Genomic DNA, 57671 nt, shown 5'->3' with positions numbered 1-57671 from the left:
TAACAGGATTTTATTAAAGGAGCATTTTACAAATGATATCAGCCTGATTGAAAAAATTCCGACCTCCAAAAATATTGATAAGAAATTTTTAAATGATTTTGTAGGGATCGTCGAACAAAATCTATCTAATGAAAAGTTCTCCGTGGATGATATTTGTAAAATCGTAGGAGTATCAAGGATTCAGTTATACAGAAAAGTAAAGGCCCTGATGGGTTGTAATATTGCAGATTATATATTAAACAGGAGATTACTGAAAGCAAAACATTTACTGAATAATGGAAATCTTACAATAGCTGAAATAACATATAGGATCGGGTTTGCAAATCCTAATTATTTTGCCACCGTTTTCAAGGCAAAATATGGATGTACTCCAAGTGAATTTAAGCGGAATAAAATTGAAGATAGTTAAATTTGACGGATAGGCACGGATAATTAGGATGTTGCGATTGCGCTGTGGAGTCACCCATACCTCCCCATGATCCACTTTTCATTACAAGTACCGCTATACGGTCACCCGCAAACAGAGCCAACGGTCTCAGTTACTTCCAGCAAAAAGCGAACGCAGTTTTCGATGGTGCGACCGTATTGATCTGTAAGTTTGTTGGAGATATCCTGTCAAAAACTGGTCCTGTAAATAGCTATTTTGCGGCACGGATTTCCACGCCATCACTTGCTATTCCGATGCTTTCAACAAAGGGCTTATATTTGAGACTGATTAGGAATCAACTATATAATGTCTATACCAAACAATCAAGGGATACTTAAAACTTTTTAGGTGGCTTTCATCAAATGGTATGAGAAAAAATAGAACAAACTCACTTTTGAGTAATCCCCTTCCATTCGTCTGTTCTGAATGGTACGGCTGGCAGCCCTTCTTTATTGACGAGGTTACAAACCGGGTTGTCCGCCCATGCGTAACGTACGGCTACCGGAACATTTACTTCATCCGAACTAACTATTACCTTATCACCTGCGATTCTTGCCGATGCCCAATAAAATTTTTTATCATCTCCCGCTATTGCGAATCCCTTTAATGATCCTGTATCCCGCGTAGCAAGTCCTAAACCTATCCCTGTAAAACTTATGATTATATCTTTACCCTTGACAACGAAGTTTTTATACATTGGCCCCGAGGCAATAATATTTTTCCCATAAGCTTTTTTTTCTGCTATCAGCGCCAGCCTACGTCCTACCTCCTGCTTATTTGTAGGATGAAGACTGTTTGCATCGCCGATATCTATTATGCAAGCCATGCCTGTATTCGGTTGTGACAGTGTGAGTGTCTGCGCTTCTCTCAATTCAGCCCATTCGCTTTCAGCAGGAAGCGGATCTTCTTTTTTGAAGTTTGCCAACTGAACATATAAAAAAGGAAGGTTACCCTGATGCCAACGTTGTCGCCAGCTGTTGATCAGCATAGGGAATAATTCCCTATAGCGGTAAGCCTCCGTATCATTCGCCTCGCCCTGGTACCAGATAAATCCTTTGACCCCAAAAGGAATTAGCGGATTAATCATGGCGTTAAACAGCACCGCAGGGTAATTTTGATAATTATGGATTTTAGGAATGGCCGGTTCAACATTTGTTTTATACAGCCATTTCCCTGCTAAAGATATCTTAGAATAACCATCAGTAATATAAATGTTTTCAGCCGGGGGGGGCAATCCACCACCGCCCCACAGCATAGCCATTCTGATAGCAATGGTATTTTCTCCGTTCTTAACCAGACCGGCTGGAATGGTATAAGATTGCTTTGGATTGCTACTCCAAATCGTTTTGCATATTTCAGCGCCATTAAAATAAAGTGAATAATTCATTTCAGGACGGCCGATATTCAGTACCAAATTTTTTCCCGCAAAGGATGGGGGTAACACAATTTTTTTACGTAACCACATCATCCCTTCATATTTTCCAATTCCAAAATCTTTAACCAGCCGGGGCATCTCGACCGCCGTCCAACCAGAATCATCATAATCCGGTAAAGGAACAGTTTTATCAGTATTATTCTGTGGATGATAAACGATGTCCCAAAAACGTATCATATCCAGGCTATCTTTTACAACATTGTTTTGAGTCAGCGTATCGCCTGCAAGCATTTTTGCCCTGGTAGCAGCCGATGTAAGCTGTATTTCCCGGCTTGTCCATGTTTGTACCGGCGTTGCTCCCCAGGTGCTTTGAATAATACCAATTGGTACGTTTTGCTCTTTATGTATTTTACGGGCAAAATAATAGGCAACAGCTGAGAGCTGCTTCACACTATTTGTGTCGCATAATTTCCATTTTCCCGATAAAAAATCAGTTTGAGGGCTTACTTTAATATCATGTTCTACCTGAAGAAAGCGGATCTGGGGAAAATTTGCTTTGGCAATTTCATTCGGAGCATCCTGCGCTTGTTGTACCTGCCATTCCATATTGGATTGTCCGGAGGCCAGCCAGACATCTCCTATAAGAATTCCTTTTAGTTTGATGGCGGATTCCGGCTTTCCGGATTCAAAAATTTTGAGATCATAAGGGCCTCCTGCTTTGAACTTCGTAAAATGTAACATCCATTTGCCTTCCTTATCCGTTTTTGTCTTTATAGTTGCCTTGCCAAGCATTGCAACAATCAAGGAACCCGGAGTTGCTTTTCCCCAAACCGGAATGGCTATGCCTCTTTGCAAAACCATATTGTCGCCAAATACTTTTGGCAAAGTTATTTGGGCGTATCCTGATTGAGCGTTACAAAATATCGCCAGGCATAAAGAAAAAACAATCGCCCCAAAAAAAATTCTATTTATAAAAATCATATTATTACTTTTTCACTTTAATAGCTTGCGTCAATTAATGTTGGTTGCGAAAAATAACTATTTCGGCATCCTTACCGGTAATAGTAGTTCTGGCTTCCGCCAAATCCTGAATCAGGTAAGTACCTGTTTTTATTGTCTGCCCTTTACTAATTTATTTTACATTAAAGAAATCGCCCCGACAAAACCTCTTCTTGCTACTTAATATTAAACGTTGCTGTTTGCCTGATATCTCTTGATGACGCAGCGGCCAGTATCTTGTATTGACCAGGCTCAATCATCCAATTTTTTAATTTATCGTTAAAATAGGCGAGATCGTTTATAGCTATGTTTATTAAAACAGGAGCCGTTTGACCCGGTGCTATCATAATCTTTTTAAACGCCTTTAATTCTTTACCAGGGCGCAAAACCGTAGAGTTCAGTTTGCTGATATAAAATTGAACAACTTCTTTGCCTGCTACGGCGCCGGTGTTCTTAACCTTTAAGGAAACTGTTATTTTATCCCCCCTTTTATACACTTTCTTGTTAGTGACCAAATCACTATAAGTAAAATTGGTATAAGACAACCCGTAACCAAAGCAATACAGCGGATCTATGTTTTTAGTGTCATACCAGCGATAGCCAACCAGTATCCCTTCTTTATAATCAGCCGTCATATTATTACCAGGATAGGTATTTAGGGCGGTAGCGGGTGAATCACCTAACGAGACAGGAAAAGTAAATGGTAAACGGCCTGATGGGTTCACTATACCTTTTAAAACATCGGCCAATGCATTCCCTGCTTCCGATCCGTTAAACCACGACCAAACAATCGTATGATTTGATTTTTTTATTTGATTCAAATCGTACGGAGCGCCCGCCATGATTACGATAATCGTATTAGGGTTAGCTGCGCTAACCGCGTTAACCAATTCCTGCTCGCCAAAGGGCAGCTTCAAATTCTTGCGGTCATGGCCTTCGCTTTCAAACTCGCGATTAGAACCGATGCACAAAATGGCGATGTCGGTTGTTTTTGCAAGCGCCACGGCCTGGTCGATCAACATTTGGTCGGGCTGATCATAACCAGCATTTTGTGCATCCGTATTGTTTGCTAAATAATTAGCCTTGTACCCCTGGGCAAAAGTGACGCTGGCTGTTTTACCAAACCTTGATTTTATGCCCTCTAATGCTGTTATCTCGTGCTGGGCCTTTACACCGGCCCCATATCCTCCTAAAGCAAATCTACGTACCGCGTTGTCGCCGATGACCGCAATGCTTCTGATATTATTTACCTTTAAAGGCAATAAATGAGCGTCATTTTTTAACAGGACTATAGACTCTGAGGCGATGTCATAGGCGGCTTTGGCGTGCGCCGGCGTGGCAATAGACCCTGTAGAGTGATTTGAGCTCATGGATGTATGATAGATTAACCATAAGATCCTCCTCACTTTATCATCTATTGTTTTTACTGAAACCTGGCCTGATTTTACTGCCGCAAGTAGCGGCTTAGCAAAATACCACTGATCATACGGCCCACTTGAGCCCATTTCTATATCCAGGCCATTATTAGCGGCCGCAACGGTATGGTGTACTCCGCTCCAGTCGGACATTACAGCTCCTTTAAAGCCCCACTCATTTTTTAATACTTTATTCAATAAAAAGTCATTCTCTGAGCACCAGTAACCATTCAACTTATTATAAGCCGACATTACCGTGTAAGCATTACCTTGCTGTACAGCCGCTTTAAAGGCGGGGAAATATATTTCGCGCAAAGCGCGCTCATCAACTATCGTGTTTACACTATCGCGGTTAAGTTCCTGGTTATTGGCGGCAAAGTGTTTTATACAGGCTGCAACATGCTGACTTTGAATCCCTTTTACTGATTGAATGGCCAATTGGCTGTTTAAATAAGGGTCTTCGGAATAATATTCATAGGTACGGCCGCAAAGTGGCATCCTGCAAATATTGAATGCGGGCGCAAGCATTATGTTCTTTTGCCGGGCGTTGGCTTCCTCGCCTATAACTACCCCGTATTTATGTGCCATCGCCGGGTTCCATGTGGCTGCAATTGCCGAACCATTGGGTAAAAACGTGGCCGAATCGGTTGTCCAGTTGGCTGAGGCCCAGTCGAAACGTTTTATTTCTTCCCGCACGCCTAATGGGCCGTCGTCACACGTTAACTCAGGAATACCAAAACGCGGCACACCTGCCGAGGAAAATAAAGCATTGCCATGAAGCATTTGAATTTTTTCTTCCAGTGTCATTTTCCTGAGGATGTTGTTGATCTTCGCGGTAAGCGCCACCTCACTTTTATTTTGTGCCAAAACTTCGCCCGCCACTAAAAATGCCATAAAACAGGCAATGGTATATTTCATAAAATATTATTTCTTTTCATTTTGTCGATGCTATTTATCTGCGGCCGTAATTTTCAACAGCATATGTTTTAAAGCCAACTCAGTATTCCACATAGCGTGTAGTTGAAATCTTATTTTGAAAGGTAACGCATCCCATAATGTTCTAAACATTTTTGAGTGAACTTCTTAATAAGAACCAAGCCCTCGCTACACATTTTTTTCGATTCAGGCGTTGAGATAGGGTTACTGAAGAAAGCAGGATGCTCTTTAAGCAAAATACCAATTGTATCAAAATTCTCTATCAAAGCTTTAATTTCACTTTCATCTAATTCCGGCCCTTTTGAAATAGTTTGATCTTCCATATTCCTTTTTTTAATATCCTTTAGTGCTAATTGAATATATTAGTTTGAACTTGCGGAATTATGCCGGTATCACGAATAAACTCTTATTCGTGATACCGGCAGTTTTAAGTGTCATTGTCTTAAATAATTCGCGGGTTGCTGAATCAACGTTTATTTGCCTCCGGCTCCCAAAATAAAGGCTTAACGGTTTCACCAAATCGGCAGTAACAGCCCGCTTTGATCGAACATCTATTGATAAATAGCATCAATAAACCAACAACCGGACTTAATCAAATTTCCATTCATCAAACAAAAAACCCTCTCCATAAAATACAAAATAGATATTCCCTACTCCTTTAGGTATGTTCTGTTGTATTTGCGCTGAGAGCGTAGTCCAATCCTTCGCATCACATTTAAGGGAAACAAGAGCCGGGCCTTTAAGATTATTTACATAAACATCAATTTGACCTGTTCCTTTCACCCGGGCTTCGAATTTGGCAGGAATCTGTTTACTAAAATCGGCTCCCCGGACCATGAGAACTTGTTTATCTATTTGTGCTATGGCAACCATATTACCCACAATACCAGCAGTATCGAACGTAACGTGCCCCGAAGTGCCTGCCGTGGTTTCTGCTTGCTGCAGAACGAACGGATTTAATAGCTTAGTTTGTGACGGACCTTTAAAAGTTGCGTTGATCATGGGGATTTTCACGCCATTAGTTGTATCCATCGGTGCTACTTCGATACCCACATTACGAAAACCACCCTTAGTGTTAAAATAATCTTGTAAATACATGGCATGGTAAGCAAAATACCATTTCCCTTGAAACGTGAACAAGTGAGAGTGATTGTTTGTATAAGGACCCACGTTATCACCCACCGGGTGTTCGCCAGGATTCTTAAAGTAATTATCGCCATACTTCCAACTACCCGAATCTAAGGGTGTTTTACTCGTCATATAGGATATGTTGCATGCGGTTGGTGCAAGAATATTGCTATAAGGCCATACGTCGCGTTTATCCCAATTCGTACAATAGGTATAAACCCAGGTTCCATTGATAAAGTTAAGGTCGCTGGCCTCATTAAAATAAGGAGCGGGTATCTGAGAAATACTACTGGCCAAACTGATCATATCTGCTCCTAATTTGACGATTCTGGCATTACCCGGCATATAGGGTGTTTTTTTCGCTCCGCCGCCAAAAACCAGCCAGCCTGTACCTTGTTTGTCAATCACAACGCCGGGATCGAATGGAACATCGACATCCACACCGGGGACAGAGTGGTCGACTATGGCCTTTCCTAATGGGTCTTTCCAGGGGCCAACGGGAGAGGTGGAAGTAAGCACGGCTGAGCCAAAAGCGTTATTGGAGTAATACATATAGAAATGCGTTTTACCATCTGCTTCCATTCTGGATTCAATTGAAGGCGCCCATGACGAAGCAGTCCATGGTGCCAGCTTTGCTGTATTTATGAGGCCATGATAAGTCCAGTTGACCATATCATCCGAAGACATCATGACCAGTGAACGGATAGACTCGGCACTATTTGTTCCACCCGGTCCTACCTTCAAATACTGTTGATTATCATTTGTGGCATACACATAAACTCTTCCATTGTATGCTATAGCTGTTGGGTCGGCCGTAAACATAAAATCTAATAAAGGATTCCCACTATTGGTGAGAAGTTTCGGCGAAACAATTGCGAATTTTGATAGCAGATTTTGATTATCTGGCTGTGAAACTTCAATTTGCTTGACATCACCATTCGAAGTGTTGATAGTCACCATCGCCTTGCGGCCAGCCCCCGTGTTGTTAGCGTCCGCAATTAATTTAAGCGTAACATTTCCCGGGCCTCCCGATGACTTACTTATCGTGAACCATATAGTTGAGCTATTGGCTGTCGCTGTCCAATTACCATTGCTGGTGATAGAAACATTAGAACTACTTCCTTCCGACTCAAAAACAACTTGCGCGGAAGAAACAGTGAATTGAGGTTGAGGTTGAGGCGCAACCTGTTTCTTCTTACAGGAAAAAGAAAGGAATGTGAAAAAGAATTGTAAGCCTAAAAATATACCAAGACCCTTTTTCATATTTATTATATTGTTCATTTTTGTTAGTTTAATTTATCTTTTCATAATCAATACCAATCATAAACGTCAAGAAAACGGTACTGTGTAATCTGTTCACAGTACCGCTATTCCAGAAAAAGCTTTAATCCAACATTAATTTTACTTATATCCAGCCACAAGGGCATCATACATACGCTGGTCTTTTACCACATTATTAGCCCTGTCTAACATTTGCCCTACCTCCCAAAAAAATGGCAGCATACCATTCGTTTTAGCCGATTTGGTCACAAATTTTGTCCAGTCATCCACAGACCTGTTGTGCATCAACGTATCCTTAGGCATAGGCTTGTTGGGGTCGGTTCTCCTCATTGTTGCATATTCACCCAGCACCACAGGGATACCTTTATCAACAAAATCATGTTTCATCAATTGGTATTGAGCAGCGATCGCAGCCTCGTCTCCATTTCCAGGGGTGTTGTTGCGGTCTGGCTCAATAGTGGAAACATTCCCAGCCCCCCAGTAGTAAACCATCTTGCCCCAGCTTGCATCTGCATCCATTAGAGTAAATTGAAAAGGCGTATAGTCGTGCACCTCGAGCATCAACTTGTTAGGTACCGGGTCGTGAGGCATAGTAGTCATCAAAGTATGGGTTATAGAAGTATTAGTGTGAGGCCCCTGCACAACCAGCACCCGGTAGGCGTTCCTGCCTCCGGTAGAGCGAACTGCATTGATGAATGTTTCGTGATAACCATTGAGTATGGCCATTTGCTCGGCATTGTCAGCCTTAGGTTCATTCGTGCCGGCAAATATAAGATGCTCATCAAAATCACGCAAGGTTGTAGCAATCTGCTCCCAAATCGCCTTTTGCATTGCATTAACGGAATCTTTCTTTACGGCATTGACATTATCTTCCAGCCAGCCAAGATCCGCGTGAGCATTTACTATCACATACACACCATTATTCACACAATATCCAACCACTTGTTTCACCCGCGCAAGCCATACAGGGTCAATTGTTGCCTTTTTCCGATCACTTAAATGAGTCCAAACCCAGTTCATCGGAATCCGTACAGCAGTGAAACCTATTTGCTTTACAAATTTTATCTGCACGTTGGTAATAGGACCAGTCACCCAATTATTTTCGATGTCGGAGTCCATGGTATTGCCAAAATTCATTCCCATTCCCGTTCCCATTTTTGCAGCAAGTTGCACGGCAGTACTGGTCATTCCGGTCATGTCCGGCGCTATGGGCGAGGTATTATAACTTGGGTACAGGTTGGGGGGCAGGGGGGCCTGGGTAACGGTCACCCTTCTTGCCTGCCCGTTTGGTGAACTTATGTATAAAATTGCAGACTGGCTTGCACCTGTACCATTTGGCGACGTCACTGTCACATGAATAACGGTACTCCCGCTCTTGCCCGATGTAGTACTTAGTTGCAGCCACGACAAAGCAGGATTGCTTACGCTCCAGTCAGCATTGCTGGTAACGGTAATGTCCTGGCTTCCTCCTTCGGGCGCAAAAGTAATGGTCGACACGCTAACCGTGAGTTCCGGTGCCGTAGTTTTCGCCTTTTTGCATGCGAGAAGGATGATAATCGCAGTAAGAAATACTACGGATTTAAAAAAATAGTTTTTTTTCATTTATTTCTATAATTTTTATTTAAAAGAGCCCTCTGAACAATACTGTTCAGAGGATTTTCTCTTCAGCCACAATAGGCGTATTAACGGAACGGTTTATACTAACTAAATCTGCCTATCTAAGCCCTGCACGTTTTTTCAGCGAATCTAATATTTGCTTACTTCCTGCAGTATTAGTTGCCCGGTCAAATACGTTGCTGGCCATAAAAACGGCAGCACATTATTTGCTTTGGCCTTTTGTTAAATAATTTAAAAAATGCCTCTAAGAACTTACCGGCAATAAAACGGATCGGCCGGATATCCTTTTAATTTAACAGATTGATGGTCAGTAATAAATTCGCCCATAATCAATGGCATTCTCCTATCTGCAAACATTATTTTTTACTTATATCCTGCAATAATGGCATTTAGCATCCGCTGGTCCTTAACCACATTATTTTTTCTGTCTAAAGCTTGACCTACCTCCCACCAGAAGGGTAAAAGACCATTCGCTCTCATAGTTTTGGTCGAATAAGTTAGCAGTAATCCACAGACCTGTTGTGCATCGGCATATCCTTAGGATTACCCGTGTTGGTTCCGGAGTCCGTCTCCAGGTTCCATATTCACCCAGCACCACAGGGATACCTTTATCAACAAACTTCTGTTTTATCCTTTTGGAATTCAGAATCGATCACATCCTCTTCTCCAAAGGTGGGGTTGCGGTCTGGCTCAATAGTAATGCGTCTGCCCTGCATATAAAAAATTCAGTGATTTATTTTTAACCAACTTAAATGATTTTGAGTAATTTGATTTTACTCCTTCAATCTGAACTATATACAATCCTGATTTCATTGAAGATCCCATTGACAATTAGCTTAAAATTTTATTGTCTCTACTTTTCTTCCAAAGTATATCAAAAATGGAAACACAAAATGGTTGATCAGAATTTACAGCTTCACCTTTAAATTCGTTAACAAATAGAATTTGGATAAACCTTAATTGAATTGTCACATGATTGGTTCGATTCAGCCGCCAGGCTTACTTCGTTCCAGTAATTATAAAATTATCAAACATTATAGCATTAGCAGTCTCAGTATTAGGATTCATTCTGAGGCTTATTGTTTTATAATTTCCTAAAGGCAAAGCAACCGATTTTGTTTCTGCATTCCACCCTCCACCACTGGCAACTGTAGGTAGAGTTACCCAAGAAGCACCGCCATCAATACTTGCTTCAATTTTTGGTTTTACAGCACCTCCTCCATCTTCAACAACAAAATTATAAGACAGGCTTAAATTTGTATAACCAGCCACATTGATATTAGGTATGGTAACAGCAGCACCTTTGAATTCTATTTTCAATAGAAATCCGTTACCCCAACCTTGACGCAAATTTATATTGGCATCACCAGCGGTTTTTAAATTTACTCCACCATTCCATGTTCCTGCCTTTGTAGATGGTGCAAATGAATACATATAGGCATCACTAACGTAGGCAACATTTGATTCAAAATTTTCGGAATACACAGTTTGCTGTGCTTTGGCTAATATCCCTGTTGTTAGAGCAAAAAATAATAGTGCGATTTTTTTCATTTTACTTGAGTTTTAAATTATTATTAATTATTGTTTAAAAATTGTTCATTATTTGTTTGAAAAAATTGGTACAAATAGTTTTAGGTATTGGTGTTTAAACCTCTTCACTTTGTTATTTGACATTCACTTATTTTACCACTTTCAAGGTGGGTTCACCTTAGAGTGCATAGCATTAAGGGCTTCTGCCAGATCTTTGTGCCTCAATTTTATTTAGTTAAAAAGCCCCACAGCAGCTGCTGCCGTGGGGCTGTAGGTTATTTAATTTTTACACACCTAATATTGTCAATAGCGACATAAAAACCAGTTGCAGTTGGCGAAGTACTGAAATTTTCAAGGTACATATCATAAGGACCCGCACCAGTAGACCCTAATAAATCGCTTATTTGAATAAGTGATCCACCATCCCCTAATTGGTCAACTGTTGATCTGAATTCAGATAAAGGAATAGTTACGGTTTCCCAACCTTTCGTTTGAAAAGCAACCTTACTATTTTTCCATGGCTCATAACGCGCAACAAACTTGTCACCTGCAGATCTAGTTTTTATAAGAAGAGTACCCCCTTTCCATGGCTTAGCCACACTTATGTCAAATTGAAAAGCCCAGTTTGCAGGAGGATCTGTAATATTTGCCACAGGTACCCAGTGATTACCCGTATTAGAACTACCCAATGGGAAGAACGCACTTGCACCGCCAGCTAAAACAGGATTATCAATAGACATAAACTGACTATAGTCTCTTCCCATCGAACCATCAAATTCGTGAGTGTTCCAAGGCCCATTTAAATTTTCATTTGGCGCCCAGCCAAAACCAAAATTATCACCCCACTCAAAATCTCCTAAAAGACCTACTTTATCGTTATTTTGAGTATTTACTTTATTAAAAGTAGCAGCCGTTCCAGAACTGGTAACAATGGTCACTGGTCCACTTGAGTAGCTGTTCTCATCTGGAGCCGAAAACTTAACATAAGCGCCACGTGGACCTTCTGTGAAATTAGTAATAGTAGCACCGCCAAAAGAAATTGACTGGATACCCTTAAGGTAAGCACCATAAACATAAACCGAATCACCAAGTTTGGGATTAACGTAGGAAATGCCATAAATGACTGGGTTCGTAGTTATGGTATACGTGGCCGTAAAACCTTTAGTCGTTACTACTACCTGCTTGGTGCTTTGTACTCCACTCGGCATCACAAAGCTAATAGTGTCTCCGGACAAAGTCGTATTAAAGTGTGGAACGGGAAGTCCTGCATACGTCAAGGTCTTTACAAATAGTAAATTCCCACCAAAAAGATAAACCGAATCGCCCGGGGCGGCAAATGCATCTGAAAGGCCCCAAACAACAGCTGCTGGCGGACCCAGTTTAAAATTAAACGTGGCGACCCCCCCTGCTGTTGTAACCTTTACGGTATACAGCTTGCTGGTGTCAACAGTTGAATACTTTATCCCGGGAATTTGCACAACGAGGCTTTTATCCGCAAATAATACAGAATTGAAAGTTGCGGGCACACCGTCAAATTCTATTCGGGTTGTAGTTTTTAAATTCTGCCCGGTTATCACCACCCATTGGCTGGTTGGAACGGCACTGGTTAAAACAGTGTCATTTGGTGAATGAACATAAGTCCTAACGGCCGTAATTACCGGTGGGTTAGAACCCTCTGTGTTTTTTTTACAAGCTGGCAATAAAGCCACCACCATCAGTAATAGCGGCAATAAATACAAGCGGATGTCTAAATTTTTTTTCATGTTAATATATTTTTAAATGTTAATAATTAATAACTAATAATTAATAACCAATAATTAATAATAAGGTACCGGTGGATCCAACAATTTAGGGTCGGAGACCATCTCAGATGCCGGAATTGGCAGCCTAAATGAACTTATGGTTGCAGGAAGCGCAGTTGGCGGGGCAGTAGTATCCCTTTTAGCAACTTTCGTTAGCGTGTCATAAGTAAACGAAATACGGGCATGATTAACATCCGCACTATTAACGAACTGTACGGCATTAGCCGGATCATAATAAGAAAACCTAACCAGGTCTGGCCAGTATTGCCCTTCATAAGCAAGTTCAATTCTTCTTTCTTTACGCAGTGTTGTAGCGTCCAGCGTCGTAACAGGATCTACGCCTGCCCTTGTCCGCACCAGGTTGAAATATTTAATGGCATCCCCACCGGCGATACTTGAATTATTCCCAAGAAGCGCCTCGGCATACACCAGGTACACATCGGCCAACCTAAGAATTGTATTGTGTTCAATATCCGACCAGGCATCCATTGATGGAAAACCGTTATCTTTTTCGGTGCCAATGACGTGTTTCTTCAAGCCCGGATCGGTTGCATGATAACCACCATCGATTTGATCTAATTCCGGATAACGATCCCCTGTGAGCATAAAAGTAGCTTTGCGGCGTATGGAATCTTGATGCGAATAATTCAGGTACAAATCGTAGGTTGGCTGCAGGGGCTCCCATGCGCCTCCCCGTTGAGGGGTAAGTATTGAATTTGGCGAAAAAAGGAGTTGTATGGCGTTGCCCTGTCCATAACCCACGCCCCCAACCCATTGTAAAGAAAATAATGATTCAGGGTTATCGTTGTTTACCGGCCTGAAATAGTCATAATAACCTTGATGGTTCGCATCAAGCTGCCCAAAAAGCTTTAAATTGCTATTATTACACACATTGCCGGCGTACTTTATGGCACTGTCAAGCAATTTCTGGTCGCGGTTCCCGCCACTTTTGCCTAAACCTGCCATTGTTAAATACACCTTGCCCAGCATCCCTTGTGCCGACCAGGTAGTTACCCGGCCTTTGTCATCCGTTTTTGGAAGATTATTTGCTGCATAAGTCAGGTCGTTGGCAACGAATTTATAGACATCCGAAACAATATTGCGGTTAAGCAGCGGATTTTTTAGCAGTTTGCTGTTATCTTCGATAATTGGCACGTCTCCAAAATAAATCGCCAGGTGATAATAAGCTACGGCACGAATAAACCTTGCCTCGGCTATAGCCGCATTTTTGTCTTTTACCGAAATGGACGAAGGCGCATATAGCTGTATAGCATTAATAACGCCATTACATTGCGCTATACAATTGTACAAGCCAACCCAGCCATTGGTCACAAGATTATTTGAGCTGGTAACGGTACGTGTAAAAAGCTGTACCAAATCGCCATTATACGGAAAACTGCCGTTACCAGCCAATACGTCGCCAAGTTGTATCCAGGCCTCATTGCTAAATTGCCACCAGGTGGCACCGCCGTACAGGCTTGCCGTAGCCAGCCGTAAATCGGAAGTGGTTTTATAAAATTTAGCAGAATTGATCTGCGAGTTGGACGGACGGTCCAAAAAACTCTTTTTACATCCGGCTATTGCGGCTGCAAATAGCAGGATGATGATGATGATTTTGTGAATTGATTTCATAAACATATATTTTAAATCGATAATTGTTTTATTATTTTACGGTTATGTTTGCCCCCATGGTAAATATCCTCGGCTGCGGATAATAACCGCCGTCCCATCCTGCCTGAAGCGGGTTCCACGAGCCTATCTCAGGATCCATGCCCTTATATTTTGTAATTACAAATACATTAGCCACAGTAGCGAACACCCTAGCTGAATTCACGCCTATTTTTGACAAAAGGTTTGGTGAAAACTTGTAACCTAGTGTAATATTTTTGCAACGCAGGTATGAAGCATCCTCAAACATCAAACTATTAGGACGGAAATTACCGTTGGTATTATCATTTCTCAAACCTATAATCGTTGTTTTTGGGTTGGTAACATAAACATTGTTAACATCGGATGCAGAGCCGCTGGGATCTACCAAAGCCAAATGTGCATAGTTCAATACCGATGTAAAAAAAGTGCCATTATTTTGCGGATCGTTTTCCGGTACAGCCATTTGATTGAATACCTTGTTGCCATAGCTGCCGCTGAAGAAAATATTCAAATCGAAATTTTTGTAGGTAAATGTATTATTGATACCGTACTGGAATTTTGGGAGTGGCGAGCCCAAAAAGGTTTCGTCCCTTGAGTCGATAATACCATCGCCATTCCGGTCTTTAAACATAGCGTCGCCGTACCAGATACCTCCGCCTGCTGCAGAAATCGGATAGGGTTTACCGTTCGCGTCAGCAGGCCGGGCATGTGTTTGAAAATCACTTGGCTTTGAAAAAATTCCGTCAAATACATAGCCATAAAATTCGCCAATGGGCTGGCCCACCACTGTTTTTTCAATTATGTCGTTAACCTGTGGAAGATAAGTTTTCTCGCTTAAGTTAGCCTGGGCTCCACCAGCACCTAAACTGGTCACTTTATTAATATTCCGCGATATGGTAAAAGCGGTTTTCCAGCTAAAATTTTTAGAACTAATATTGGTAGAGTTGATCTGGAAGTCGACCCCTTTGTTGCTTAGCGAGCCGACATTGGCATAAGGCGCTTGCATGGACCCCGGCCCCCAACCCGCTACAGTACCAGAGTATTCCGGAAGCGGCACCTGTAATAAGAGGCCGTGTACTTCGCGGTCATAAACATCGAGTGTAAAACTTAACCGCCCATTAAAAATTGTTGCGTCAATTCCTGCATTATAATAATGTGTTTTTTCCCACTTCACATCCGGATTTGCCATATTGCTTTGAAACTGTGCTGTACCTGATAAGCTACTTTCAACCGTGCTAAGTTGGGTTATATAGGTATTGCCCGGTATGCCCTGGTTGTTAGTCACCCCATAACCAAGCCTAAGTTTCAATTCATTAACAGCCTTCACATTTTTCAAAAATGCCTCGTTATTAATTTTCCAGGCGAATCCACCCGAATAGGTAGTAACCCAACGATTGCCAGGCGCAAAATTCGAAGAACCATCATTCCGTACGTTGCCTGTTAGCGTGTATCTGTCTTTCAAGGAAACATTGACACGGCCGAACCAGGATTCCTGTCCAGAGCCGCCGGTAGGGTTCGATTGTGAATTATTGCCGGAGTTTGTGGCCGTGGTATATTCACCGGCATCAATCGCCTGTACATTGTCTGAAGCAAAATTCCTTCGCCCGGCGCTAACATATCCGAAAGTGCCCGCCTGCGCTTCGTGCCCTGCTGTAGCATCGATATGAACATTTTTGAAATTATGATAGTAATTTAAAAAGTTGCGCACTACCATATAAATATTTTGGCTCCAAAAAGTGGAACCATAGTTTTGGCTGACGTTATTTCTACCAAATTTAAAAGTTGGTGAAAACCTATCTTCTGTACCAAAATCGAAGTTACCGGATACCTCACTCCGTAGTGACAGTTCTCTTGCCAACTGTATTTCGGCATATACATTGCCGAATACTTGATTCCTCTTTCTTTGGTCTTTGATAATTTTTGCTAATGCCACCGGGTTGGGAAAAGCTGCTACCCAACCGTTGGGGTCGGTTTGACCACCATAGGAGCCGTCTTGGTTGACTACCGCAATATCAGGGGTAACGCTTAGCGCGGTATTGATTACACTTTGACCGGTCGCAGCTACATTTTCATCAATATGCGTCAACTGAAGGCTTGTCCCTATTTTTAGCCATTTAGTTGTTTTATTGTCCAGATTCAGCCGTACCGAGTATCTTTTAAAATCAGAGCCAAGGGCTATCCCTACCTGGTCAAAATACCCGGCTGACAGTAAATAATTGGTTTTGTCGTCTCCACCGCTTACAGTAATTTCGTGGCTCATCTCCGGCGCTCTCCGGAATAATGCACTTTGCCAGTCGGTACCAGGGCCTAAATATTGAGGATTGGCAAATTGGGGCCTGAAATCAAAGCCCCAGGCAACAGACCGGTCGTTAATGATAGACGCAAACTGCGGCAAATTCACCGTGGGCATCCGCTTTGCTATTTCCTGGAAACCGGCATAGAAATCATAAGCTATCTGCGGCGCACCGGCTTTACCCCTTTTTGTAGTGATAATAACTACACCATTGGTTGCCTGCGAACCGTATATGGCTGTTGCCGAAGCATCCTTCAATACATCTATCGATTCAATATCATTAGGATTGATAGAATTTAATGGATTAGAACCATTCCCGGGATCGCCGACCGGTGGAATAATGATACCATCTATTACGTACAATGGCGCATTAGCGCCGGTTATTGACGACACACCACGTATTTGAATAGACACGCCGCCGCCGGGTTGGCCCGATATCTGCTGTACCACAACGCCTGCAACTTTACCCTGCAGGGCCTGGTCAAATGTAGTTGGTTGGGTTTGACGCAGGTCTTTCCCCGATATTGAACTTATAGAGCCCGTACCGTCTTTTCTGGCTATCGGTTTGCCATAACCAATAACAACCACTTCGTTTAAGTTACTGGATGTTGAACTCAACTTAACATCTATTTTGTCGGATTTTCCAACTGTTACTTGCTGAGGTGTATAACCTAAATAACTAAAGACGAGTATATCGCCCTGCTTTGCTGTTATTACATAACTGCCATCAATAGCAGACATGGCCGCGGTTGAAGCCCCTTTGACTTGAATACTAACCCCCATCATCGGATCAGCGTTGTCGGCGCTTGTTATCTTTCCGGATATACGGAGGCTTTGCGCATAGCTTGAAAAACATAGCAACATGCTTGCTATAAATAACGAAATACCATACTTCATTCTTCTTTGTAAATTTTCATCCATCTTATAAAGGAGTTTTAATGTTTTTTAATAATTGGTTCATTTTTGGTGTTTGTTAGGTTTTTAATCTCGGTTTTTCTTCATAGTCTAATAGGGTGGTCTTTATTGGGTTTGAAATTTGTTGTTCAATATTATTTAATGTCTCAACCAGGTGTACTGCCAAAAAGCCAGGCGGTGCAATTATCCGCTCGTATCAAAAAGGCTTTATATTGAGGCTACCCTAAAGCGGGAAAACTCTCAAGTAAAAACATTCCTGCAGGGTGAAAAAATCAAAAAACCGATAAACGTGTAAATGGCGTTTTTTAGGCATAATCAAAATAATTGGTTTATAAATCTTGGTTTACATATAATAAGTTGGGACGTATTATATTGGGGTAAAGTTACCTGCAAGCCTAGATCGCCGGGTGTGCTAATGTGGGTGATTGGTGTGAAAAATGTCAATCTTACTAAAAATCAAATAATTGATAATCAGATATTTAACAAAAAAATGAAAAATAAAAATTACGCTGACCCTTTGCAAAAGGCAGTTTTTTTTCGAAACTATAAACTATTTGAATTAGTGGGATTTATGTGAGAAAATCAATCTATACTTTCCAGGTACTCGGAAGGTGTCATCGAAAATTCTTCTTTAAATACTTTAGAAAAATATTTCGCATCATTGAAACCTACCTCATAGGCGGTTTCGGCTATGGTGAATTGTTTTGTAAGTAGGAATTGTACTGCTCTTTTTAACCTTACCGACCTAATAAACTCAACCGGGGTTTTGCCAGAAAGATTAAAAACTTTATTATATAATGCTGTACGGCTCATATTCATCTGACTGCTTAGCAATTCAACTGAAAAGTTGGTATTTGGAATATTCTCTTCAATTACCGTCAATAACTTTTTCATAAATTTCGTATCGGGAGTTTCGATTTCCAAATCGCCCGGTTTCGCTTCAATTTGCCTTTGATATGTTTCTTTTACTACCTGTTGATTTTTAAGCAAGTTATGAACCTTAAAGCGTAATATGTCAAAATTAAAAGGCTTGGAAAGGTAGTCATTCGCCCCGGTCTCCAAACCGGCCAGTTGCTTTTCATCGCCGGTAAAGGCGGTAATTAATATAAATGGTATATGTTCGGTGCGTTTATCGCCGCGGATCTTTTTACAAAAATTAATACCATCAATTTCTGCCATGTTAATATCACTTATGATCAGATCGGGATGTAAAGCCAGTGCCTTTTGCCAGCCGTCTTTACCATTTACGGCTTCAGCAATACCATATGAATGCTTAAGATCATCTTTTAGACAGGCCCTGAAATCGGAATTATCCTCTACAATTAAAATGGTAATATTTTTATTGCGTTTTTCCTGACTTGGCCTGTCGGGCTTAGGGGTTTCCACTTCTTCGGGGGCATTTTCAATACCGGTAAAATTATTTTGGGGGGATATCTTTAATGGCAGCCGCACAATAAAACAACTCCCTTTTCCATATTCGCTTTCGACAGAAATGGCGCCACCCATCAGGTCAACAAACTCTTTAGTAATTGACAAGCCAATACCACTTCCCTGGTTGATTAACGAAGGGGGCATGTCATTCTGAAAAAACCGCTCAAATATTTTATTGTGTTTTTCAGCCGGAATACCGACACCTGAATCTATTACCTTAATTTCAAGTAAAGTCATTTCCACGCTATTGGATTCCAACAACTTTGCTTCAACTGCTACGTTACCGGAGTCAGGGGTAAACTTAAATGCATTTGAAAGCAGGTTAAAAAGTATTCTTTCAATTTTATCCTGATCAAAAAAAGCAAATCCCGAATCAGTATCACACTTAAATAAAAAACTGATATGTTTTTTATCCGCCAGATCGGTAAATAAGTCGCATGCTTCTTTAATAATTTTAATGATATCGGCTTCACGCAGGTCAAGCTGAAGTTTTTTTACTGTCATTTTACTAAAATCCAATAGCTGGTTAATCATATTAAGCAGCCGCTTAGAATTTTCGTGGATCAATTGAAGCTTTCGCCGACTATAATTATCATCGGCCTGTTTTAACAACGTTTCAACTGGTGCCATAATCAAGGCGATAGGCGTTCTGAATTCGTGACTAACGTTGGTAAAAAAATCTATTTTCATCACATCCAGTTCGTGCTTATCCTGTGCTTCCTTTCGCTCACGCTCGATCTCAAACCGGGTTTCGATCTTTTTAATGCCTTGTTTGCGGATGTAATATAATATCGCTATGATGGAGAAAACATACATAACATAGGCGATTGGCGATTTCCAGAACGGGGGCAATACTTTAATTTTTAATTTTATATAGCTGGGTTTCCATTTTCCCTCCTGGCCAATGGCCCGTACCTTAAAAATATAATTGCCTCCATCAAGGTTGGTGTAGGTAGCCTTCCGGGTAGCATAGTCTGCGGTAAGCCACCCTTTATCAAAACCTTCCATCATATACTGATGCGTTATTTTATTGGGGTTAAAGAAATTTAAGGCGGCAAATTCAATAGTAAATACATTTTCGCTGTGATTCAGCGTTATCTCCTGTGTGGCCGAGATTGCTTTAGGTAATATGACATGGCCGTCAACTTCTTCATTGGCTGCTATACTTTTGTTGAATAGCTGAAAATCGGTGAAAATTAATTTAGGCTCATCGATATTCAGATGTATACTTAGTGGGTCGAAAATATTGAAGCCGTGCGAGCCGCCAAATACCAATTCCCCTTTATTGGTTTTTAAGGCCGCATTTAAACTGAACTCTTTGCCCTGCAGGCCATCTGTTTCATCAAAGTTTTCAAATTGAAACTTATAGGTGCCATTGCCCGGGGGCAACGTTATCCGGCCCAGCCCGTTTGCTGTACTTAGCCACATGGCGCCCCTGTTATCTTCCAATACATTCAAAACCTGGTTGTCGGGCAACCCGTCCTTTTTCGTCAGCGAGATAAAACGATTGGTTTCGGCGTTCAATATGCTTAGTCCGTCCCTTGTCGCTATCCACATTAGGCCCCGGCTGTCCTGCGTGATACTATGGATGTCATCACTGATCAAACCATTAGGGTCATTTTTCTTTTTATTATAATGTATAACGCGACGTCCATTTTTTAATATTTTATCTATCCCAAAGTATCCTCCTACCCAAAGATTACCTTTGGTGTCCTCAAAGAGTGCGGATATTAAAGGCGCCCTGATATCCGTTTGTTTAATGGGAGGGGAAAATATTTTTTTGTCTCTGTCAAATATTTGCAACCCCGCCCCAAAAGTGCCTATCCATAACCGGTTCGATGAATCTTCCAGGATATTCCATACCCGGTCATCAGCAATGCTCGTCGGCACCTTGTCATTATGTTTGTAGTGAATAAATTTTCTTCCGTCAAAATGATCCAGCCCCCCAAAATAGGTACCTATCCATAGTTGCTGATCATGGTCAATACATAAGCTTACAATAATATCATTGCTGAGGCTGTTCGTGTTTCCCCGATCGTGTTTGTACTGGGTAAACTTGCCTGTTTTGCGATCAAAATAAATTAAACCGCCTCCATTGGTCCCAATCCATAAGTTACCGTTTTTATCTTCAACAAATTTATTAACATCTTCAAAACCAACACTCGCGGGATCTGAAGCAAAGTGCCTGTACAACGGGAACCTGATTATATTCTTATGATAATAACTTACGCCCTCTTTAAGCGTACGGGCCCACATAATGCCTGTGTTGTCTTTGTAAAGCGTTACAGTATTTTGTCCCAATGATTTTGGGTCATCTTCCCTATTTAGTAAATAAGTAATTTTCCCGCTTTTTTTATCCAATAAGTTTATGCCGCCATGATCAGTAGAGATCCACATGAGGCCGTCGTCGGCCTGAATAATACTAGTGATGATGTTCGATGTAAGCGGTGTTTCTGACGATTCTTTTGTGATGTACCTAAACCGTCCTGTTCGTCGGCTGTAATAATACACGCCGGAATCCATGTTGGGGGTAAACACCCAGAGATCGCCGTCACTGTCAATAGTTATCGAGTAGTCCCTACCCTTATTATTAGCAGCTTTTTTAAAAATATCTGTATGGTACGTAATTGCATTGCGTTTTACATCAAATAGCTCTATTACGCCGTCGTCATAAGCAAGCCATATATTGCCGGTTGTATCCTGCACCATGTCTGTAACAAAACTTGAATATAAAGATGGATTGGAATTATGACTATGATAATAACGCGTGGCTTTTTTTTTCAGCTCATTATACCTGCAAAGGCCAGACCCAGAACATAAAAACCAAAAGTCGCCTTTGCCGTTGTGAAGTATCTTGGAAGCGAACGGATACCCCGGAAGTTTGAAAGAATCGATCGCTGACGATACATCATTATTAAACTGCTCCGTTTCGGGATCATAAAAGGAATATCCACTCGGGGTTGTTATCCATAATTTTTTGTCAGGCCCTTCAAAAATATTATTTATGAAGCCGTCATTAATGGAGTTTTTGTTATTTACGTCGTGCTTGAATACTTTAAAAGTATAACCGTCATAACGGTTAAGTCCCGAAGGCGTGCCGAACCACATGAAGCCCTCAGAATCCTTAAAAATGCAGGTGACCTGGTTGTGCGACAGCCCGTTGCTTATGTTGAGCCGTGAAAACTGGTACTGGCTGTTTTGCGCAAAAGCATTTATATATGCTAAAAATGATATGACTGCAAGAAGAAAATAAAATTTTGCGCGCATCAAGGTATTGTTGAAAGGCCGAAAGTTAATAGTGTAACTTGCATGGCAGTATACTAAAGTAATCTATTTGTTACAGAAGCTGGCAATTTAGCACAATAAAATAGATAAGCTTTAATTTTATATTTTACATGAAAATTTACGTAAAATTATTAAATAAATGGATTATCAAAATAAAAATATGGCTGTCATATTTCGATGCTTTGACGAATTGATCGGGAAAAGACAGAACCGCCAGGACCGAAATTGTTTGGATAGGCAACACGCAAAAAATAATAACTACCAGCGGATAAAACACATTCGATAAAACCGTAACCGTTATAAAATATACACAGCAGGATGAAAGATCCAACCAGTTGCCGGTCCTGTTGAAAAACCCACCAAAACCTTCCAGAAAAAGAAGATTCGCGGCACACAAACTGCTGCCTATAAAAAATTACAGGCGATCAAAATCAGTTAGTTATGTTATTACAGCTGCGGCTTAGGTTAACATTTCACTCTCTATTTTCTGACTTTTTTACCCATCGCCCATTTTTCTCTTTTATAATTTTACCGCCAGGTTAATAACCCAATGCTTAGCAAAAATATTACTAAAGAGATTTGCAGTCATTCCAACCGTTGTGTTGGCTGATTTTAAAGCGCACTTTTTTATTAACTACCTTTTTCGCAGGGCGAAAAAGGTAGTTTAACCAATTAAACAAATAAACCGGTCCAGACCTGTTTTATTCTTATTGAAAAATGAAACTAATGTTAGACTCATCCCTGTTAGGGATAGTAACTGCCTTATTATTAGTCGTTTTAACCGGTATTGTTACCGCGAAACGCGGTTTTTATGCCTTGCAAAAACTTGCAAATGAGTTTTTGTTTATAACGACCTGGCTGAAGGCAGTTATAAACAAAACAACGCATCACATCGCGCATATAACATCGTTGATAATGAGATTTATAAACTCATTTTGCCCTGTTGCCCGATACCTTCATTTGCAATAATCAATTATTCACCTGCGGCAAATTATGTGTCGCCACTTAACCATTTTTTATGAAAAAAACTCTAAATTATTTATTAGGCATCCTGGCGATCCCGACATTAACAAGATGCAGTAAGCAAGAAATTGCTGAATTAAGCGTAAAACCAATTATTACAAACACTAATAAGTCGTTCGACGCAACCAGTTACGTATTATTTACAATATAAATCTCCGATAGATGACCGCAACCTGGAAAATTTTAACTTTTTTAATGGTATTTAATTTTTGTACATCAATAAAGGCGCAAAAAAAGAATGTTGCGCTAAGCCCCCCCATGGGATGGAACAGTTACAATTGTTACGGTATGACGGTTCATGAGGATGAGGTAAAAGCAAATGCTGATTACATGGCGCAAAACCTGAAGGCGCATGGCTGGCAATATATAGTGGTGGATTTTTTATGGTCCTTTGATAGCCGAAGTGGCGACCCGTTTCAAAAAAGACTTAAAGATGGCTCATATAGCCCCTGGCTGGCAATGGACCAATGGGGGCGTCTAACACCTGATACAATTAAGTTTCCGTCGGCATTGCGAGGTAAGGGGTTTAAGCCATTGGCTGACTATGTCCATTCGCTGGGGTTGAAATTTGGTATTCATGTAATGCGTGGCATCCCACGCCAGGCAGTATGGGCAAAATCACCCGTAATGGGCACTAATGGCATAACTGCTGATATGATAGCCGATACTAATTCAAAATGCGCCTGGATGAACCACATGTATGGCCTGAATATGGCTAAACCCGGTGCGCAGGAATACCTGAATTCAATATTGAAGTTATATGCCGCTTGGGACGTTGATTTTATTAAGGTTGATGACTTATCGGCTCCTTATAGCATTGCGGAGATTGAGGGCTATCGGGAGGCAATTGATAATTGCGACAGGGACATCGTGTTCAGTACATCACCGGGGGCTACGCCTATTTATAGAGCCGATAACTTAAAACAAAATGCCAATATGTGGCGGGTAGCCAATGACTTTTGGGACGAATGGCCCGCCGTATTGCAAATGTTTAATTATGGCAAACAATGGGAAGGCCTTGGCGGCCCCGGCCATTGGCCCGATTGTGATATGATACAGATAGGCAAGTTGTCAAAACGAGGCCCTGTAGGTCCCGAGCGTTATAGCAAATTTACAAAAGACGAGGAGTATTCGCACATGACATTTTGGACCATCTTCCGCTCCCCGTTAATTTTGGGCGGCAACCTGCCCGAAAACAGGGAACAGGAATTGAAACTGTATACAAACGATGAGGTGATATCCGTTAACCAACATGGAACCGAACCGCGCCAGTTATACAAAACTAATGATGCAATGGTTTGGTATTCGCACGTGCCCGATAGCAAGGATATTTATGTCGCTTTATTCAACCTCGCGGCACAGCCGCACGATGTAGATGTAAACTTTGCCCAACTTGGCCTGAAAGGAAAGGTAGCCGTCCGGGACCTTTGGAAAAAAAAAGATGTAGGTACATTTAAAGAAGGATATAAAAAAACAATCAATACACACGGTGCCGCTTTGTTAAAACTATCGGTGCTTAATTAAAGTCATCTTAGCGGTAATACACGCTCAAATAAAAAACTATAAAGGAGAGTTTTAAGCACGCGAGACGGTCTTAGTAACAGTTTTTGAAATGATAAACACTAATTTCCGATACCAGTGTATTTCAAATAAGGTCGCTATTTATACAAAACTTTTAAAAAAATCTGCAATGTTTGAGCGCATTCCGAATAAAGAAAATGTCCATTTATCCTTATAAAATAAGTACAAAAAAACTAATATTATAAACTTTCACAATGAAAAAAATATTACCCATTTCAAGTTTGTGCCTGTTCCTGTTCACTGCAACAAGCTTGCAAGCGCAAAACCCAATTATCCAAACCACATTTACAGCCGATCCGGCACCTATGGTATACCACGACACCGTGTTTTTGTATACAAGCCACGACGTGACTACATCTTACGATTTCAATATGCAAGATTGGCGCTTATTTTCAACCATAGATATGGTGAATTGGACCGACAGGGGCGCGCCGTTATCGTTAAAAACATTCTCATGGGCAAATAAAGAAGCCTGGGCCGGGCAGTGTATTTTTCGTAATGGTAAATTTTACTGGTATGTGCCAATGAACCAGGCCGACGGCAAAGGTATGGCTATTGGGGTAGCCGTTGGCCCAACAGCCGAAGGGCCATTTATTGATGCCATTGGCCATCCATTAGCTTATACTGGTCGTGGCGATATTGATCCTACGGTATTTATTGATACCGATGGGCAGGCTTATCTGTATTGGGGAAACCCACAGTTGTTTTATGTGAAATTAAATCAGGATATGATCTCTTATTCAGGAGAGATACAAACAGTGCCGCTTACGGAGCAAGGATTTGGGAAACGTACCGGAAATTCCAACCGTTTTACCCAATACGAGGAAGGGCCCTGGTTTTATAAACGAAACAATTTGTACTATATGGTATATGCTGCCGGTGGTGTGCCGGAGCACATAGCTTATTCTACCAGTATGGGGCCAACTGGTCCTTGGGTGTACCGGGATACAATTATGCGCAGTATTAAAAAACGCGGCGCATTTACAAACCACCCTGGGATGATAGATTACCATGGTAAATCCTACTTTTTTTATCATAACGAAGCTTTACCAGGCGGAGGGGGCTTTACAAGGTCGGTTTGTGTTGATCAATTTACTTATCAACCTGACGGTACAATCTCTATGATCACCCCGACTACCGAAGGCGTGACCGAAGCAGTAGGAAACCTGGATCCTTTTGTTCGTCAGGAGGCAGAAACAATAGCCTGGGAATCGGGTGTTAGTACCGCAACAGGTAATAATGGAATATACGTAACAAATATAGATAGTGGTGATTATATTAAAGTACGAAGCGTCGATTTTAAAAGAGACCCAAAGTCATTTTATGCGAATGTGGCAGCAAATACTGATGGAGGTAAAATAGAGATACACATTGACAGTCCCACCGGTTTCTTACTGGGCACTTTATCCGTAAAAAGCACAGGCGGTTTGGAAATATGGAGAACCCAATCTGTTGCGGTTAACAAAGCAAGTGGTATTCACGATGTGTACTTTGTGTTTAAAGGTGGCCAGGGGCATTTGTTTAATTTCAACTGGTGGAAATTCAATTCGAAATAAATAAGGGCTTAAGAATTTACTTAATATAAGGAATAATCGATGTCGATGAATTTCGATGAAGTTGATAAAGTTGGGCTACCCCGTGAAAAAAACGGTGCGCATGAGAAAATACTGGATTTCAGGCGTTCTATTTCAGACGAAGTAACCAGTCTGCCAATGTTTGAGTGCAATCCGAATAATGGAAATGCCCCGTTGGCCTTTTAAAATAAGTGTAAAAAACACAATAAATAATATTAAATTTCAAGATGAAAAAATTATTATCCATTTCAAGTTTGTGCCTGTTCCTGTTCACTGCAACAAGCTTAAAAGCGCAAAACCCTAAGCTTACGCTTGATTTAACTAAACCCGGCGCAAACGTAAGTCCGCAACTGTATGGGTTGATGACCGAAGAGATCAACCATTCGTACGATGGGGGTTTGTATGCTGAGCTGATAAAAAACAGGATATTTAAGGACAACCCAAATACGCCGGAAGCATGGAGCCTGATCAAGGAGGGTGGCGCGAAGGCCACAATTCAATTAGTTGCCGCAAACCCCGGCAATGTACCCGTCGATCAGCAGCGCCAGGCAATTAATGGCGCGTTAACTACTTGTTTAAGACTTTTGGTGGATACAGGCGGTGGTAGGGCAGGTATTGCAAATGAAGGTTATTGGGGCATACCTGTTTTGCCTAATACAACTTATAACGCTTCTTTTTATATTAAGGGTACGGACAACAAGCCATTCCCCCCCCGCCCCTGGGAGCCCAAGCCTACAGTTGCTGTTCCGGTAATTGCTGATAATACCGCCGGGCCTATAACCGTAAGTATAGAAAGTAATGATGGCAAAACGGTATATGCTTCGGGGATCATTAATTTGGTAAAAAGTAGCTTTTGGAAAAAATATGAACTTAAATTAACAACAAGCGCTGATGTTAAACCAACATCTGATGCCCGTTTTGTTATTTCTACTAACCGCACCGGTGTTTATTATTTTAACCTCGTCTCTTTATTTCCGCCAACTTATCATAACCGCCCAAATGGAAACCGGATAGACATAATGAAATTATTGGCTGATATGAAACCCCGTTTTTTACGTTTTCCCGGCGGTAATTTCCTTGAAGGCCCAAAATTGACCGATGCATTTCCGTGGAAAACTACTTTAGGCGCGCTTGAAAATCGCCCCGGCCATATTGGCTCATGGGGCTATCGCCCTACCGACGGAATGGGCTTACTTGAGTTTTTAGAATGGTGCGAAGACCTGAAAATGGAACCACTGCTTGCTGTTCATGCCGGCTATTCGCTCGACGGCGACCATGTGGATGCAGGCCCGCTTTTAAAGCCATATGTAGATGATGCGCTGGATGAAATTGAATATGTTACGGGCGACGTACACACATACTGGGGCGCTAAGCGCGCGGCAGATGGGCACCCGGCACCTTTTAAACTCAGCTATGTGGAAATTGGTAACGAAGACGGGTTTGACGACTCTGGCAGTTACAATGGACGTTTTGCCCAGTTTTGTGATGGCATTAAAGCCAAATACCCTAACCTGCACTGTATTTCTAGCATCGGCGGTAAAGATTGGCTTGGAGGAAGAGGTAAATTAACAATTCGCAAGCCCGAAATTGTAGATGAACATTATTACCGCACTGCCTGGGAAATGGAAGAGGATGCGGCACATTATGATAACTACGACCGCAAAGGATATAAAGTTTTTGTAGGTGAATGGGCAACCCGGGAAGGCATACCCACCACCAATTTAAATGCCGCCCTTGGAGATGCCGCCTGGATGACGGGTATGGAACGCAACTCAGACGTGGTTATCCGCTCATGTTACGCGCCGTTGTTTGTAAATATAAATAAAGCAACGGCAACCGCGCCAAAGGCATGGCAGTGGGATTCGGACCTGATAGGTTATGATGCATTGACAAGCTATGGGTCACCATCGTATTACGTGCAGAAGATGTTTAACAGCTATATTGGTAATAAGTTAGTTCCTGTGGCTGGTGTAAATATACCAACCCAAACGCGGCCGGCTAATAAAACCGACAGCGCGGCGAACAAAATACCCGAACCCATACCAGCCATGTTTTATGTAGCTACCCGGGACACCAAAACAGGAAAACTGTTTCTTAAAGTAGTAAATGCAACAGGCAAGCCTCAATCGGTTGACATCAACTTAAATGGCGCCGGAAAGTTATCACCAGAAGGTATGCTGGTAGTAATAAAAGGCGACAAGCCCGAGGACACAAATACGATCAGCGACCCAAAAAAAATAGTTCCGGTTACCAGCAAAGTAAACGGGATCAGTAAAAAATTTACACGAACATTCGATGCCTACTCGGTAAGCGTACTTCAAATAAATATATTAACTAAGTAATTGAAACCAGCTAAGAATAGCAGGACAAAAAAACAAATGTGAATATGAGAAATACCATTTACAGGCTATGGATGACGGCCTTAATTATCACGCTTGTAGTGCCGTGTTTATACGCACAAAAAGCCACCAATCCCATTATTTATGCAGATGTACCGGACATATCAATAGAGCGTGTAGGTAATAGCTATTACATGAGCAGCACAACGATGCACATGAGTCCTGGTGTACCGATTATGAAGTCGAACGACCTGGTGACCTGGAAGACGGTGGGTTATGCATATGATACGTTAGGAAACGTTGATGCATTAAATCTCACAAATGGCAAAAACGCATATGGGGAGGGTTCGTGGGCAAGTTCTATTCGTTTCCATAATGGCACCTATTATGTAAGCACATTTTCTGCAAATACCGGCAAAATGCACATTTACAGCACTAAAAACATTGAAAAAGGTCCGTGGAAAGCCATGTCATTTGCCCCCGACCTGGGTGATCACTCCTTGTTTTTTGATGATGACGGAAAGGTTTATATGATCAGCGGGAGCGGAGATTTAAGGTTAGTTGAATTAAACAAGGACCTTTCCGGCATAAAGCCTGGCGGAACAGACCAGGTTATCATTAAAAAGGCAAACGTGCCTTCGGGCGGCATTGGTCTCGGTCCGGAGGGCTCCCAGCTGTTTAAGATAAACGGCAAATATTATCTTTTCAATATTACATGGCCACCGGGCCACGTACGCACTGTTATAATCCACCGGGCAGATAAAATCACCGGCCCGTACGAAGGACGAATTGGGCTACAGGATCTGGGCGTGGCGCAAGGTGGATTGGTTGAAGCGCCAAATGGAGCCTGGTATTCTTATTTGTTCCGTGATTATGGCTCGGTGGGCCGTATTCCCTATTTGGTACCTGTAAAATGGGAGGATGGATGGCCCGTTTTGGGCACCAACGGCAAAGTGCTGGATACACTCGACCTGCCGGCCAGTAAAGGTTTGATCCCAGGCATTGTGGCTTCGGACGAGTTTACCCGTAAAAAAGGCGAACTGGCATTACCACTGGTTTGGCAATGGAACCATAACCCGGATAATAGTTTGTGGTCTGTTACAGCGCGGAAAGGGTATTTACGACTCACCACTGGCAGGATTGACACCGATTTTGTGATGGCACGAAATTCATTGACACAACGCACTATTGGGCCTGTTTGCTCGGGTTCGGTATCGCTCGATATTGCTAAAATGAAAGATGGTGATTTTGCGGGTTTGGGCCTTCTGCAAAAAAATTACGGGTTGGCTGGTGTAAAAATAACCGGGGATAGCAAAGCTGTCGTAATGATCAATGCAAGCACCGGAAAACCTGTGGAAGTACAAAAAATCCCCTTAAACCAAAAGGTAGTATACTTTAAGGCGGAATGCGATTTTACGAACAGAAAAGACGTGGCAGACTTTTTTTATAGCCTCGACGGGAAAACATGGATACCATTGGGCACACAATTAAAAATGGCCTATACCTTCCCGCATTTTATGGGCTATCGTTTTGCTTTGTTTAATTATGCTACAAAAAATATAGGGGGAGCGGTTGACTTTGACTTTTTTCATATAACAGATTCCATTTCCCAGGAAAAGTAAAGCAGGGTAAATTAACGAACGCAAAAAAAATAAAAAATTGAAAAAATATGTCTTACTGTTATTATGCTTACAGGACGTGATACCTCATTGGTGCTGATTGATCTTATAAAACAAATTAAAAATTCGTGATGAAAATTAGATTATTAGCGGTTGCAATATTATGCATTTTTGGTTATTTAAAAACATTTGGCCAGGAGGTCAATAATGCCATCGGGAAAGCGCAGCCCTTCCCTTATGCTTCGGTTGTATTAAAACCGTCATGGATAAAACAAAGAGAAGACTTGAACACAAGGTATGTTAAATCTCTTGACCCCGACAGGTTATTACACAATTTTAGGGTAAATGCAAAATTGCCCTCTAACGCTAAGCCTCTTGAAGGCTGGGAAGCACCGGATGTTGGATTGAGAGGCCATTTCACCGGACACTATCTTTCCGCCGCTTCGTTATTGGTAGAAAAGTATCACGATACATTATTAAGCAAGCGGCTTAATTATATGATAGACGAATTATACAAATGCCAGCAAGCTTTGGGCAACGGTTACTTAAGCGCATTTCCGGAAAGCGAATTTGACATATTGGAAAGAAACTATGGTGGTGTATGGGCACCGTATTATACTTATCACAAGATCATGCAGGGCCTGCTGGATGTTTTTGTGCGTACCAAAAACAAAAAGGCATATGTGATGGTCGTGGAAATGGCGGCTTATGTCAATAACAGAATGTCCAGGCTTGATAAGGAAACCATTGAAAAGGTACTTTACACCCCAGAGGCGAATCCTGCAAACGAATCCGGTGCAATGAACGATGTTTTATATAAACTCTACAAAATTTCAAAAGACCCTAAGCACCTGGCACTCGCGAAAATATTCGACCGTGATTGGTTTGCCGTTCCTCTGTCAAAGAACGAAGATATTTTGAATGGGCTGCACTCCAATACGCATTTAGTATTGGTCAATGGATTTGCTCAGCGATATTCCATTACGCAGGAAAATTTATACCATGATGCTGTAGTGAATTTCTGGGATATGCTCATTAAGCATCACGCCTATGCAAACGGATCAAGCAGCGGGCCACGGCCTAATGTTGTCACACCCACATCACTCGCTGCAGAACATTGGGGCGTGCCTGACCATCTCAGCAATACGATGACAAATGAGATTGCAGAATCATGTGTAACACACAACACGCAGAAACTAACTTCAACGCTTTTTTCATGGACAGCCAATCCGATCTATGCCAACGAGTACATGAATGCATTTTACAATGCAGTGTTGCCAACACAAAATTCCCTCACAGGAAATAATGTTTATCATTTACCGCTTGGTTCTCCCAGAGTTAAGGCTTTTTTAAAAGAGAATGATTTTCGCTGCTGCAACGGCACAAGCATCGAGGCATTTGCTTTATTAAATTCAGGAATTTATTTTCATGGCCATTCTGATTTGTGGGTTAACCTGTACATTCCCTCCAAAGTTGCATGGACTGAAAAAGGTATAGTATTGGAGCAACAAGGCAATTTTCCCACAGACTCCACGGTAGAATTTACTGTTTCAGCAAAGAAGAAGGTGGTTTTTAATCTTAATTTTTTAATTCCCGCCTGGGCAGGAAAAGTAGATATATATGTCAATGACCAAAGGCAGAATGCAAATGTTTCGCCTTCATCCTATTACAGTATAAATCGTAAATGGAAGAACAATGAAAAAATAAAACTGGTTTTCCACTACAATTTTTATATCAAGGCTATGCCTGATGATCCAAGAGTAGTGGCCATATTTTACGGTCCCAATCTCCTGGCATTTGAGACCGCATCTGAGGTCATTTTAAAAGGAACAAAGGAAGAGATCCTGAAAAACCTGTCAGTATCCGATAACAACCTATTTCATTTAGCTGACGAGGGGAGAATTTACTCACTCCGCCCACTGTATGACATTGGAGATCAATCATACGGAGTATACGGTACTATCAGAGGGTATTAATGGAGGAGAGCGTGATCTGAATAAAAACTTAACCCCAAATCCAGGATATTAGTTAACAAATTTGGTTTAATTTGTAGCACTAGGTGGATATTCCGGGAGGCCTGATCAGGCTGCTCCGTGCGCTTTGGAGCACCGCGTTGTGTAGGCAATTAAAAAAAACGGAATTAATAATCAATAAATCAATATGGTCAAAGTGTTATGGAATTAATTGTTTGCTATTCCGGAACCTGCGCTCAGGATAACAGCCGTCGCCGAATCTAAAAACTCTTTTTTATGGTGTTCACCTATACCAAAACCATCAAGCCCGACCTGATCGGCCAGCTCAATCCTATGGAGCAATTGCTCCATAGCATCCACACTGCTTAATGTATTAAGAGTGCCATACATTGCTGAAGCAAAACTGTCTATTCCTATTTCCATGATAGTAAAATTATTTAATTACAATGAATGTAAAAAAGAAATGCGTGCTTTTTAGGAGCAACCATTTCTTATTGGCTAGTACCTAACTAGAAGACTCCTGATAAATAAAGACTTTATCAGGTTTTTTTGATTCGATAAAATATCGTTAAATAAGAAAATCGTTTGTTTCCAGGTAGTGCTGGTTCGAGTTCGAGAAACATTGTTACTGAAAAATACTCAAAATATGATTCTCAATTAGCTCCAAATCGTTTTATAATTTGGAACTAAAGGCGTTTCAATGTAAAACAATTCACCGTCTATCTCAAACTCCACTTCCAGGTTTTCAAGATTTGAGATTCGAACCGCATCATCTGATGTTAAAGCATTACCATCTATGACGGTATCGCCTTTTAAAACATAAAACGTATAACTACTATTTTTATTTAATTGTAAATTATACTTACTTTTCTTATCGAAAAAAAGGCGTTTGATTGATAAACCCGGCGTAAGCACATTGGCAATACTTCCTTTTCCGACATAAATAATTGTTTTAATTCCATCTTCAATTATCGGTTTAAAATCTTTGCAATGATAATCTGTATATGATGGCGCTTTTTTTATTGCTTCATTAAAATTAGGATCAAACCAAATTTGGAAGTTCCGTGTTCCCTTAGTAATTCTTTCCTGGTGCTGAATTCCGCTATTTGACTGAATAACTTGAAAATCTCCTGTTTCTAACGGTGTCCAAACTTTTGTTGCCGTGTTGTAATGTGATACATTTCCATCTAAAACAAAAGTCATTATTTCAAACCCTTCGTGCGGATGCAATCCAAACTCACATTGGTCAATTGCTCGTGCGTGACTCCAATAAAATAGACTGGAATATGGTTTAACATTATCTTGGGCTCCATTAGCTACCGGTTTGTTTGCAATAAAATTACCATTGAATATAGTTCTATTAAACTGGTCTTCTTTTTTTAATAACTGTATCATTTTTATCCCCTTTTTTAATGTTGTGGCATACAAAGCATCCCAATTGTTGCATATCCCTGCCATTTATCCTGCGTCCGTTCCGACAGGACCAAACGGCCCTACACTTCCTGAGGTAAAAGACAAATTCTCAGCCTCAGTGCAGAAGAGCGATATTGGAATTTCTATAACAAATATCCTGACCTGATGATGAAATTGCCACAAAAGTACATCGCCGGTTACATAGGCGTCACGCCTGAATTTTTAAGCAAGATGAAAAGCAATGGTTTACGAAAGTCGTAATCTTGAAATCCTGAATAAAAAAGCGGGTATTTTTCATTAAATAATTTGGATACTCATTTAAATTTCAGATATTTAGGTATAAATAATGGAGATCTATGATCTCTAAAAACAAGTTTTCAAGTCATACTATCGATTCAGATCCAGGCCATTCCGCCTACCCTGGATGAACTTGTAGCAAAAGGGCATCCCGTCCGTATTGTAAATGACATCGTTAAGAGGATCAATATCGATCATTATAAGAACATGGCAGCACCAGGCTCCGACAATCCGTGTGTCGCTTTTTTTCAGTAGCTATGTGCTTGCTTCGGTCCGTTTGGACCACAATAAACACAACCAATAATCTGGTAATTTTGATTTGTGCCGTAAGCTATATGTATTGTCAATACCTTAGGTGGGGTATTTATAAGTGGCTCCGGAGTCGTTTTTGATTTCTCATAGCCCCTTAACGTATCTATGTTTTATTTGATAAATCTTTTATATTTTTTGATATATTAATAACCAGCGAATATATCTTACAGGGCTATATACTATATTAGATGACCAATTAACCATTAAAGCCCCTATTTGAAAGGCATCTAACAATTTATATATGACTACAGAAAAAGCATTTTGGCTTTGGGAGTTTTTAGGTCGGCTGCATCCGCTGGCGGTGCATTTCCCGGTAAGCCTGTTGTTGCTGGCTGCAATACTTGAACTATTCACGCTAAAAAGTTTCCAGTCAAAATTCCGCCCGGCCATAAACGTACTTATTTTAACCGGCGCGGTTTCTGCAATTATCTCGGCTATCTTCGGATGGTTGCTTTATCAACACGGCGATTACAATGGCCAGATACTTAAAATCCACCAATACCTTGGCTTTATAATGGCCGGGCTGAGCGCCGCCGTGTTGGGAATGCTTTATTTGATTCGTACGCGAGGCGGCCTTATTGGGGCTTACCGCATTGTGCTTTTTACCACCGCCATAGGTGTATCGGCAGCCGGCCATTTTGGCGCCAGCCTCACCCATGGCGATAACTTTTTATCAAGCACCCTGCCCTGGGATAAGGATTATGAACCGGTTGCTGCCAGACAATTTAATTTGGCGGCCATTAAATCTGATTCTGCCAAATTAACCAAACAGCAGGAAATGGAATTGAATACGGATGTGCGCGCCATTTTTGCGCACAACTGCTACCAATGCCATGGGGCGGAAAAAATGAAGGGCGATTTAAGGTTAGATGGAAAACACATGGCATTTAAAGGCGGCGAAGATGGCGCGGTAATTTTACCAGGAAACGCATCGAACAGTGAGTTGTACAAACGCATATCATTAGCTCAGGACGATAAGCATGTTATGCCGGGCAAGGGTAAAAAGCTATCCAGTACAGATATTGCGCTCATACAATTTTGGATAAATAAGGGTGCCCCGTGGCCGGATGATGGTAAGCAGGTTATCTTTCGCGTAGCTAAGCTTGAACCGCGCAACCCGGCTTTACCTGCAGCAACAAGCAACCTTTCTAATCCTGTTGATCTTTGGACCAATAAATATTTTGCAAAAAACAATATAAAATGGGCTAACCCTGTAAACGACCATATTTACTTAAAACGGATTTACCTGGATATAATAGGTTTAGTGCCCGCTCCATCGGACTTTGATCGCTTTGCAAATGATACCCGCGCAAATAAAAGAGAACTTTGGGTTAGGGAGCTGCTAAACAGGAAAGATGATTATGCAATGCACTGGTTAAGTTTTTGGAACGATGCCCTTAGAAACGATTATACGGGAACCGGGTACATAACCGGCGGAAGGTTTAATATTACAAACTGGTTGTATCAATCATTAAGAAACAACAAGCCTTATGACCAGTTTGTAAAAGAATTAATTAGTCCAACTGAGGCATCTAAAGGTTTTGTGGCGGGTATAAGATGGCGCGGTGTGGTAAATGCAAGTCAAAAAAACGAAATGCAGGCAGCCCAAAATGTTTCACAAGTGTTTTTGGGGTTAAATTTAAAATGTAATTCATGTCATAATAGTTTTATTAGCGATTGGAAACTAACTGATGCTTATGCTTTTGCCAACGTGTTTGCCGATAGTACATTAGAAATAAACCGGTGTGATAAGCCAACCGGAAAATACGTAGATGCAGGAATGCTCTGGAAGCAACTGGGCACTATAAATAGTAAGGCGTCATCCGCCGAAAAACAGCGTGAATTGGCAGAGAACTTAGTGCAGCCTGCTGATGGGCGATTATACCGGACCATTGTGAACAGAATATGGGCACAAATGATGGGGCGCGGTATTGTGGAGCCGGTAGATGTTATGGATAACGCCCCCTGGGACCAGGATCTGCTGGATTGGATGGCCTTTAACTTTGTGGCTAACAAAGCTGATTTGAAGGAATTGATTTATCAAATAGCTACTTCCCGAACCTATCAATTGCCCTCTGTGGCCTTTAAGGAAGTCTCTTTTGTGAGTAATCCAAATTATAAATTCCGAGGGATGTTACGAAAAAGGATGTCGGCCGAGCAGCTTACAGATGCTGTAAGCAGCGTAATATCGCCTGTTTTTGTTGAGAACGATATGAAATATAATCCCATCGATAAGGCGTTAAATAAAGATAATGTCAAATATCCATTTGTAAGGGCGTCCCTTGTAGCGAATAACGAATTTTTAACCGCATTAGGAAGGCCCAATAGAGAAACGGTAGCCACAAGCAGGGACTCGCAAGCCAATTTGCTTCAAGCGCTGGAGCTAACGAATGGCGAAAGGCTTACCGCGGTGCTGAAACAGGGTGCACAGCGTTGGCAGGGACAATACTCTGATCCTAACCTGTTGATTAAAGAATTATACAGTAGGGCATTGGGCCGGCTACCCTCAGAAAAGGAATTTGCTGTGGCTAAAAAATCGTTAGGTATGTCGCCAAATACCGACGCAATCCAGGACCTGTTTTGGGCGGTAGTTGTTTCGCCAGAATTTCAAATTATTTATTGATAATTACTATTTAGGAATTGATTAATACTTTTTAACATGTACTGGAACAGACGGGAGTTTTTAAAAAATACAAGTACGGCAGCGCTGGCGGCTATGGCTGGCGGAATTCCGCTAACCAATTTATTGACATCGTGCAACAAAAAAAACCTGCATTCAACTGCGGACACGGTTATTTTACTTTGGATGGCTGGCGGCATGGCTCATACCGAAACATTCGACCCCAAAAGATATACGCCCTTTACAAAGGGGATGCAGGCAAATAGCGTGTTAAGTACTTTTAAACCGATGCCTACAGTGTTAGACGGGATTAACTTTTCCGAAGGATTACAATCAATTGGGAATGTACTGAACAAAGGCACGCTCATCCGGTCATATATGGCTGCTGATATGGGAAGCATCCTGCATTCCAGGCATCAGTATCATTGGCATACGTGTTATAAGCCTCCTCAATCCGTTTCTGCGCCCCATATCGGGTCATGGATAGCAAAGGAATTAGGCCCGTTAAATCCGGTCATTCCGGCATTTGTAGATATTGGGCAACGGTTTACGTTGGGCGAGGGGGAGGAGCTGAAAGCTTTTCATACAGCGGGGTTCCTCGGTAATGAATTCGGACCGTTCCTGGTACCGGATCCATCATCAGGACTGGAGAGCGTGCAACCCCCGGTGGGAATGACATCCGCCAGGTTTGAAAAACGTAACGAGCTTTATCACGATTTGATAAGCAACAGCCCAATAGGGGAGTTTGGTAGCGATTATCAGAAGGAGTCGCTGAAAAGATCAATGGAACAGGCTTATATTTTATTAAGGTCGCCAGAGGCTAAAGCGTTTGATTTGAGTTTGGAGCCGAAACATATTTATGACGTTTACAATACCGGTAAATTCGGGTTGGGTTGCCTGATGGCACGTCGGCTTGCCGAACAGGGGGCGAGGTTTATAAGCGTAACTACCGAATACGAACCTTTTAAAAATTGGGATACACATGATAATGGCTATACAAGGGCCATCGATATGAAAAAACAAATAGACGGCCCTGTAGCACAATTAATCAAGGACTTGGAGCGTACTGGCAGACTGGATAGAACCCTGGTGATTTTAGCCAGTGAATTTAGCCGGGACATGATGGTTGAGGGACGGCCAGACGCCAAAGTTCCGGAACAGGTGATCCAGCCGGATGTGATCCAGGATATTAAAAACTACGGAATGCACAGGCACTTTACCGGGGCTGGTTCAATGCTGATGTTTGGCGGAGGCATAAAAAAAGGCAGCGTATATGGAAAAACGGCTGATGAAAGGCCGTGCAAAACAATTGAAAATCCAATAGTGATAGACCAGGTTCACCAAAGCATTTACCATGCGCTGGGCATAGCACCCGATACCAATTACGTTGTGGAGAAACGCCCGTTCTACACAACGCCCGATGGGTTGGGTAAACCTGTGATGGAGCTGTTTGCATGACAGGTTTTTATTACCCTTATCATACACAGACGAGAACTTTTCGGTAGCACGACTACTGCAAAAGTTGAATGAAATTGCAATGGCACAGGGCGAAATACCTGGGAAATTTTTTGGCTCAGAAAATCAAAGAGAAAATCTGAGCCATTATATTTTAATGCTTTGTCAGTTATAATCCTTCATCGTGTTGAGTAATATCCAACCCGGCAATTTCTTCATCTGCCGATACTCTTAGCCGGCTTATAGAATCCGTTATTTTCAGCAAAAGCAACGAACCAAAAAAAGCAAATGCAGATACGGCTACCAATGCTATAATGTGAACATAAAACAAGTGAGTTTCACCATAAAACAGGCCGTTTCCTGTTAAGTTACCACTATTAACATTTTTATGGGCAAACACCCCTGTAAGCAGCATACCAACCATGCCGCCAACCCCATGACAAGGGAATACGTCCAGTGTGTCATCAATTGACGTCTTTGATCGCCATAATACAACCAAATTACTCACACAAGCAGCCACAATACCAACAATTAATGAATGGGATATTGTAATAAACCCTGACGCCGGAGTAATGGCGACCAGACCAACTACTGCTCCAATACATGCTCCCATAACCGATGGTTTTTTGCCGCACATAATATCAAAGAATATCCATGCCATGGCCGCTGCTGCCGATGCGGTTGTGGTGGTCGCTAAGGCGGTGGCTGCAAGTGTACCGGAGCCAAGTGCAGAACCCGCATTAAAGCCAAACCAGCCAAACCACAGTAATCCGGTACCTAATAATACATAACTTATCCTTGCTGGCGAGTGAACGGTTTCGTTCCTTTTCTTTAAATAAAGTGCTGATGCAAGGGCCGCCCATCCTGCAGACATGTGTACTACTGTACCGCCTGCAAAATCCAATACGCCCAATTTATTTAATAAACCATCGGGATGCCAGGTTGAGTGGGCAAGCGGACAATAAATAAATACACAAAACAGACATATAAATATAATATATGAATTAAAACGTATCCGTTCGGCAAAGGCGCCGGTGATTAAAGCTGGTGTAATCACCGCGAATTTTAATTGGAACATTGCAAATAGTACCAGCGGTATTGTTGGTGCAAGTTTCCATGTAGCATTTCCAAGCATGCCTTTCATCATAAAGAAGGTACGCGGATCGCCGATAACACCACCAATGGAATCGCCAAAGGCAAGGCTAAATCCAAATATTACCCATATAACGGTGATCACCCCCATACATACAAAACTTTGCAGCATGGTTGACAAAACATTTTTCTTAGTCACCATTCCACCATAAAAAAATGCGAGGCCAGGAGTCATGATCAGCACGAGCGCGGTAGCTGTAAGCATCCAGGCTGTATCACCGGAATCTATTTTATTATTAGGAATAGTTACAGTTTTAACCGAAGGGAAAACGAGGGCAAGGGCTACAATAAATATTAACGCGCCAAAAGGTATAAGTTTTTTCATTTTTTATAAGTTTTAGAGACCATTTACAAAAACTAATAAACACAGTGGTTATACACTTGCTGTATTTTAATACCCTGATCCCTTTTAATTGTATCCGGCAAGTGCAACTCTTGAGTTGCACCGCCTTTTACAATATTGATTAAATCAGGGGTATTTACGTCATATAAAAATTGGTTGAATTTGGTGCCGATTTTAGTATCCACCAATAACAATTCTTTTATTCATTTTACCTGGTAGTTTCATCAGTTTTCCGGTATGCCCATCCGAAAATGAGCGGGAATACCCAGAGGCTAAATACCATGGCACAAAGAATGCCGCCTATTACCACCCTGGCCAGCGGTCTTGAACTTTCGGAACCTATACCATGTGATAAAGCGGCAGGCAGTAGTCCTATGGCGGCCATCAGCGCTGTCATCATCACAGGTCTTATCCTTGAATTTACGCCAAGTTTCATTGAGCTGTAAAGCGACTGGTGCTGACCCTTCATTTTTTCCAGGTTTTGTTTGAAAACAGTCATCAGCAATACGCCATCCTGGATACAAATACCGAACAGTGCAACAAACCCGATACCCGCCGAAATACTGAAATTGGTCCCGGTAATCATCAATGCAAGGATACCGCCTACGATAGCAAAGGGCACATTCAGGAACACCAATGTGGCGTCTTTAAAATTGCCGAACATGACAAAAAGTAATAGGAAAATAAGCGCCAGACTTATCGGCACCACCAGCGTAAGGCGTTTTTCCGCGCGTTGCTGGTTCTCGAAATCGCCCTGCCACACCATGCGGTATCCCCGTTTCAATTTCACTTTCGCGTTTACTTTTTGTTGCGCCTCGGCAACAGTGCTGCCCATATCCCGGTCACGCACCGCAAATTTAAGGGTGGCGAACCGCTCGTTCCCTTCTCTGAGCAAATAACAAAGGCCTGTTTTTTTGGTTATGCTTGCTATTTCCTTTATGGGCACCTTTGCTCCGCTTGCCGTAGGCACCAGCAGGTTGCCAATATCTTCGGGGGTTTTGCGATATGCTTCAGGGAAACGGATCCTGATGTCAAACGTCCTTACGCCTTCGTATAAAGTAGATGCTGCCTGGCCGCCTATAGCCATAGCAATTACTGTGTTTGCATCGGCAGTAGCCACGCCATACTGGGCCATCTTTTGCTGGTTAAGGGTAATATCCACTTCGGGCGAGCCAACGTTTTTTATAATGCCCAAATCGTCCATACCCCTCACGCCCTTTAATATGTTATAAATCTCCTTTATTTTAGGTTCCGAGTAATTTAATGAGTCGCCGTATATTTTTACGCAAATAGAACCCTTAACACCCGAAATCGCTTCATCCACGTTATCCTCAATAGGTTGTGAGAAGTTAAGATCAAGGTTTGGAAATTTCGCCTGGATCTGTTTGATGAGTTCGTCCTTCGTGATCTTTGGTTTCCAGTCATCCTCGGGGTACAGCTTTATATTAAACTCATCAATGTAGAACCCCTGGACATCTGTTCCGTCATCGGGCCGTCCAACTTGCGATATCGCAGATTGGATTTGCGGAAAAGTCAGCAATGTTTTACGTATCTGTTTTGCCAGTTCTACTGATCTGTCGAGCGATATGCTGTAGGGCAGCTCCACCCTTAACCATATTGAGCCCTCATCCAGTTTGGGCAAAAACTCACTACCTAAAAACTTAAAGCTGTATAAGCCTATGGCCATTGCGACTAAGGATAGCGTAACAACAGTTTTTTTGTATTTGAAGGCTTTTGTGAAACCCGATAGCATGAAGCTGGTTAAATAATGTACAAATGGGTTGCGCTTTTCGTGTACGTTTTTATTAAGCAGCATGCTAATAAGCACCGGCACCAGGGTAAGCGTGGTAATTAAAGCGCCTAGCAAAGCAAAGCCAAGCGTGTACGCCAGGGGCGAAAACATTTTTCCTTCTACCCGCTGAAAGGCAAACACCGGCAGCAATCCGGTAATGATGATCACTTTGGCAAAAAAAATGGTTTTACCAAATTGGGCGCCATTATCTGTAATGATGTCTGTTTTAACCATTTTGTTAAAACGATCCATCCCCATCTCATGGGCTTTATGATCAAGTACCACAAACATACCCTCCACCATCACCACGGCTCCGTCAATGATGATCCCGAAATCGACCGCGCCAAGCGAAAGCAAATTGGCCGACATCCCCATCAAGTGCAGGCAAATGAAGGCAAAGAGCAGCGCCATGGGGATAATAATAGCAACAATAAGCGTTGTTCGCCAGTTGAACATGAACAATGAAACCAGCAGGGTTACCAGCAATATACCTTCTATCAGGTTATGCAACACAGTATGTGTGGCGTAGTCTATCAGATTGGTCCTGTCGTAAAAAGGTATTAATTTGGTATCAGCAGGCAGTACATTATTGTTTATGTTGTCAATTTCCTCTTTAACCGCTTTGGTTACTACGGAAGGGTTTGCATCTTTACGGATCACGATGATGCCCTGTACAACGTCTTCCTCGTCGGCTGTTGTTCTTTTACCATCTTTACGGATTATTGCGTTGTTCCGTGCTATCCAGCCAAGCCTGGGCACATTTGTTAGCGATACTGTCGCCACATCGCTTACCAGCAGCGGCACGCCGTTGTTGTTGCTGACAATGACATTTTCTATATCATGGATATCCTTCAATAAACCGATTCCCCTTACAGCAAAGGCCTGGTTATTTTGATTGATGACGTCGCCGCCAACATTAACGTTGGTTTTTTGTAAAGCTGTAAATACATCTAATGGGGTTATCCCTAAGCTGGCTAGTTTTCCCGGATCGACTGTTACTTCGTACATTTTTGATTTTCCGCCAAAACCGTCGACTTCAGCAACACCTGGAACGGCCTCTAACCGCCTTTCTATCACCCAGTCCTGCATGGTTTTTAGTTCCGTTGGGTTTCTTACAGAACTTTTGAGGGTGTACCTGAATACTTCTCCGGTAGGGCCGGTGGGGGGCTGCACCGAAGGACTTACACCGCCCGGCAAATCGGCATTGCCTAATAAATTCATTATCTGCTGCCGCCCTTCAGGGTCAGTTACGCCGTCTTCAAATTCTACCTTTATCAAACTCAATCCAAAAACAGTGATAGAACGCAGGCTCACTTTTTTCTGAACCGGGTTAAGGGCGATCTCCAAAGGGATAGTAACCAGCTTTTCAACCTGTTCGGCGCTTTGGCCCGGCCATTGGGAAATCACTACTATTTGGGTACTGGTAACATCAGGATAAGCCTCTATCGGCATTCCTCTAAAAGTTATTATCCCGGCTATAATTAATACAGCAGAGAGAAATAAAACGAGGTACTTGTTTTTTAAGGAAAGGCTAATAATGCCTCTCAGAAAGTTGTTCATAATCTATGGATTATTTAATAATAGAAGTTTAACTATTTAATGAGTTGTAGTAGTAAACGAGCAGCGCATCCGCACCTATTACCTTGTCACCGGGCTGTAAACCGCTTTTAATAAAAGCTGTTTTCCCGTTGTTGGTTATCACCTCTACCGGCCTTATCTCAATGTTATTTTTCCCTTTTATAATAATCACATAATATTGGCTATTATCAAAAATCAGCGCCCCGCTTGTTACAGATGTAGCCTTTTTATTCACAGTGTTGCTGATTGCGATGGTAGCAAACATTTGTGGTTTTAATGCATAGTCCGGGTTATCAAGCACCACCCTCATCTTCATCACTTTGGTTGCAGGATCAAGCACATTCATCAGTTTGCCTACTTTGCCTTTGAAAACTTTGTCGGGGTATGTGTTGGTGGTAACCTCAACCGGGTCCCCTTCATGCACGCTGTTAATATTGCTCTCGTAAACATTGGCCTGCACCCATACGTCTTTTAAATCGGAAATGGTGAACATGTTGCCGCCGTTATCTGCGCGCACAGTCATATCGTTGGTTACATTTTTTTGAACGATAAAACCGTTAACGGGCGATTTAATCTCAAAATCACCGTTTCTATTATTACCGTTGATGGCTAATATTTTTTCGGCTGCTACCTTAGCCGCAACCGCCTGTTCATAATTCACTTCGGCAGTGGTAATATCAACCTGCGAAGCCAGGCCGCTTTTAAACAACTGCTTTTGCTGTTCGAGTAGTTTGGCGTTCAGCCGCACATTTGCTTCGGCAGTAATCAGGGCTGCGTTGTAATTGGCAACTTCAGGGCTTTTAATGGTGCCTAATACCTGGCCTGCGTGTACATAATCACCGGGCATTACGCGGATATTCTGTATATTGCCGCTCACCAGCGGGAATATATTGGCAACTTTATCGGTATTGTAATCTACAATGCCATTAAACTTAATGGCGTAGCTGATATTGGATGTTTTTACTGTATCTACTGCCAGTTTCTGAAACGCTGAATCAGGAATGACATAAGGAGCACGTACCTCACTCTCCTGTTCGTGTTTACACGAAACCAGGTTAAGCATTAAGCAGGTTATTGAAACAATGATTAAGCTGCTTTTATAAATTTGTTTTTTCATGTTATTATTAAATATCCTGATGAAGATTATTGATTAAAAAAGGGGGTTCCGGTAACAAAATTGAGTTGCTCAAGCGCCGTGACACGGCTGAGCTGGATGTTATTTAACTGTACCGCGTTCACTTTATATGAGTCGTACAAATACAGGAACTCTATCAGTCCGATATTCCGCACCTCATAATTTTTAACTACTTCCTGTATCAGGTGGGTAAAATCGGCCCTGAATTTGGGGTCGAAACCGTTACTGAGTTTTTCATAACGCGAGACGGTTAGATAGTTAACAGCTATGTCATTTTCCACCTGTTCCTGCTGGCCCTGCAATTGTACCTTGCCCTGGTCTACCGTTAATTTAGCTTGCTTAATACCACCCTGGTTTCGGTCAAAAAACGGCAGATTAAATTCAATGCCGAGATCGGTGAAATTTGGCACGGTTCCGCCAGCCTTGTCGTATCCCAAAGACAGGTTAAAATCAGGTACGGCCAGCGCCTTTTGATACTTTAAATTTATATCGTTGTATGTTACGGCCGATTTTGCCAATCTCAAATCGTAGCGGTTGTTATAGGCTGAGTCAAGCAGTTTCTGATAAGGCACTGTGGCCAAAATATCCTTCCCGTCCATATCATAATTATATTCCGTTTTAATGTAAGTTCCGGGCTTTGCCCTTATCAGTAATTGGAGCTGGCTTATGGAGGCATCAATCCCCGCTACCAGGCCGGCCAGTTCGGCCTGCAATGAATACAATTGTGACTGGATGCTCAAAACATCCTTTTCGGAAATATTGCCTATCGCATTTTGTTCCTTGTATGCCTTTAGTATCTTTTGCAGGGTATTAATCTCGGCGTCGTATACCTTGACGGATTCCTGCTGAAAGTGAATTGTAAAAAAATCACTGCGCAATGAAGCCTTCAGTGTCCTCAACAAATCAAAAAACTGGTATTTAGCCTGTTCAACGCCTATCTTAGCCAACTGTATATTCTTATTCCGTTTCCCCGCAGTTGTAAACAATTGAGAGATACTGCCGGAATATTCACTCTGGCCGGCACTGTAATCAAAAAACTTGTGGGTATCGGTATTATACAAGGCCGTAGCAACGCTGAAATCAGGGTTAGGGAACAGCTTAGCCGTTATCACCTGGGCCTCGGCTATACCAATGTTATAATGCTGGGCAATCAATTGAAGGTTGTTTTTTAAAAACAGGTCTTCGGCCTGTTTAACGGTTAGTTTAACGGTGTCGCCTGTCGGGCTTTGTCCAAAAAGCCTGCAACTGAACAGTACCAAACCGATAAATAGTAAATTAATAGGGGGTTTGAATAACATAATCTTAAGAAATTGAACTTGAATGGTTATTAAGTAATGGATTTTTGGATGCCATTTAAATTGTAAGGGCGGAAGGCTTGTTGTAAATTTTTGCCATGCGTTAAATTTTGCTGTTTACTGTTTATCGTTAATTTAGTTGAGCGCTTTTTTTTGCAGCTTCCGTTCCATTTTTACCCGGCTTGTGTTTTAACTCAAGATTGAATACATCTCTGATATTTGGCACCCCACCATATTGGCCCTGAAGGTATTCCTTGTCGAAAATTGCATTGCTGCGAACGCCTGGGTTAAATATGTAAAGGGCCGTTATGGAAGAAGCTCCATATGCGTCCTTGTTAAGGAAAGCAATCTGGTCCCTTCTTAATTTCTTGAGAATTTGCTGATTATAGGAGATAGACACCAGTTGGGCTCCATTTTGATTGTATTTATCTGAATTAAATAAATCCATCACCATGGTTATAATATAAGGGTGGATTTTGGCATCTAAATCATCAATCCAAAATGTACCCCCATCCATTAAAACTTTGATCATTGGACCGAGTAACGCGATAAATTTTTGTGCCCCGGATGATTCTTCCTTATTTAGTTCAAAGGAAATATTTTCGACTTTCCTGTTCTTCGAATCATATTTAATATGAGTTGAACCAAGTTTGATTTTAGGCTGGGAATTATTAAACCCTGAGAATTTTCTATAGGAGGTTTTTTGCTCTGCCTGTTTATCCATCTGTCTTTCAACACCGCTAAAACCCAGGTCTGATTTTTCAATGATCTCATTTAACAGCGAACTGTAATTCGGGTCTGCAAGCAATTCCGCTGTATAGCTAAGGGCATCATCCAGGCTGGGTTCAGCATAAATAATATTTTTGGCAAACCAGGTCGTTATCTGCAATCCCAGGTCAATATTAAATTGTGCTAATACCGAAAGATATAAAGCATCACTGCGTGTTAATTCTGTAATTAGCAGCAGCTTGTTTTTATATTCATTTGAGAACCGCTTAACAATTTCAAATTGATTTTTAGTTCTTATAAATACTGTTTCCTCGCGCCGTTTCACAATCATGTAAAGCCATTCGCTAACAACCGCTTTGTTATCTATTTTAAAGCCATACCTGTAAATGACGTTATCAATCATCATTGAACACTCAAAAAACGATGGTTTATTTTCGGTTTCAGTACTTAATCTGAAAGGCTCAATAAGATAGGTTTTAGTGAGTGCGGATTCTTTTGCCGAATTGATGACAATGTATCTCATTAGGTTAAAGCCTTTAAACAAATTGGTTTTACCCGCTGAATTGGCTCCTAATAAGGCAATTGATTTTAGAATATTAATAGGATGATTTCCGTATTTGCAGGAAAATACGTTTTCAGCATATTCTTTTATTGAACACGCTTCCATATCTAAAGTCGCTTTATCTTTAAACGACCGGTAATTTGATAAACTAAATTTTAGTAGCATAACCAATAAATTTATCTGCCAAATGCAAATGGAATTTTATCCATAATGCATTCGGTATTATTGTGTTAATAGTAAGATAGTTGATTGAGTGATTGTTAATTGGCGTTTTGTGAATACAGCCAGGCTATCTTGTACTGCTTGTTATAGCTATCATAAGCTGCAAGGTCACCGTCATTTTTAAACAGGCTTTCAACTGCATAAGTAAATTTGGGATGCTTTGCGTACACACCTTTAATGTTTGCCATGGTAAGTGGCTGAATTGGGTCAGACAAACCCGAACTAAAATAGTATTGCTCGGTAGGTTTTGGCCCTTTACCTTCCTGTACCAGTGTTGTGCGGGTATAAATCAGTATACCTTTGCTTGAAACTATACGATATTCGGCATTTTTAAAAAAGCGGAAATCCAGGCCGTCTTTGCTGTATCCGAATATGTCGCTTTTAGCAAAAACCTGTTTTTTGCCATCATGGGTTAAAACCACCGTGTTGCTACCCAAAAGGCCGCTTACTTTTAGTTTGTCATTACCAGCTGTAGCATAGCTTAGTTTATGGTTCATATAATCCTGGAGTGTTAAATATAACCCTGCGCTTTGGCCATTTGCAACAGCGCTTTGGATGAAGAATGCCATAAATGGCACAAGGATCATTAATTTAGAAGCTTTCATTTTGATTTAATTTTATTGTTAAACATTCTGTTAATATTATTATGGAACTGGAGTATGCCTTGATTCTTTTGTTTCAGGAATCAAGTGCCATTTTCAGATAATGGCACTTGATTTTATTTGTATTAAAATCTTGCTATCAAAGCAATGATAAACCTGCTGTCAGATTTCACTAAATCGTATGGAATAAAATTTGGATTAGGTACTGTTTGTCCCGCTGCATTTACAATGGTTGGCGGGTTCGGAATGTATGAGTTTGTATTGAAACTGGTTTGAGGGTTGGTTTGATAACCATTGCCTCCTGGCCCTGTAGTAACGCCGCCTGGTCCATCGAAATAAGGGATGTTCATAAAGCGGTGTACCAGTTCGAAACGAACGGTTAAGAATTGATTAGGCATATAGTCGATAGTGGTGGAAGCATCCCAACCTGCCATTTTTGCACCTGGTGTGGAACCGGCTATAAATGAGTCGGTAGCAAGGCCCGGAGGTACTATTGATAAATAATGGCTTGGGTTCGACATAACGCCGCCGCCTATAGTCCAACCCCATTTCGCCTGATCGCCAAACCAAATCCTGTTATATGCCATGGCGCTCACGAAGTTAGACGCGTTTTTGCCAAAGGGTGAATAAACGACGTTTCCGGGAGCGGTACCATTCTGAAAGCCGAAGTCGGCAGTGAAAGTGAATGCCGCGCGTTTAATGCCAGGTAGCTTTTTATCCGCTGCATCGAAATATAAATATTCCACCGAGTTGTCAGTATGGTACCTTTTTACATCCGGTGCGCCGGCAACATCTGTTCCGAAATAGTTATTAGAGATGATCTTGGTGCGTTGGTTGGGTTGGTTTACATATGCAAAACCTAAGCCCGGCATTTTATTAAACTTTCCATAAGATTGCCATCCGTTGATAACCCAAAGTTCGATCTTGGTTTTTACACTTGGAAATAACTGAACGCGGAGACCATTAAAGAACCATGGCGTGTTGTCGGAAGTATAAGATGGCTGATAGGACCAGTTTTCAAAGTTGTTGTAAGACATCAAACCGATGTATGACATGAAAACACCCATATCAACGTTGATACCATGCCATACGTCAAAATGATAACCGGCATAGCCTTCGCTTAAGTAGCGATAGGCAGTTGGCAAATCATATTCGCCCCTGTACGCGCTATAATCATTTCGTGGCACCGTTGTAGCGCGTGTACCATATTGCAACATAACACGCCCGCGTACATTTGCATAATGGAAATCGCCCCCAATAGCCAACATTGATAGGTCGACTTCGCCGTTGCGTGCTAAGGCGGTTGATCCCGTTACCAAATTATCGTTCGGATGATTGTTCGACATGGTATAGTTCACATCGAAAGTAAAATCGCCGGTAAAGTAGGCGTTATCCAGTAATTTTGAAGATTGGCGGTTATTTCCGTTAATCCACGAAAAGTCGGCATAGGCCAAAGGCGTCGCCGTTTCCATGGCTTTTTTTATAGAGTCAGCTTTTCGGATGGAATCTGCTTTCAGGTTTCCAGCGTCAGCCTTCATCATATTAATAACCGGGCTATTCGTCTGGGCTGATGCCCGGAAAATACATCCTAATAATAAAATAAGGGTAAATAGTTTTTTCATGTTTTGAATTGTTAAGAGTTAGATTGATAATAGTTATGTTATTTATTCTAATGTTTATCCCCTATGCCACTTTAATGCCAATAGGTTTAAAAAGTAGTTAAGTGATTGTTAATCAATAATTTGATTAAAATTTAGGATAAGTGAAAGCGACGAAATGCTCCAAAATGACATTGTTGGATTACCACAATGAAAGAAAAATTGAGTTTTTGACTGGTTAGTCAGCTGGAATTTGCCTTTTTTATTAAAATCGAAAATAAAAACCCAATAAATTGGGTAATTTTATGTTTTTGGCAAATAAAATGGTGTGTTTTCTAAAAAATGTACTTCTTTTTTTAGAAAAATAATCCAATATGAGAAAAAAGTGTAATTTTTGACAGCGTTAGGTGGGTGTAATTGAGAAAAATAGACGGGAGATATATGTTTAAGCCTGTTTTTTGTGGTTGTGTTTTATAAACAAACAATCAAAATAAGGACTTAATGAAGTAAGAGAGAAGGGGATGTGCTTTTTAAAAACGAAAGCAAGCTGAAGGATTATAACCTGGTTTACAAGTTATAGTCTTCAATTTTACGATATAAGGTTGATAACCCAATACCCAATAATTTGGAAGCCTCGGTTTTATTGCCTTTTGACTGCGACATTGCTTTACGAATATATTGACTCTCGATAGTGGCCAGGTTTAAAGTTGATCCTTGATTTTCCAGGCTATCAGAAAAGAAATCAAAATGAAGCAGATCGGGAGTAAGTGTATCGCCGTTTGCGATTATGACGGACCGTTCTATTACATTTTTAAGCTCGCGGATATTACCCTTCCAGCTATGTTGGTTCAACGCTTTTAGAAACGCATCATCCATTTTTTTAATTTTGCGGTTAAGTTTATTTGAAAAATCCTTTAAAAAATGATTTCCTAAAATTTCTATGTCTTCTGTACGGTCTGCAAGCGGAGGAAGGTGGATGGTAAACACGGCCAAACGGTAAAAGAGATCCAGCCTGAACCTGTTATTTTCAGCCTCATGTTTTAAATCTTTATTGGTGGCAGCAATTATGCGCACATTAACTTTGGTGCTTTTTGAGTCTCCTACACGGTTAAAGGTGCCATCTTCCAATACCCGCAGCAGCCTGGCCTGTAAGTCCAGGTTCATTTCACCTATTTCGTCTAAAAAAAGAGTGCCCCCATCGGCCTCTTCAAACAAACCTTTTTTGTCTTTTGTAGCGCCGGTAAACGAGCCTGCCAAATGTCCAAACAGTTCGCTTTTCAGCAATTCGTCCGAAAAAGAACTGCAATTAACCGCTATCAGCGGCTTGTTCCGGCGGTCGCTTTCTTCATGGATAGCCTGGGCAAATATTTCCTTGCCGGTACCGGTTTCACCTAACAGCAGTGCAGTGGTATTGGTGGGTGCAACTTTCCTTGCAAATGTGATGGCTTCTGTAATGGCCGTTGATTTACCAAGTATGGTATCAAAAGTATGGTGATGTTTTAGCTTTTTTTCGAGTTGGCTAACCTGGAGCTGTAAATTAGCCTTTTCAACCGCTTTATTTACTATCGGAATGATACGGTCATTATCATCGCCCTTCATAATATAGTCGAAGGCGCCATTTTTCATAGCTTTTACACTGTCTTTAATGGAGCCAAATGCCGTAAGGTTAATCACTTCAACATGTGGGTACATGTCCTTAATCCGTTTTACAAGCTCTACACCGTTGGCATCCGGCAATTTAACATCGCTGATCACTACCCTTATATCTTCATTTTCCAGGAATTTTAAACCGGACCTGGCAGATTGGGCTTGTAAAACGTTATATCCTTCGGCTTCTATAATTCTCGACAATAGCCCGCCGAATTTGTTTTCATCCTCAACAATTAGTATGGTTGACAGCATTTTATTAGGGGTATTTATTTATTCACCGTTTACATTTAAACATATACAACAAAGCGATGAAACTAACCATGCCAAAAATGTGCCTGATTTATAAATTGTGCCTTTAGGTTTGTAATTCAGAGCTATTGCTCAATGTTTCAGTTTTACACTTTAATAAAATAACATCATTTTGAGAAGGCTTTTTATCAAAACGGCAAAAGAGCAAGCCTTGAAATATGATGTTTTAGCCCGGTTCAGAAAAACTTTGCCAATTTGAATATACATCAATCCGTATTGGCAAGATATCACACGCAAGAGAAATGGGACCGTTATTTTAATAATTTGATTGTCAGGTTGTTATTATGATAAATACGTGTCGCAGTAGCGATGGCATATTACTTGCCTTAATCAAAACTCAATTTGTGCATTGTTGAATAGCTATTTGTGGGTATGTAAATCAATCCTTTACCTATGAAACAAATAATTTCTACTTATAAATTGTATGACCATTAAAAACAATTTAAGGGCCGGTATCGGTTTCCTTTTTCTGATCTCCTTATTAAGTTCAGCGCTTGCCGCCTACTATATATACAGGCTTTCAAACGATGCTAAGGCCATCTTGCGAAACAATTATAGTTCGCTTGTTTTCGCAAAAAACATTAACCAGGTACTTGATCTTCCGGGTTTTCCTGATGAAAATCAGCTTAAAATAATTGAAAATAATATAAAAGGTGAAGAGGCAGACATAACAGAACCAGGAGAAAAGGCATTTGCAGATTCGCTTAATGCCGACTTCAGGCGTTTTCGGGTGTCTTTAAGTAACCCTGCTCTTGCTGCCGCGCTACGGATTAAAATGCAAAAATCCGCTTACGGCGTCATGGAGGTTAATATGAACGCCATGGAGAACAAAAACAAAAGGGCGGAAAACAAGGCGAACCTGGCTATATTAATTGTGGCCTTTATCAGTTCAATTTGTTTAATAATTGCGTTTCTCTTCCTGCTTATATTTCCGAATTATGTTACCAAACCTATTAACGATCTTATTGCAGGCATAAAGGAAATTGCCAACAAAAATTACAACAAGCGCCTCTCATTTACCTATAAGAATGAATTTTGGGATCTGGCTGAAGCTTTTAACCAAATGGCGGCCAGGCTTTTTGTTTACGAGAATAATAGCCAGGCAAAAATAACGCATGAAAAACTTCGGGTTGAAACGATTGTAAGAAATGTAACAGATGCTATTATCGGTTTTGATGAAAATGGGATAGTGGCATTCGTTAACCCCATAGCTGTTAAATTATTAGGTATAGATGAAAAGGATATTATCGGCAGTTCAGCACAACAGGCGGCCGCAGATAACGACCTCTTTTTTAAATTGATTAATGAATTTGAACATTTTGATGACTTGAAATTATACCTTGACGGTAAGGAAAGTTATTTTATAAGAGAGCTGTTTGAGATATACGCCCCTGAAGACGGACATTTATGGGGAAAAAATGAAGATGAATCAAAACGTATAGGGTATTTTATATTTTTAAAAAATATCACCCGGTTTCATAAGCTGGACGAGGCCAAAACTAATTTTATTGCAACCATATCGCACGAGTTAAAAACGCCGATCTCATCCCTTAAAATGAGCTTGAAATTGATGGAAGATAAACGGTATGGAACCATAACAAATTTCCAGAAGGAACTTATTAATAATATTAATGATGACAGCGACAGGCTCTTAAAAATAACGAGTGAATTGTTAGATATGGGGCAGGTTGAAACAGGCAAATTATTATTGAATTTCGGAAATACCAATCCTCAAAATATCATTAAATACGCCTGTGAAACAATAAGGTTTATTGCCGAACAAAAAGAAATAACGCTTAACCTGAAGTGCCCTAAAAACCTCACGGATGTTTGGGCCGATCCGGATAAAACTGCATGGGTGTTAATTAATTTCTTAACCAACGCTATAAAGTACAGTTCAAAAAAATCGACAATTGATGTAACGGTAAAAAAACATTCCTCTGCAAAAATTGAATTTTCAGTTAAAGATCATGGAAAAGGAATAGAAGAAATTTATTTACCGAGGATTTTTGAAAGATATTTTAAAGTCCCGGGATCAGATTTTGCAGTTTCAGGAACAGGTTTAGGCCTTGCGATAGCAAAAGATTTTATAGAAGCACAAGGCGGTGAAATAGGCGTGGAAAGCAAGATAGGAGAAGGCAGCAGGTTTTACTTTTTATTACCGGTTAGCTTAATTTAATGGAATTAAAAATTAGTAAATGAGCTGCCTGCGCTCTATTTGGGATAAACAAAGTTAGTCTGTTCTTCTTTTACCTTTATTGGCCTTACTTCAATAGTTGCAGAGGGGACATATTCAAATTCAGGATTATTTTTTGCGATTGCTATCGCTTCATCCATATCTGTTGCTATAATATGGTAATAACCAACCTGAACCTCTTTACTTGGGTCGATTGCTACCTGTGTCCAGGTATTTTCATTTTTTGAAATGATATAACCCTCCCTTACGATAGGTTGGGCGCCTATTAATTTGCCGTCCGCTCTTAATAAGCCGATGTAAGTCTCACACTTTTTTATAAAAGCGAGATGCTGATCTGCTGAAAGTGCTTTTTTTGCATCACCCGCATTGTGGATATACAACATAAATTCTTGTTTCATATTTTTTTAATAAATGTAAGATCATCGGTTAAATATTTAGGTCTTTATCTTTAAACAAGATGCTGGAATCTTACTAACTAAGATACCTTGTTTTTTGATCAGATGGAGCTAACTAAATTAATGGGGTAAACACATTTGATAACATATAGTACCTAAAATCACTGCCAGGTATTCTAATAGATTCCCGTTCACCCAACAAATCCAATATTGAAAACAAATAAAAGAAGCCATATCATAATCAAATGATATGGCCTCTTCAAAGATCATTAGCGTATTTGGCTATTGATTTATTTTAAAGGATTCCCATCCCCCAATGGAAGTTCTGTTACAGGTCATGGCCTGGGTGCCGTTTTCGCTCGAAACATACAGGCCGTTGCTTCCTCTCAAAGAAACTGTTCCGTCGGCATTGCTTACCCAATCAAACTGTTCCCAGGGGCCAACTGATGTGCGGTTGCAGGTAATTGCCTGGACGCCATTTTCTGATGATACATATTTTCCCTGCGATTGTAATGCAATTTTTCCGCCTCCGGCATCAACAACTACAAACGATTCCCAGCCCTGGGCCGTAGTGCGGTTGCAGTTCATGGGCTGCGTTCCGTTTTCGCTGCTCACATATAAATTGTTTGAACCTTTAAAGGTTACCGTTTGCCCTATAGGTGCAACACTGCCACTACTTACCACGGGCTGCGTAGGGCGGGTAGCTGTGAGTGAAATTTGCCCCTTCAGCATTTTACCACCATCTCCGGTCAATCTTAAATAATAATCAGCGGAGCACGCTGTACCATCCTCATCCAGGGTTACGAAGGATGAACCAGCCGGAACAAAAGCTGAACTTTCCGCAGTTTTCGCGATCTGGTTACCTTCGTTATATTCATCAAACATTGATATATAGATGCTTTGGCAGCCTAGTTTTACCATGTTATAAAATTCGTGCCACATCAAATCTCCGTGTACCCTTTGATGTGCCTGTAAATCGCCGGGCAACACACATGGCTGATAGTCGATACCATTGCTGTTACAATAGGCCTGGTCAGGTATATTACATTGTTGTAATAATTATCGGCGTCGCCTATGTTGGCAACACGGCCAATCATCCAGGGCGAGAGCATGTTAAAAGCGGAATAGGTAGCCAAAAAGCCCGCCTTTGAATCCTGCCCCGCTGGTGCGGTGCGCCACTGCGTTGGTACCCCGCCGATAACATAACAACCCTGTGTTTTAAACCAGTTTATCACATCCAGGCATACTGCTGCGGTCCACGGATGATCGTTATCGTTAAAACCAAATCCCCAGATACATACTACAGGTTTGCCGTTTTGTTTTGCATAAGCTGATGAGGAAGTGTAGGCCGACATTTTATTGGTCCAATCGGTTTTTATTTCCGATTGCATATTTGTCCAGTCGGTTACATCATACATAATATAAAACTTACGGCCATAAGTTTCTGCCGCAGTTTTAACCTTCGCAGTTATTGCATCCCGAACCGGTCCTTCCGAGCCGGTGGGATTAAACCGCTGTAATGCTGCCGCGTCGATACCATTCTGCTGCATCCATTGAAAATGGGTGTTAACCGTCTGATCGGTAAAAGATGAAAATAGTTTGGCGGGCTGCCCATTGTTTAAATTTGCAAACCCTGTTTGGTAAGTACTGGTATAGTCGCGTACATCGGGCCACGATTTGAACCCCAGGTTGTTTGTTGAGGGAGCCTGCGATTGGTTTTGCGACCAATGCCACCAGGCGTTTATCGGTGAGCCATCGCCAATTGCCGCGAACCATCCCTGGTAGCCAACAACTACTTTGCCGACAACATCGCCCGGCGAAGACGCAAATGACCTTGAATTGATCTTGATCTTGCCCAACGCATTTGACTGTTCGGGGGAGTTTTTCTTGCAGCTGATTACCATAGTAGCAAGGGCCGCGAATATTATTATATTGATTTTTTTCATAATGATTTTGTATTGGTTAGGTATTAGTAAATATTTATTGGAATTATTTCCCGCTTTAAGGAGGCTTCAGAATAAATGTTCGCATGATGGTTAATACAGCTAATGATCTTGAAAAGACTTGGATGTAGGTTTTAAATGCAAATTATAGCCGCGTATTAAAAATTGCTTAATAATCAATTAATGTTTTAACTATAAATAAATTATTTTTAATACAGCGTGATATGCGTATCAATTAAAATAATAAGAAACATAAAAGGAAAAGTTTGGATGGCAGGGTCTTATACGGGCATGGCTTTTTCTGGCCGAATCACAACTGATAAAACCGCACAGTCGTTGTAACGTTTTCGAACGGCATTGGTAAGGTTTGTTTTATAAGATATTTATTATCAATATATTATGCATTTGGCATGGAATTTAAATAGCATGGTAACAGTTGCTGTATTGCTTGAGATATACATCAGTCCGGTTTATTAAAATGAAAATTGAAAATCACATGCTGAAACTGGCGGGTAAAAAGTCAACCTGCGACGAATCACAGGAACTGGATGATTTCCTGGAGAAGGAAGATCCTGAGGCATTCGCGGTATTACGGCTACTGGCGGATTTGATAATTGACGAACCCGCATCCAAAGAGGATATAAATCGCAGCTTTGCAAAGTTAACGGAGCGGATCAAATCCGCTGAATCGCATCAAGTTCCGCAGATTACTGCGTCAACCTATAAAAGGCAACCTAAAAGAAAAATAATTATTTACCTTGAAAATTAAATGGCCATGTTGCAAACATATTTTAAACTCGCCTACCGGAATATAATAAAGGACAAAGCTTACGCAATCATCAATATATCAGGTTTGGCAATAGGCCTGGCCTCGGGTATCCTGATTTTGCTTTGGGTGCAAAATGAATTGAGCTACGACAAGTTCCATAAAAATGCCGGGCAAATCTATCGTATAACCAGCGAATTTGGTGATTCAAAAAGCGCGGCTAACTCGGCAGGTATGCCAGCAGGTTTAAAGGCAGAAATGCCGGTTGTTAAAAATACGGTGCGTTTAGGGCTAAGCAACAGCGTACTGCTCGAAGCGGGTAATAAAAAATTTGAAGAAAAACGAGTGTTTTATGCCGATGCGAGTTTCATGGATGTGTTTTCCTTTCCTCTGGTGCATGGCGACCGCGCCACAGCATTAAAACAAATAGATGCTGTTTTGATAACACAGGAAATGGCAACAAAATACTTTGGAAAAGAGGATCCCATTGGCAAGGTAATCCGAAAGGATAACCAGGAAAACGTGATAGTAACAGGCGTTTTAGCCAATATTCCTGCCAACTCCGACCTACAATTTGACTTCGTTCTTCCGATGGCCTCCCTGGCTAAAACGTTCGACGATTTAAAAAGCAATACATGGGACAACTTCAACCTTTTCGACTATGTTCAATTGCAAAAAAGTTTTGATCCATCTGCTCCCAATTTATCAAGACTTGAAAAGCAAATTGACCAGATCTTTCAGAAGCATAGCCCGGGAACCAAGGCCTTGTTCCAATTACAGCCCTTAACCAAAATCCACCTGGCGCCTGATAGACTTGGCGATATGCCAGGGCACGGCAATGCGCAATACGTAAACATCTTTTTTATCATCGCAATTTTAATCCTTGTGGTGGCCTGCATCAATTTCATGAACCTGGCTACTGCACGGTCAGCCCGGAGGGCCAAGGAAATCGGCTTGCGGAAGGTGGCTGGTGCTGTGCGTGGGCAACTGATCCTCCAGTTTTTAAGCGAGTCGGTATTTATTTCCTTCCTGTCCTTATCGCTTGCGCTCGTGATCGTCCAGTTATTCCTGCCGGTATTTAATGAACTGGCGAACAGAAAACTCGCTATCGAT

At 41.3% G+C, this 57671-nt stretch carries 36 protein-coding genes (2 of these 36 only partly in view); 13 read left to right on the top strand and 23 right to left on the bottom strand.

Translation table 11 applies throughout. The features are described 5' to 3' along the window. On the top strand, positions 1–409 hold the 3' portion of the coding sequence (locus KXD93_RS14385) for a substrate-binding domain-containing protein (protein WP_258137848.1). The gene continues 2384 nt to the left of window position 1, outside the view; only the last 409 of its 2793 coding nucleotides appear in the window; its start codon lies beyond the left edge, outside the window; its stop codon occupies positions 407–409. A gap of 406 nt (positions 410–815) precedes the next feature. On the opposite strand, the gene KXD93_RS14380 is transcribed toward KXD93_RS14385, so the two are convergent. From KXD93_RS14380 to KXD93_RS14335, 10 genes are all read right to left on the bottom strand, one after another. Further along, on the bottom strand, positions 816–2783 hold the full coding sequence (locus tag KXD93_RS14380; RefSeq protein ID WP_258137847.1) for a sialate O-acetylesterase: 1968 nt from the start codon (positions 2781–2783) through the stop codon (positions 816–818). A gap of 194 nt (positions 2784–2977) precedes the next feature. Next, entirely contained in the window at positions 2978–5134 is a 2157-nt protein-coding gene (locus tag KXD93_RS14375; RefSeq protein ID WP_258137846.1) for a glycoside hydrolase family 3 C-terminal domain-containing protein, read from the bottom strand. A 110-nt stretch (positions 5135–5244) separates the two neighbouring features. Continuing rightward, positions 5245–5475 (bottom strand): hypothetical protein, encoded by a 231-nt coding sequence (locus KXD93_RS14370; RefSeq protein ID WP_258137844.1) that lies wholly within the window; start codon positions 5473–5475, stop codon positions 5245–5247. 265 nt (positions 5476–5740) lie between these two features. After that, positions 5741–7561, bottom strand: coding sequence for a family 43 glycosylhydrolase (locus KXD93_RS14365; protein ID WP_258137843.1), 1821 nt, complete (start codon positions 7559–7561; stop codon positions 5741–5743). A gap of 120 nt (positions 7562–7681) precedes the next feature. Beyond that, on the bottom strand, positions 7682–9163 hold the full coding sequence (locus tag KXD93_RS14360; protein ID WP_258137842.1) for a cellulase family glycosylhydrolase: 1482 nt from the start codon (positions 9161–9163) through the stop codon (positions 7682–7684). Positions 9164–10177: 1014 nt separating this feature from the next. Further along, the gene (locus KXD93_RS14355; RefSeq protein WP_258137841.1) at positions 10178–10729 is read right to left on the bottom strand and encodes a hypothetical protein; all 552 of its coding nucleotides are present in this window, start codon (positions 10727–10729) and stop codon (positions 10178–10180) included. Between the two features lie 254 nt (positions 10730–10983). Then, entirely contained in the window at positions 10984–12471 is a 1488-nt protein-coding gene (locus tag KXD93_RS14350) for a glycan-binding surface protein (RefSeq protein ID WP_258137839.1), read from the bottom strand. A gap of 54 nt (positions 12472–12525) precedes the next feature. Continuing rightward, complete coding sequence (locus tag KXD93_RS14345) at positions 12526–14142, bottom strand: RagB/SusD family nutrient uptake outer membrane protein (RefSeq protein ID WP_258137838.1); 1617 nt, start codon at positions 14140–14142, stop codon at positions 12526–12528. A 31-nt stretch (positions 14143–14173) separates the two neighbouring features. Then, a complete protein-coding gene (locus KXD93_RS14340; protein WP_258137837.1) occupies positions 14174–17374 on the bottom strand; it encodes a SusC/RagA family TonB-linked outer membrane protein in 3201 nt (1066 codons plus the stop codon). 576 nt (positions 17375–17950) lie between these two features. Beyond that, positions 17951–22066, bottom strand: coding sequence for a hybrid sensor histidine kinase/response regulator transcription factor (locus KXD93_RS14335; protein ID WP_258137836.1), 4116 nt, complete (start codon positions 22064–22066; stop codon positions 17951–17953). Positions 22067–23102: 1036 nt separating this feature from the next. Between KXD93_RS14335 and KXD93_RS14330 the strand changes: the two genes are divergently transcribed. The 7 genes from KXD93_RS14330 to KXD93_RS14300 all read left to right on the top strand — a co-directional run bounded on the left by KXD93_RS14330 (position 23103) and on the right by KXD93_RS14300 (position 32196). Continuing rightward, positions 23103–23258, top strand: coding sequence for a hypothetical protein (locus KXD93_RS14330; protein WP_258137835.1), 156 nt, complete (start codon positions 23103–23105; stop codon positions 23256–23258). Positions 23259–23302: 44 nt separating this feature from the next. Then, positions 23303–24631, top strand: a complete 1329-nt coding sequence (locus tag KXD93_RS14325; protein ID WP_258137834.1) for a glycoside hydrolase family 27 protein — start codon at positions 23303–23305, stop codon at positions 24629–24631. Between the two features lie 251 nt (positions 24632–24882). Beyond that, complete coding sequence (locus KXD93_RS14320) at positions 24883–26244, top strand: glycoside hydrolase family 43 protein (protein WP_258137833.1); 1362 nt, start codon at positions 24883–24885, stop codon at positions 26242–26244. A 39-nt stretch (positions 26245–26283) separates the two neighbouring features. Then, the gene (locus KXD93_RS14315; RefSeq protein WP_258137832.1) at positions 26284–26448 is read left to right on the top strand and encodes a hypothetical protein; all 165 of its coding nucleotides are present in this window, start codon (positions 26284–26286) and stop codon (positions 26446–26448) included. A 41-nt stretch (positions 26449–26489) separates the two neighbouring features. Continuing rightward, positions 26490–28604, top strand: a complete 2115-nt coding sequence (locus KXD93_RS14310) for an alpha-L-arabinofuranosidase family protein (RefSeq protein WP_258137831.1) — start codon at positions 26490–26492, stop codon at positions 28602–28604. A gap of 44 nt (positions 28605–28648) precedes the next feature. After that, positions 28649–30223, top strand: coding sequence for a glycoside hydrolase family 43 protein (locus KXD93_RS14305; protein WP_258137830.1), 1575 nt, complete (start codon positions 28649–28651; stop codon positions 30221–30223). 128 nt (positions 30224–30351) lie between these two features. Next, positions 30352–32196: a beta-L-arabinofuranosidase domain-containing protein gene (locus KXD93_RS14300; protein ID WP_258137829.1), complete on the top strand. Its 1845-nt coding sequence runs from the start codon at positions 30352–30354 to the stop codon at positions 32194–32196. A 204-nt stretch (positions 32197–32400) separates the two neighbouring features. Here the strand turns inward: KXD93_RS14300 and KXD93_RS14295 are convergent, their stop codons facing one another. Next, positions 32401–32616, bottom strand: a complete 216-nt coding sequence (locus tag KXD93_RS14295) for an LLM class flavin-dependent oxidoreductase (RefSeq protein ID WP_258137828.1) — start codon at positions 32614–32616, stop codon at positions 32401–32403. Positions 32617–32850: 234 nt separating this feature from the next. Further along, a complete protein-coding gene (locus tag KXD93_RS14290) occupies positions 32851–33588 on the bottom strand; it encodes a pirin family protein (protein ID WP_258137827.1) in 738 nt (245 codons plus the stop codon). 868 nt (positions 33589–34456) lie between these two features. On the opposite strand from KXD93_RS14290, the gene KXD93_RS14285 reads away from it, so the two are divergent. Continuing rightward, a complete protein-coding gene (locus tag KXD93_RS14285) occupies positions 34457–36838 on the top strand; it encodes a PSD1 and planctomycete cytochrome C domain-containing protein (protein WP_258137826.1) in 2382 nt (793 codons plus the stop codon). Between the two features lie 36 nt (positions 36839–36874). After that, positions 36875–38293, top strand: coding sequence for a DUF1501 domain-containing protein (locus KXD93_RS14280; protein WP_258137825.1), 1419 nt, complete (start codon positions 36875–36877; stop codon positions 38291–38293). 166 nt (positions 38294–38459) lie between these two features. On the opposite strand, the gene KXD93_RS14275 is transcribed toward KXD93_RS14280, so the two are convergent. The 8 genes from KXD93_RS14275 to KXD93_RS14240 form a co-directional block, all read right to left on the bottom strand. Beyond that, entirely contained in the window at positions 38460–39767 is a 1308-nt protein-coding gene (locus KXD93_RS14275) for an ammonium transporter (protein WP_258137824.1), read from the bottom strand. 226 nt (positions 39768–39993) lie between these two features. Next, the gene (locus KXD93_RS14270; RefSeq protein WP_258137823.1) at positions 39994–43137 is read right to left on the bottom strand and encodes an efflux RND transporter permease subunit; all 3144 of its coding nucleotides are present in this window, start codon (positions 43135–43137) and stop codon (positions 39994–39996) included. Positions 43138–43165: 28 nt separating this feature from the next. Beyond that, complete coding sequence (locus KXD93_RS14265; RefSeq protein ID WP_258137822.1) at positions 43166–44272, bottom strand: efflux RND transporter periplasmic adaptor subunit; 1107 nt, start codon at positions 44270–44272, stop codon at positions 43166–43168. 26 nt (positions 44273–44298) lie between these two features. Then, positions 44299–45588: a TolC family protein gene (locus KXD93_RS14260; protein ID WP_258137821.1), complete on the bottom strand. Its 1290-nt coding sequence runs from the start codon at positions 45586–45588 to the stop codon at positions 44299–44301. A 127-nt stretch (positions 45589–45715) separates the two neighbouring features. Then, the gene (locus tag KXD93_RS14255) at positions 45716–47041 is read right to left on the bottom strand and encodes an AAA family ATPase (RefSeq protein ID WP_258137820.1); all 1326 of its coding nucleotides are present in this window, start codon (positions 47039–47041) and stop codon (positions 45716–45718) included. Positions 47042–47136: 95 nt separating this feature from the next. Continuing rightward, entirely contained in the window at positions 47137–47703 is a 567-nt protein-coding gene (locus KXD93_RS14250) for a hypothetical protein (protein WP_258137819.1), read from the bottom strand. 122 nt (positions 47704–47825) lie between these two features. Continuing rightward, positions 47826–49322: an outer membrane beta-barrel protein gene (locus KXD93_RS14245; RefSeq protein ID WP_258137818.1), complete on the bottom strand. Its 1497-nt coding sequence runs from the start codon at positions 49320–49322 to the stop codon at positions 47826–47828. A gap of 543 nt (positions 49323–49865) precedes the next feature. Then, on the bottom strand, positions 49866–51200 hold the full coding sequence (locus KXD93_RS14240; RefSeq protein ID WP_258137817.1) for a sigma-54-dependent transcriptional regulator: 1335 nt from the start codon (positions 51198–51200) through the stop codon (positions 49866–49868). Positions 51201–51681: 481 nt separating this feature from the next. Here KXD93_RS14240 and KXD93_RS14235 point away from each other — a divergent pair, with 481 nt between their 5' ends. Then, complete coding sequence (locus KXD93_RS14235; RefSeq protein WP_258137816.1) at positions 51682–53436, top strand: sensor histidine kinase; 1755 nt, start codon at positions 51682–51684, stop codon at positions 53434–53436. 35 nt (positions 53437–53471) lie between these two features. On the opposite strand, the gene KXD93_RS14230 is transcribed toward KXD93_RS14235, so the two are convergent. The 3 genes from KXD93_RS14230 to KXD93_RS14220 all read right to left on the bottom strand — a co-directional run bounded on the left by KXD93_RS14230 (position 53472) and on the right by KXD93_RS14220 (position 55795). Beyond that, complete coding sequence (locus KXD93_RS14230; RefSeq protein WP_258137815.1) at positions 53472–53852, bottom strand: YciI family protein; 381 nt, start codon at positions 53850–53852, stop codon at positions 53472–53474. A gap of 279 nt (positions 53853–54131) precedes the next feature. Continuing rightward, positions 54132–54770: a hypothetical protein gene (locus KXD93_RS14225; protein WP_258137814.1), complete on the bottom strand. Its 639-nt coding sequence runs from the start codon at positions 54768–54770 to the stop codon at positions 54132–54134. 20 nt (positions 54771–54790) lie between these two features. Next, on the bottom strand, positions 54791–55795 hold the full coding sequence (locus KXD93_RS14220) for a glycoside hydrolase family 99 protein (protein ID WP_258137813.1): 1005 nt from the start codon (positions 55793–55795) through the stop codon (positions 54791–54793). A 475-nt stretch (positions 55796–56270) separates the two neighbouring features. Between KXD93_RS14220 and KXD93_RS14215 the strand changes: the two genes are divergently transcribed. Both KXD93_RS14215 and KXD93_RS14210 read left to right on the top strand, forming a co-directional pair. Next, positions 56271–56561, top strand: coding sequence for a hypothetical protein (locus tag KXD93_RS14215; RefSeq protein WP_258137812.1), 291 nt, complete (start codon positions 56271–56273; stop codon positions 56559–56561). 6 nt (positions 56562–56567) lie between these two features. Continuing rightward, positions 56568–57671, top strand: the 5' end (the start) of a protein-coding gene (locus KXD93_RS14210; RefSeq protein ID WP_258137811.1) for an ABC transporter permease. 1263 nt of this gene lie beyond the right edge of the window; 1104 of the gene's 2367 nt are visible here — the first part of the coding sequence; its start codon is at positions 56568–56570; its stop codon lies off the right edge, out of view.

This window comes from Mucilaginibacter phenanthrenivorans (assembly GCF_024721155.1).
In the GTDB taxonomy this organism is placed as follows: Bacteria; Bacteroidota; Bacteroidia; order Sphingobacteriales; family Sphingobacteriaceae; genus Mucilaginibacter; species Mucilaginibacter phenanthrenivorans.
Note: the sequence above shows the minus strand (reverse complement) of the source record. Positions and strands in the feature narration are given on the sequence as shown.

Excerpts from the sequence above, each read along its gene's own strand:
- KXD93_RS14380 (WP_258137847.1), bottom strand. The coding sequence starts at position 2,783 with ATGATTTTTATAAATAGAATTTTTTTTGGGGCGATTGTTTTTTCTTTA.
- KXD93_RS14375 (WP_258137846.1), bottom strand. The coding sequence starts at position 5,134 with ATGAAATATACCATTGCCTGTTTTATGGCATTTTTAGTGGCGGGCGAA.
- KXD93_RS14370 (WP_258137844.1), bottom strand. The coding sequence starts at position 5,475 with ATGGAAGATCAAACTATTTCAAAAGGGCCGGAATTAGATGAAAGTGAA.
- KXD93_RS14365 (WP_258137843.1), bottom strand. The coding sequence starts at position 7,561 with ATGAACAATATAATAAATATGAAAAAGGGTCTTGGTATATTTTTAGGC.
- KXD93_RS14360 (WP_258137842.1), bottom strand. The coding sequence starts at position 9,163 with ATGAAAAAAAACTATTTTTTTAAATCCGTAGTATTTCTTACTGCGATT.
- KXD93_RS14355 (WP_258137841.1), bottom strand. The coding sequence starts at position 10,729 with ATGAAAAAAATCGCACTATTATTTTTTGCTCTAACAACAGGGATATTA.
- KXD93_RS14350 (WP_258137839.1), bottom strand. The coding sequence starts at position 12,471 with ATGAAAAAAAATTTAGACATCCGCTTGTATTTATTGCCGCTATTACTG.
- KXD93_RS14345 (WP_258137838.1), bottom strand. The coding sequence starts at position 14,142 with ATGAAATCAATTCACAAAATCATCATCATCATCCTGCTATTTGCAGCC.
- KXD93_RS14340 (WP_258137837.1), bottom strand. The coding sequence starts at position 17,374 with ATGGATGAAAATTTACAAAGAAGAATGAAGTATGGTATTTCGTTATTT.
- KXD93_RS14335 (WP_258137836.1), bottom strand. The coding sequence starts at position 22,066 with ATGCGCGCAAAATTTTATTTTCTTCTTGCAGTCATATCATTTTTAGCA.
- KXD93_RS14330 (WP_258137835.1), top strand. The coding sequence starts at position 23,103 with ATGAAAAAAACTCTAAATTATTTATTAGGCATCCTGGCGATCCCGACA.
- KXD93_RS14325 (WP_258137834.1), top strand. The coding sequence starts at position 23,303 with ATGGTATTTAATTTTTGTACATCAATAAAGGCGCAAAAAAAGAATGTT.
- KXD93_RS14320 (WP_258137833.1), top strand. The coding sequence starts at position 24,883 with ATGAAAAAAATATTACCCATTTCAAGTTTGTGCCTGTTCCTGTTCACT.
- KXD93_RS14315 (WP_258137832.1), top strand. The coding sequence starts at position 26,284 with ATGTCGATGAATTTCGATGAAGTTGATAAAGTTGGGCTACCCCGTGAA.
- KXD93_RS14310 (WP_258137831.1), top strand. The coding sequence starts at position 26,490 with ATGAAAAAATTATTATCCATTTCAAGTTTGTGCCTGTTCCTGTTCACT.
- KXD93_RS14305 (WP_258137830.1), top strand. The coding sequence starts at position 28,649 with ATGAGAAATACCATTTACAGGCTATGGATGACGGCCTTAATTATCACG.
- KXD93_RS14300 (WP_258137829.1), top strand. The coding sequence starts at position 30,352 with ATGAAAATTAGATTATTAGCGGTTGCAATATTATGCATTTTTGGTTAT.
- KXD93_RS14295 (WP_258137828.1), bottom strand. The coding sequence starts at position 32,616 with ATGGAAATAGGAATAGACAGTTTTGCTTCAGCAATGTATGGCACTCTT.
- KXD93_RS14290 (WP_258137827.1), bottom strand. The coding sequence starts at position 33,588 with ATGATACAGTTATTAAAAAAAGAAGACCAGTTTAATAGAACTATATTC.
- KXD93_RS14285 (WP_258137826.1), top strand. The coding sequence starts at position 34,457 with ATGACTACAGAAAAAGCATTTTGGCTTTGGGAGTTTTTAGGTCGGCTG.
- KXD93_RS14280 (WP_258137825.1), top strand. The coding sequence starts at position 36,875 with ATGTACTGGAACAGACGGGAGTTTTTAAAAAATACAAGTACGGCAGCG.
- KXD93_RS14275 (WP_258137824.1), bottom strand. The coding sequence starts at position 39,767 with ATGAAAAAACTTATACCTTTTGGCGCGTTAATATTTATTGTAGCCCTT.
- KXD93_RS14270 (WP_258137823.1), bottom strand. The coding sequence starts at position 43,137 with ATGAACAACTTTCTGAGAGGCATTATTAGCCTTTCCTTAAAAAACAAG.
- KXD93_RS14265 (WP_258137822.1), bottom strand. The coding sequence starts at position 44,272 with ATGAAAAAACAAATTTATAAAAGCAGCTTAATCATTGTTTCAATAACC.
- KXD93_RS14260 (WP_258137821.1), bottom strand. The coding sequence starts at position 45,588 with ATGTTATTCAAACCCCCTATTAATTTACTATTTATCGGTTTGGTACTG.
- KXD93_RS14255 (WP_258137820.1), bottom strand. The coding sequence starts at position 47,041 with ATGCTACTAAAATTTAGTTTATCAAATTACCGGTCGTTTAAAGATAAA.
- KXD93_RS14250 (WP_258137819.1), bottom strand. The coding sequence starts at position 47,703 with ATGAAAGCTTCTAAATTAATGATCCTTGTGCCATTTATGGCATTCTTC.
- KXD93_RS14245 (WP_258137818.1), bottom strand. The coding sequence starts at position 49,322 with ATGAAAAAACTATTTACCCTTATTTTATTATTAGGATGTATTTTCCGG.
- KXD93_RS14240 (WP_258137817.1), bottom strand. The coding sequence starts at position 51,200 with ATGCTGTCAACCATACTAATTGTTGAGGATGAAAACAAATTCGGCGGG.
- KXD93_RS14235 (WP_258137816.1), top strand. The coding sequence starts at position 51,682 with ATGACCATTAAAAACAATTTAAGGGCCGGTATCGGTTTCCTTTTTCTG.
- KXD93_RS14230 (WP_258137815.1), bottom strand. The coding sequence starts at position 53,852 with ATGAAACAAGAATTTATGTTGTATATCCACAATGCGGGTGATGCAAAA.
- KXD93_RS14225 (WP_258137814.1), bottom strand. The coding sequence starts at position 54,770 with ATGGTAAAACTAGGCTGCCAAAGCATCTATATATCAATGTTTGATGAA.
- KXD93_RS14220 (WP_258137813.1), bottom strand. The coding sequence starts at position 55,795 with ATGAAAAAAATCAATATAATAATATTCGCGGCCCTTGCTACTATGGTA.
- KXD93_RS14215 (WP_258137812.1), top strand. The coding sequence starts at position 56,271 with ATGAAAATTGAAAATCACATGCTGAAACTGGCGGGTAAAAAGTCAACC.